At 71.0% G+C, this 55,348-nt stretch carries 50 protein-coding genes, 3 tRNA genes and 1 pseudogene (1 of these 54 cut by a window edge); 23 read left to right on the top strand and 31 right to left on the bottom strand.

The annotated features are described in order from the left end of the window. Both ACT4N7_RS06550 and ACT4N7_RS06545 read right to left on the bottom strand, forming a co-directional pair. Positions 1-1,140, bottom strand: partial view of a family 2B encapsulin nanocompartment shell protein gene (locus tag ACT4N7_RS06550; protein ID WP_444827680.1) — the 5' portion only. It extends 267 nt beyond the left edge of the window; only the first 1,140 of its 1,407 coding nucleotides appear in the window; its start codon is at positions 1,138-1,140; its stop codon lies beyond the left edge, outside the window. A 108-nt stretch (positions 1,141-1,248) separates the two neighbouring features. Next, positions 1,249-2,667, bottom strand: coding sequence for a family 2B encapsulin nanocompartment shell protein (locus ACT4N7_RS06545; RefSeq protein WP_444827704.1), 1,419 nt, complete (start codon positions 2,665-2,667; stop codon positions 1,249-1,251). Positions 2,668-3,044: 377 nt separating this feature from the next. Between ACT4N7_RS06545 and ACT4N7_RS06540 the strand changes: the two genes are divergently transcribed. After that, on the top strand, positions 3,045-3,788 hold the full coding sequence (locus tag ACT4N7_RS06540) for an SDR family NAD(P)-dependent oxidoreductase (protein WP_444827679.1): 744 nt from the start codon (positions 3,045-3,047) through the stop codon (positions 3,786-3,788). 97 nt (positions 3,789-3,885) lie between these two features. After that, positions 3,886-4,461, top strand: coding sequence for a hypothetical protein (locus tag ACT4N7_RS06535; RefSeq protein ID WP_444827678.1), 576 nt, complete (start codon positions 3,886-3,888; stop codon positions 4,459-4,461). A 15-nt stretch (positions 4,462-4,476) separates the two neighbouring features. Here ACT4N7_RS06535 and ACT4N7_RS06530 read toward each other — a convergent pair whose 3' ends face one another. Continuing rightward, the gene (locus ACT4N7_RS06530) at positions 4,477-5,964 is read right to left on the bottom strand and encodes an esterase/lipase family protein (RefSeq protein WP_444827677.1); all 1,488 of its coding nucleotides are present in this window, start codon (positions 5,962-5,964) and stop codon (positions 4,477-4,479) included. Positions 5,965-5,976: 12 nt separating this feature from the next. Continuing rightward, complete coding sequence (locus tag ACT4N7_RS06525) at positions 5,977-7,905, bottom strand: CHAT domain-containing protein (RefSeq protein ID WP_444827676.1); 1,929 nt, start codon at positions 7,903-7,905, stop codon at positions 5,977-5,979. Between the two features lie 127 nt (positions 7,906-8,032). Here ACT4N7_RS06525 and ACT4N7_RS06520 point away from each other — a divergent pair, with 127 nt between their 5' ends. The 3 genes from ACT4N7_RS06520 to ACT4N7_RS06510 all read left to right on the top strand — a co-directional run bounded on the left by ACT4N7_RS06520 (position 8,033) and on the right by ACT4N7_RS06510 (position 12,083). Continuing rightward, positions 8,033-8,425, top strand: a complete 393-nt coding sequence (locus ACT4N7_RS06520) for a hypothetical protein (RefSeq protein WP_444827675.1) — start codon at positions 8,033-8,035, stop codon at positions 8,423-8,425. Then, complete coding sequence (locus tag ACT4N7_RS06515) at positions 8,412-8,837, top strand: hypothetical protein (RefSeq protein WP_444827674.1); 426 nt, start codon at positions 8,412-8,414, stop codon at positions 8,835-8,837. The genes ACT4N7_RS06520 and ACT4N7_RS06515 overlap by 14 nt, the downstream gene beginning before the upstream one ends. Positions 8,838-9,332: 495 nt before the next feature. Next, positions 9,333-12,083 carry a helix-turn-helix transcriptional regulator gene (locus ACT4N7_RS06510; protein ID WP_444827673.1) on the top strand — a complete coding sequence of 917 codons (2,751 nt, stop codon included), beginning with the start codon at positions 9,333-9,335 and terminating at the stop codon, positions 12,081-12,083. On the opposite strand, the gene ACT4N7_RS06505 is transcribed toward ACT4N7_RS06510, so the two are convergent. Both ACT4N7_RS06505 and ACT4N7_RS06500 read right to left on the bottom strand, forming a co-directional pair. Next, positions 12,084-12,842 (bottom strand): thioesterase II family protein, encoded by a 759-nt coding sequence (locus ACT4N7_RS06505; protein ID WP_444827672.1) that lies wholly within the window; start codon positions 12,840-12,842, stop codon positions 12,084-12,086. Positions 12,843-12,873: 31 nt separating this feature from the next. Further along, entirely contained in the window at positions 12,874-14,286 is a 1,413-nt protein-coding gene (locus ACT4N7_RS06500; protein ID WP_444827671.1) for an acyl-CoA carboxylase subunit beta, read from the bottom strand. Positions 14,287-14,428: 142 nt separating this feature from the next. On the opposite strand from ACT4N7_RS06500, the gene ACT4N7_RS06495 reads away from it, so the two are divergent. Continuing rightward, positions 14,429-17,428, top strand: coding sequence for a glycine--tRNA ligase (locus ACT4N7_RS06495; RefSeq protein WP_444827670.1), 3,000 nt, complete (start codon positions 14,429-14,431; stop codon positions 17,426-17,428). Positions 17,429-17,499: 71 nt separating this feature from the next. On the opposite strand, the gene ACT4N7_RS06490 is transcribed toward ACT4N7_RS06495, so the two are convergent. From ACT4N7_RS06490 to ACT4N7_RS06480, 3 genes are all read right to left on the bottom strand, one after another. Further along, positions 17,500-17,584: transfer RNA gene (locus tag ACT4N7_RS06490), tRNA-OTHER, on the bottom strand. A gap of 63 nt (positions 17,585-17,647) precedes the next feature. After that, entirely contained in the window at positions 17,648-18,202 is a 555-nt protein-coding gene (locus tag ACT4N7_RS06485; protein ID WP_444827669.1) for a dihydrofolate reductase family protein, read from the bottom strand. A gap of 99 nt (positions 18,203-18,301) precedes the next feature. Beyond that, positions 18,302-18,386 (bottom strand) — tRNA-OTHER (locus ACT4N7_RS06480). 285 nt (positions 18,387-18,671) lie between these two features. Here ACT4N7_RS06480 and ACT4N7_RS06475 point away from each other — a divergent pair. Continuing rightward, entirely contained in the window at positions 18,672-19,193 is a 522-nt protein-coding gene (locus ACT4N7_RS06475) for a GNAT family N-acetyltransferase (protein WP_444827668.1), read from the top strand. An 11-nt stretch (positions 19,194-19,204) separates the two neighbouring features. Here ACT4N7_RS06475 and ACT4N7_RS06470 read toward each other — a convergent pair whose 3' ends face one another. The 5 genes from ACT4N7_RS06470 to ACT4N7_RS06450 all read right to left on the bottom strand — a co-directional run bounded on the left by ACT4N7_RS06470 (position 19,205) and on the right by ACT4N7_RS06450 (position 20,956). Next, positions 19,205-19,357, bottom strand: coding sequence for a hypothetical protein (locus ACT4N7_RS06470; protein ID WP_444827667.1), 153 nt, complete (start codon positions 19,355-19,357; stop codon positions 19,205-19,207). Positions 19,358-19,363: 6 nt separating this feature from the next. After that, positions 19,364-19,756, bottom strand: coding sequence for an Imm1 family immunity protein (locus ACT4N7_RS06465; RefSeq protein WP_444827666.1), 393 nt, complete (start codon positions 19,754-19,756; stop codon positions 19,364-19,366). A gap of 32 nt (positions 19,757-19,788) precedes the next feature. Next, positions 19,789-20,145, bottom strand: coding sequence for a DddA-like double-stranded DNA deaminase toxin (locus ACT4N7_RS06460; RefSeq protein ID WP_444827703.1), 357 nt, complete (start codon positions 20,143-20,145; stop codon positions 19,789-19,791). Between the two features lie 171 nt (positions 20,146-20,316). Beyond that, complete coding sequence (locus ACT4N7_RS06455; protein ID WP_444827665.1) at positions 20,317-20,577, bottom strand: hypothetical protein; 261 nt, start codon at positions 20,575-20,577, stop codon at positions 20,317-20,319. Between the two features lies 1 nt (position 20,578). Then, complete coding sequence (locus ACT4N7_RS06450) at positions 20,579-20,956, bottom strand: hypothetical protein (protein ID WP_444827664.1); 378 nt, start codon at positions 20,954-20,956, stop codon at positions 20,579-20,581. Between the two features lie 344 nt (positions 20,957-21,300). Between ACT4N7_RS06450 and ACT4N7_RS06445 the strand changes: the two genes are divergently transcribed. Further along, positions 21,301-22,602, top strand: coding sequence for a hypothetical protein (locus tag ACT4N7_RS06445; protein ID WP_444827663.1), 1,302 nt, complete (start codon positions 21,301-21,303; stop codon positions 22,600-22,602). An 8-nt stretch (positions 22,603-22,610) separates the two neighbouring features. Here the strand turns inward: ACT4N7_RS06445 and ACT4N7_RS06440 are convergent, their stop codons facing one another. Together ACT4N7_RS06440 and ACT4N7_RS06435 are read right to left on the bottom strand one after the other, a co-directional pair. After that, positions 22,611-23,657 carry an NAD-dependent epimerase/dehydratase family protein gene (locus ACT4N7_RS06440; protein WP_444827662.1) on the bottom strand — a complete coding sequence of 349 codons (1,047 nt, stop codon included), beginning with the start codon at positions 23,655-23,657 and terminating at the stop codon, positions 22,611-22,613. 87 nt (positions 23,658-23,744) lie between these two features. Continuing rightward, positions 23,745-23,829: transfer RNA gene (locus ACT4N7_RS06435), tRNA-OTHER, on the bottom strand. Between the two features lie 229 nt (positions 23,830-24,058). Between ACT4N7_RS06435 and ACT4N7_RS06430 the strand changes: the two genes are divergently transcribed. Beyond that, positions 24,059-27,271, top strand: coding sequence for a N,N-dimethylformamidase beta subunit family domain-containing protein (locus ACT4N7_RS06430; RefSeq protein ID WP_444827661.1), 3,213 nt, complete (start codon positions 24,059-24,061; stop codon positions 27,269-27,271). Positions 27,272-27,335: 64 nt separating this feature from the next. Here the strand turns inward: ACT4N7_RS06430 and ACT4N7_RS06425 are convergent, their stop codons facing one another. Further along, positions 27,336-27,902: a copper resistance CopC family protein gene (locus ACT4N7_RS06425; protein WP_444827660.1), complete on the bottom strand. Its 567-nt coding sequence runs from the start codon at positions 27,900-27,902 to the stop codon at positions 27,336-27,338. Between the two features lie 157 nt (positions 27,903-28,059). Here ACT4N7_RS06425 and ACT4N7_RS06420 point away from each other — a divergent pair, with 157 nt between their 5' ends. Both ACT4N7_RS06420 and ACT4N7_RS06415 read left to right on the top strand, forming a co-directional pair. Continuing rightward, positions 28,060-29,370 carry an NAD(P)-binding domain-containing protein gene (locus ACT4N7_RS06420; protein WP_444827659.1) on the top strand — a complete coding sequence of 437 codons (1,311 nt, stop codon included), beginning with the start codon at positions 28,060-28,062 and terminating at the stop codon, positions 29,368-29,370. Then, a complete protein-coding gene (locus ACT4N7_RS06415) occupies positions 29,367-30,575 on the top strand; it encodes an MFS transporter (protein WP_444827658.1) in 1,209 nt (402 codons plus the stop codon). Before ACT4N7_RS06420 ends, ACT4N7_RS06415 begins: the two co-directional genes overlap by 4 nt. A 12-nt stretch (positions 30,576-30,587) precedes the next feature. On the opposite strand, the gene ACT4N7_RS06410 is transcribed toward ACT4N7_RS06415, so the two are convergent. After that, entirely contained in the window at positions 30,588-31,340 is a 753-nt protein-coding gene (locus ACT4N7_RS06410) for a methylated-DNA--[protein]-cysteine S-methyltransferase (RefSeq protein WP_444827657.1), read from the bottom strand. Next, entirely contained in the window at positions 31,337-31,948 is a 612-nt protein-coding gene (locus ACT4N7_RS06405; protein WP_444827656.1) for an RNA polymerase sigma factor, read from the bottom strand. Before ACT4N7_RS06405 ends, ACT4N7_RS06410 begins: the two co-directional genes overlap by 4 nt. Positions 31,949-32,030: 82 nt before the next feature. On the opposite strand from ACT4N7_RS06405, the gene ACT4N7_RS06400 reads away from it, so the two are divergent. The 3 genes from ACT4N7_RS06400 to ACT4N7_RS06390 all read left to right on the top strand — a co-directional run bounded on the left by ACT4N7_RS06400 (position 32,031) and on the right by ACT4N7_RS06390 (position 34,711). Beyond that, positions 32,031-33,317: an aminotransferase class V-fold PLP-dependent enzyme gene (locus ACT4N7_RS06400; RefSeq protein ID WP_444827655.1), complete on the top strand. Its 1,287-nt coding sequence runs from the start codon at positions 32,031-32,033 to the stop codon at positions 33,315-33,317. Positions 33,318-33,408: 91 nt separating this feature from the next. After that, a complete protein-coding gene (locus ACT4N7_RS06395) occupies positions 33,409-33,831 on the top strand; it encodes a cold-shock protein (protein WP_444827654.1) in 423 nt (140 codons plus the stop codon). Positions 33,832-33,892: 61 nt separating this feature from the next. Further along, the gene (locus tag ACT4N7_RS06390; protein WP_444827653.1) at positions 33,893-34,711 is read left to right on the top strand and encodes an esterase/lipase family protein; all 819 of its coding nucleotides are present in this window, start codon (positions 33,893-33,895) and stop codon (positions 34,709-34,711) included. Here the strand turns inward: ACT4N7_RS06390 and ACT4N7_RS06385 are convergent. Genes ACT4N7_RS06385 through ACT4N7_RS06375 form a run of 3 tightly spaced genes read right to left on the bottom strand, consistent with a single transcriptional unit; the run spans position 34,708 to position 37,513 of the window. Continuing rightward, a complete protein-coding gene (locus ACT4N7_RS06385; protein WP_444827652.1) occupies positions 34,708-35,535 on the bottom strand; it encodes an ABC transporter permease in 828 nt (275 codons plus the stop codon). The genes ACT4N7_RS06390 and ACT4N7_RS06385 overlap by 4 nt on opposite strands. Next, positions 35,532-36,440 carry an ABC transporter ATP-binding protein gene (locus ACT4N7_RS06380; RefSeq protein ID WP_444827651.1) on the bottom strand — a complete coding sequence of 303 codons (909 nt, stop codon included), beginning with the start codon at positions 36,438-36,440 and terminating at the stop codon, positions 35,532-35,534. The genes ACT4N7_RS06385 and ACT4N7_RS06380 overlap by 4 nt, the downstream gene beginning before the upstream one ends. Next, positions 36,437-37,513 (bottom strand): hypothetical protein, encoded by a 1,077-nt coding sequence (locus tag ACT4N7_RS06375; protein ID WP_444827650.1) that lies wholly within the window; start codon positions 37,511-37,513, stop codon positions 36,437-36,439. Before ACT4N7_RS06375 ends, ACT4N7_RS06380 begins: the two co-directional genes overlap by 4 nt. A gap of 231 nt (positions 37,514-37,744) precedes the next feature. Between ACT4N7_RS06375 and ACT4N7_RS06370 the strand changes: the two genes are divergently transcribed. The 3 genes from ACT4N7_RS06370 to ACT4N7_RS06360 are packed head-to-tail and all read left to right on the top strand — an operon-like array spanning position 37,745 to position 40,643. Then, positions 37,745-38,890: a sensor histidine kinase gene (locus tag ACT4N7_RS06370; protein ID WP_444827649.1), complete on the top strand. Its 1,146-nt coding sequence runs from the start codon at positions 37,745-37,747 to the stop codon at positions 38,888-38,890. Then, positions 38,887-40,017: a hypothetical protein gene (locus ACT4N7_RS06365; protein ID WP_444827648.1), complete on the top strand. Its 1,131-nt coding sequence runs from the start codon at positions 38,887-38,889 to the stop codon at positions 40,015-40,017. Before ACT4N7_RS06370 ends, ACT4N7_RS06365 begins: the two co-directional genes overlap by 4 nt. Then, on the top strand, positions 39,984-40,643 hold the full coding sequence (locus ACT4N7_RS06360; protein WP_444827647.1) for a response regulator: 660 nt from the start codon (positions 39,984-39,986) through the stop codon (positions 40,641-40,643). The genes ACT4N7_RS06365 and ACT4N7_RS06360 overlap by 34 nt, the downstream gene beginning before the upstream one ends. Positions 40,644-40,645: 2 nt before the next feature. Here ACT4N7_RS06360 and thrS read toward each other — a convergent pair whose 3' ends face one another. Continuing rightward, positions 40,646-42,655, bottom strand: coding sequence for a threonine--tRNA ligase (gene thrS, locus ACT4N7_RS06355; RefSeq protein ID WP_444827702.1), 2,010 nt, complete (start codon positions 42,653-42,655; stop codon positions 40,646-40,648). 273 nt (positions 42,656-42,928) lie between these two features. On the opposite strand from thrS, the gene ACT4N7_RS06350 reads away from it, so the two are divergent. After that, positions 42,929-44,179 (top strand): hypothetical protein, encoded by a 1,251-nt coding sequence (locus ACT4N7_RS06350; RefSeq protein WP_444827646.1) that lies wholly within the window; start codon positions 42,929-42,931, stop codon positions 44,177-44,179. 57 nt (positions 44,180-44,236) lie between these two features. Here the strand turns inward: ACT4N7_RS06350 and ACT4N7_RS06345 are convergent. The 6 genes and pseudogenes from ACT4N7_RS06345 to ACT4N7_RS06320 all read right to left on the bottom strand — a co-directional run bounded on the left by ACT4N7_RS06345 (position 44,237) and on the right by ACT4N7_RS06320 (position 47,848). After that, positions 44,237-45,492 (bottom strand): annotated as a pseudogene (locus ACT4N7_RS06345) (DUF222 domain-containing protein). A 121-nt stretch (positions 45,493-45,613) separates the two neighbouring features. Further along, positions 45,614-46,027: an Imm1 family immunity protein gene (locus ACT4N7_RS06340; RefSeq protein ID WP_444827645.1), complete on the bottom strand. Its 414-nt coding sequence runs from the start codon at positions 46,025-46,027 to the stop codon at positions 45,614-45,616. After that, the gene (locus ACT4N7_RS06335) at positions 46,024-46,380 is read right to left on the bottom strand and encodes a DddA-like double-stranded DNA deaminase toxin (RefSeq protein ID WP_444827644.1); all 357 of its coding nucleotides are present in this window, start codon (positions 46,378-46,380) and stop codon (positions 46,024-46,026) included. The genes ACT4N7_RS06340 and ACT4N7_RS06335 overlap by 4 nt, the downstream gene beginning before the upstream one ends. Before the next feature lie 165 nt (positions 46,381-46,545). Beyond that, positions 46,546-46,806 carry a hypothetical protein gene (locus tag ACT4N7_RS06330; protein WP_444827643.1) on the bottom strand — a complete coding sequence of 87 codons (261 nt, stop codon included), beginning with the start codon at positions 46,804-46,806 and terminating at the stop codon, positions 46,546-46,548. 29 nt (positions 46,807-46,835) lie between these two features. Next, complete coding sequence (locus tag ACT4N7_RS06325) at positions 46,836-47,000, bottom strand: DUF397 domain-containing protein (RefSeq protein WP_444827642.1); 165 nt, start codon at positions 46,998-47,000, stop codon at positions 46,836-46,838. After that, positions 46,997-47,848 (bottom strand): helix-turn-helix domain-containing protein, encoded by an 852-nt coding sequence (locus ACT4N7_RS06320; RefSeq protein WP_444827641.1) that lies wholly within the window; start codon positions 47,846-47,848, stop codon positions 46,997-46,999. Before ACT4N7_RS06320 ends, ACT4N7_RS06325 begins: the two co-directional genes overlap by 4 nt. 151 nt (positions 47,849-47,999) lie before the next feature. On the opposite strand from ACT4N7_RS06320, the gene ACT4N7_RS06315 reads away from it, so the two are divergent. Together ACT4N7_RS06315 and ACT4N7_RS06310 are read left to right on the top strand one after the other, a co-directional pair. Continuing rightward, the gene (locus ACT4N7_RS06315; RefSeq protein WP_444827640.1) at positions 48,000-48,215 is read left to right on the top strand and encodes a hypothetical protein; all 216 of its coding nucleotides are present in this window, start codon (positions 48,000-48,002) and stop codon (positions 48,213-48,215) included. A 54-nt stretch (positions 48,216-48,269) separates the two neighbouring features. Continuing rightward, complete coding sequence (locus ACT4N7_RS06310) at positions 48,270-48,512, top strand: hypothetical protein (protein ID WP_444827639.1); 243 nt, start codon at positions 48,270-48,272, stop codon at positions 48,510-48,512. A gap of 52 nt (positions 48,513-48,564) precedes the next feature. Here ACT4N7_RS06310 and ACT4N7_RS06305 read toward each other — a convergent pair whose 3' ends face one another. Both ACT4N7_RS06305 and ACT4N7_RS06300 read right to left on the bottom strand, forming a co-directional pair. Then, positions 48,565-49,179 (bottom strand): DUF742 domain-containing protein, encoded by a 615-nt coding sequence (locus tag ACT4N7_RS06305; RefSeq protein ID WP_444827638.1) that lies wholly within the window; start codon positions 49,177-49,179, stop codon positions 48,565-48,567. Positions 49,180-49,212: 33 nt separating this feature from the next. Further along, positions 49,213-50,661 carry an NCS2 family permease gene (locus ACT4N7_RS06300; RefSeq protein WP_444827637.1) on the bottom strand — a complete coding sequence of 483 codons (1,449 nt, stop codon included), beginning with the start codon at positions 50,659-50,661 and terminating at the stop codon, positions 49,213-49,215. Between the two features lie 264 nt (positions 50,662-50,925). Here ACT4N7_RS06300 and ACT4N7_RS06295 point away from each other — a divergent pair, with 264 nt between their 5' ends. The 3 genes from ACT4N7_RS06295 to ACT4N7_RS06285 all read left to right on the top strand — a co-directional run. Next, the gene (locus tag ACT4N7_RS06295; protein WP_444827636.1) at positions 50,926-51,318 is read left to right on the top strand and encodes a hypothetical protein; all 393 of its coding nucleotides are present in this window, start codon (positions 50,926-50,928) and stop codon (positions 51,316-51,318) included. A 64-nt stretch (positions 51,319-51,382) separates the two neighbouring features. Continuing rightward, a complete protein-coding gene (locus ACT4N7_RS06290) occupies positions 51,383-52,891 on the top strand; it encodes an MFS transporter (RefSeq protein WP_444827635.1) in 1,509 nt (502 codons plus the stop codon). A 135-nt stretch (positions 52,892-53,026) separates the two neighbouring features. Then, positions 53,027-55,348 (top strand): AAA family ATPase (locus ACT4N7_RS06285; protein WP_444827634.1); only part of this gene is annotated, 2,322 nt, incomplete at its 3' end.

The raw sequence follows: 55,348 nt of genomic DNA, 5'->3' as shown, positions 1-55,348 counted from the left end.
CCCGCGCCACGACTGCACCCGCTTGCCGTCGACCTCCACGACCGGCGGATAGACGCCGAGCCGGTTGCACTCGCGGCCGAACGCGGCGATGGTCCGCGGGTGCGCCAGGAAGAAGTCGGAGCGGCGCCTGCGGGACAGCAACTCGTCCAGGTCGTCCGGCGTCGGCGGGCCGGTGCGGGTGTGGATGCGCTGGCGCAAATCGGCGTTGTGCAGCAGGCCGAACTCGCGGTTGTTGATCAGCTCGTGTTCCTGGCGCTCGCGCAGCGCCTCGATGGTCAGCCGGAGCTGCTGGCCGACCTGGTCCATCGGCTCGTTGTAGAGGTCGGCTACGCGGGTGTGCACGCGCAGCACGGTCTGCGCCACGCTCAGCTCGTACTCGCGGGGCGCCATGTCGTAGTCGACGAAGGTGCCGGGCAGTTCGGTCTCGCCGATGTGCCCGGAGGACATCGCGATCTCAGCCTCACCGTACTTGTTCTGCGCCGCCCGGGGGCTGGCGCTGAATTCGTCCACATGCGAACGCAGCGCGTCGGACCGCGTCTGCACGGCGAGGAACTCCTGACGCGGCAAGGTGAGCACGGTGACGCCAGTGGTGGCGGTGACCGTGTGCGGCCAGACGGCGTCCGGGTCGAGCAGGGCGCGGTCGCCGAAGTACTCGCCGTCGCCGAGGATGCCGATCGCCGAGCGGTCGCCGTAGTGGCCCGCGCTGAACTGGGTGACCTTGCCGTGCGCGATCAGGTAGACCGCGTCGGCGGGTTGCCCGGCCTCGGCGAGCACGTCGCCCGCCGCGAACTCGCGCTGGACGAACCGGGCCGCCAGGTCGTCGAGCACGTCGTCGTGGTCGAAACCGCGCAGGATGGCCAGTTCGCGCAGTTCGGGCGGGATCACCCGGACGGTCGCGCCGGTGTTGCTGAAGCTGACCCGGCCGTCGCCGATGGTGTAGCTCAACCGCCGGTTGACCCGGTAGGCCGCGCCCGCGGCCTGCACCCAGGGCAGCATCCGCAGCAGCCACCGGGAGGTGATCTCCTGCATCTGCGGCACGGACTTGGTCGTCGTGGTCAGGTTGCGCGCCGCCGACGTGTCCAGGCTCTGCTGCTCGGTGTCCGCTGCCGGGCCCGCACCCGATTCGAGGAGACCAGTCACTGCTCATACCGCCAATCGTTCGTTCACCAACACCGAATGAGGCCGGGGACCGATGACCCGCCCCGGACTATCCATAGTGGACAGTCCGGCGGCCCGTCATCGACCCGGTCAGAGTCCGATCTGCACGTTGTCCAGCACGGCCAGCGCGTCCGGCACCAGCACGGCGGCGGAGTAGTAGGCGCTGACCAGGTAGGAGATGATCGCCTTGTCGTCGATTCCCATGAAGCGCACCGAGAGACTGGGCTCGTACTCGTCGGGAATGCCGATCTGGTGCAGGCCGATGACCCCCTGGTTGGCCTCGCCCGTGCGCATCAGCAGGACCGAGGTGGTGCGCGTGTCGCTGATCGGGATCTTGTTGCACGGCAACACCGGCACACCGCGCCACGAGGGCACCTGGTGGCCGTTCATGTCCACATTGGTCGGATAGAGGCCGCGCTTGCTGCACTCGCGGCCGAACGCGGCGATTGCCCGCGGGTGGGCCAGGATGAAGCCGGGTTCCTTCCACACCTTGGAAAGCAGCTCGTCCATGTCGTCCGGGGTGGGCGCGCCGGTGCGGGCGTGGATGCGTTGGCGGGCGTCGGCGTTGTGCAGCAGGCCGAAGTCGCGGTTGTTGATCAGCTCGTGTTCCTGGCGCTCGCGCAGCGCCTCGATGGTGAGCCGGAGCTGCTGCTCGACCTGGTTCATCGGCTGGTTGTAGAGGTCGGCGACGCGGGTGTGCACGCGCAGCACGGTCTGGGCGACGCTGAGCCCGTACTCGCGCGGCGATGCCTCGTAGTCGACGTAGGTGCCCGGCAGGTCGACCTCGCCGGTGTGGCCCGCGGCCAGGTTGATCGGCGCCTCGCCGTCGCGCTGGCCCGCGCCGCTGGCGAGGAACGCGTCGAGGTGGGCGCGCAGCGTCGGCGAGCGGTCGGCTAGAGTTTGGAAATCGCTGCGGCGCAAGGAAAGTATCGTGCAGGAGGTGGCGGCGCGGGCGCTGAAGTCCCAGATCCGCTCCTCCAGCAGGCCCCACTCGTCGAAGTAGTCGCCGTCCGCGAGCACGCCGACGACGGCCTCGTCGTCGTAGTGGCCCGCGGTGTGCTGCTCGACGCGGCCGTGCGCGATGACCACGAAGCGGTCCTCCGCGTGGCCCCACTCGACGATCGTGTCGCCCGCCGAGTACTCCTCCTGGGTGAACAGCGCGGCGAGGGCGGTGAAGGCCGCCTCGTCCTCGAAGTCGCGCAGGAAGGCCAGTTCGCGCAGGTCGCCCGGCACCACGCGGGCCTGCTCGGCGCGGTTGACCTCGATCCGGCCGTCGCCGACGACGTAGTCGACCGCGATCCGCCCGTCGCCGACGATGTAGCTGCGGCGCTGGTTGACCCGGTAGGTACCGCCCGCGACCTGGACCCAGGGCAGCTTGCGCAGCAGCCAGCGGGAGGTGATCTCCTGCATCTGGGGCGCGGACTTGGTGGTGGTGGCCAGGTTGCGCGCGGCCGCCGTGCCCAGGCTCTGCTGGTTTGCGTCCGTGCCACCGCTGTCCAGGGAACGCACCGTCTCGGTCACGTCTGTGGTACCGCCAATCCTGTTTCAGGGCATGGGGAATGAGCGAAAGACAGAGGGGGTGTCGGAAACCGGGATCTGGAAACCGGTGCTGCTGGCCCGTTCCGAGTGAGTACCTCGACTCTCACTCAGGCGGTTCGAGCGCGTCCTTTCAGTCGCCGACGCCATCGAAGTTAACACCGGGATTTTGCCGCCGTACAGTCCCCGAATGGGAGGGTGCTGACCTGAGGGAAATCACTCGATCCGGGGGTAAAGCAGACTGGGAGTATGCAAGAAGTCGATTGTTCACTCGAACATGTCGGTTCGGGCTGGCATCCGGGTGGAGCCCGGTTTCCGTGCGGAGTCCGCCGAGCGGCAGACTCCGGGGCATGAGCGGACCCGTGGTGCTTCTCGGTGGCCGCAGCGAGATCGGGCTCGCTGTCGCCCGGCGGTTGGTCGACGGCGGCGCGCGCACGGTGGTGCTCGCCGCGCGGCGAGCCGCGGACCTCGACGCCGAGGAGGCCGCGCTGCGCTCGGCGGGCGCGACGACCGTGGCCCGCGTCGAGTTCGACGCCGACGACCTTGACGCGCACACCGCGGCGCTCGACGGCGTCGTCCGCGCGCACGGCCCGCTCGACACCGTCGTCGTCGCCTTCGGTGTACTCGGCGACCAGCGCCTCGCCGAGCGCGACGCCGCGCACGCCGCCGCGATCGTGCACACGGACTACGTCGCGCAGGTCGGCGTGCTCACGCACCTCGCGAATGTGGTGCGGCGACAAGGAAGCGGCACGCTGGTGGTGTTCTCGTCGGTGGCGGGCGTCCGGGTCCGGCGGGCGAACTACGTCTACGGCTCGGCCAAGGCGGGCCTCGACGGGTTCGCCTGCGGCCTGGCCGACGCGCTCGCGGGCAGCGGCGCCCGGTTGCTCCTCGTGCGTCCCGGTTTCGTGATCGGCCGGATGACCGAGGGCATGTCGCCCGCGCCGTTCTCCAGCACGCCGGACCAGGTGGCGGCGGCGACCGTGCGGGCGCTGGCGCGCGGCCGCGGCGAGGTCTGGGTGCCCGGCGTCCTGCGCCCGGTCTTCGCGCTGCTCCGGTTGCTGCCGCGGGCACTCTGGCGCCGAATGCCGCGTTAGTGCGGTCTCCCGCGATCTTGATCAAATGCGGGCCGGGTGTCGGTAGTGTTCTTGTCGCGGCAGGCTTTCCTGCTCCCACGGCTTCGAGGAGACAGTGTTGATCAGGCATTCGTTCCGAACGTTGGCGGCGGTCGTCGTCGGCCTGTTAGTCCTGGTCGTCCCCGCACAGGCGGGCACCCAGGCCACCCCGACCGGGTGCACGACGTGGGTCGAGTGGGTCCAAGAAGGCAGCAACTACTACTACGGCCGGGGCAACGTCCAGTGCGACACCGGCCGGTACAAAGTCAAGATCGTGTGCCGCAACCTCCAGACGGGCCAGGGATACGTCGTCTACGGCACCCAGGCGGTGAACGCCCCCAACACGGCCACCACCACCTGCTACAGCGGCAACGTCGCGGAGAGCGTCCACGCCGTGCAGGACCCACCCGCCACCGGTGTCACCGGGTGCGTCTCGTGGATGGAGTGGGTCCACCAGGGCAGCAACCACTACTACGGCGAGGGCAACGCCCAGTGCGACACCGGCCGGTACAAAGTCAAGATCCTGTGCCGCAACCTCCAGACGGGCCAGCAGTACGTCGTCTACGGCACCCAGGCGGTGAACGCCCCCGGCGTGGCCACCGCCTACTGCTACAGCGGCAACGTCGCGCAGACCGTGGAGGCCGTACCCCAGTGAGGTAGGGGCGAGTCGTCAGCCGGGCAGCCAGCGGTCGAGGGCGGCGGCCATCCGGGGGCGGGACCAGTAGCCGCTGTGGTCGACGGCTTGGGTGGCGTCGAACAGTTCTGGGTCCGCGATGGGGAAACCGGTGGCGCCGTTCTCGGCGAAGACGCCTGCGGTGGGCACCACCAGGTCGTTCTCCGTCGTCCCGAACACGGCGTCGGTGAGGCCGTCGCGGGCGGTGCGCAGCAGGGGCGAACCGGCTGGGGGCTCGTAGTTCGAGGCCACCGCGTGGTAGGTCGCGCGGTGATCGGACGGCCGGTTCAGCCGCTGGGTCAGGAATTCGCCGGTCGGGCTCATCGAGAGCAGGCCGTCCAGGCCCTTGAACGCGCCGAGTGCGACCTGCTTCGCGACCGTCAGGATCACGTCGAGGACGTCGGTGATTCCGTTGTCGGGTACCAGTTGCAGCAGGTTGGTCAGCCGGTCGAGCCACGCGCCGAGGTGGTCGGGGTCGGTCAGCGCGGTGCCCGCGTTCGGGGTGGCGACCATGACCAGCGTGCGGACCCGCAGCCGCGCGGGGGTCAGGCCGATGTCGCCGGGTCGTTCGCACAGCACGCGGCCGACCAGGCCGCCGCGTGAGTGCGACACCACGTCGACGGTCAGGCCCGCGTCGGGCGGGACCTGGTCTACCAGCCAGCGGGCGTTGTCCGCCGGGTCGACCGAGAGCGTGTGGTGGTCGTAGGCGAACACCCTTCCACCGTAACGGTTCTCCAGCGCCGCCATGGTCTCGGGCGGGATGCCTGCGAAGCCGATGTGGCTGCGGCTCGCGGTGCCGTGCAGGAACAGCAGAGCTGGGCCCGCGCCCAGGGCGGCCCAGTCCGGCGGGTCGGGGCGGAGCGGCTCCGGCAGCCTGCAATCGTCCACTGTGAACTGTCGCAATCGGACGGATCGGTGCTTCGCCTCCCACCGTGCGGCGAAGAAGTCGCCCACCTTGCCGAGGAGCGGGTCGACCAGCGGGAACACCAGGACTTTCAGGAGTTTGCCGCCGACCGCGCCGATCAGGCCGCGCGCGTCGGTCGGGTCGGCGGACGGTGCCACGCGCCGGGCGATGGTGTAGGTGCGCCGGTCGCCGCCGCGGTCGGCCACCTCGTCGGGGGCCACGTCGTCGGGCAGGTGCCAGCTCAGCACGCCCGCCTCGTCGGTGGCCAGCACGAGCTGCCCCAACCCCGTGCCCGGGCCCGGCACCCGCACCGTGATCGCGGGCTCGCCCACCGCGGTCGACCGGCTCGTGCCCGACGCCAGCTCGGGCACCTCGACCGGGTCGATGATCTGCACGGTCACCTGTTCGGCGAAACCGCCGCGCGCCAACGCGTCCAGCAGCGCGGCGCGGGCATCCTCGGCGCCGCGCATGCCGTCGCTCGCGGGCGGGTGCACCGCCACCTGCCCGGTCAGCCCCGGCGAGACCACGACCACGTCGCCGACTCGCACCTCGCCGCCGTCCGGCCGAAGCCGCTCAGCCATCCCCGCCCCCGTTCATCGGTCCCGGCGCAGCCTCAGTCGAGGGTGGCCGAAGAACTGGTACGCCAGCGTGGTCGCGGGCGTGCCCGCGACGGTGTGCCGGGTGACCCCGGCGCGCAGCCTGCGCAGGATCTCCGCCGGGGCAGTCGAATCCGGGCCGTAGGCGGCGCGGTAGAACTCGTCGGCGATGGTGCTCGCGGCCGCGTCGTCGACATTCCACAGTGGAGCGACGACGCCCGCCGCGCCCGCGGCCAGGAACGCCTTCGCCAGGCCGGAGTAGTCGCCGAGCACCTCGCCCGCCGCGCCGACCTGGCAGGCGTTGAGGAACACGAACGGCGCGCCGGTGAACGCCATCGCGGACACCTGGTCGGGGCCGAGGAAGCGTGGTTGCAGCCGGTCGGGGTTCGCCGCCGACGGCGCGAGCAGCACCAGGCCGTCCTGGGCGTTGCCCGGGTCGTACTTGCCGTGCAGCGCGAAGTGCAGCACGTCCCCGCTCGGCCCGGCCTCCAGGCAGTCGAGCACCGCCGAGTGCAGCGGCTGGACCTCCTCGCACGGCTGGTACGCCGCGCTCAGCCTGCTCGCCTCCGCCTCGGCGTGCGGCAGCCGGGCCCAGCCCGCGACCCCCTCGTACCGGGCGGTGACCACGACGTGCCGGTCCGCGCGCACCTCGGTCGGCGGACTCGGCTGGGGCCTGCGCCGGGCCAGCACCCAGCGGCCGATGGCCACCGCCGAGCCAAGGAACGGGCTCGCCGAGCCGCCCGGCGGCGGGTCGAGCACGGCGAGCTCCCACGGCACGTGCGGCTCGGCGCTGAGCAGCAGCACCGTCGCGGGCGCCGGGTGGCACCGCCGCGCCACCGCGGTCAGCGCGGCGCACACCTCGTCGGGGATGCGGTCGGCGATGTCGCGGCCGAGCCCGATGAGCTTGAGCGTGCTCGCCCGCGCGTCGCCGCCGTACGCGCCGATGTCGAGCCGGACGCGGCGGGCGAACTCGGCCGGGTCCGCGCCGATCTCGCCGCGGAACGGCCCCGGCGCGGCGGGCACCCCCGCGACCGTGCCGCGCGTGCTCCACAGCAGGGTCTGCCCACGCAGATCCTCGCCGCGCTCGACGACGATCACCAGGTCGGGCGCGTCCTCGGCGAGCAGCGGCCCGATGTCGAGCACCCGGCCGTCGAACAGCGACACCTGCCCGGACGGCGCCCCGGCCACCTCGACCTCGCGCGCGGCGTACCCGCGCAGCGCGCCGCCGACGAAGAAGGACGCGCCGATCTGCCTGCGGGAGCGCAGGTCCGCGCCCGCGAGCGCGACCATCGGCAGCGCCGCGACCGGGTACGGGTCGTCGCGGGTGACCGCGAGCGTGGTCGGGTTGGTCCAGCCGACCGGGGCGAACGCCGCCGGGTCGTACATGAGCACGATCTCCAGCTCGACCGGGCCGTCGGGCAGGGTGAGCGCGCCGGTGCCGGTCAGCGCCAGGTCCTGGGCCGGGGCGAGGCCGACCTCGACGTCGAACGGCTCGGCCGCGGCGACCGCGTCCGGGAACGACAGCCGCGGCCACGCCTCCCGGACCGCCGGCACGTCATCGACGTCGAAGGGCACGTCACCGCCGAAGGGCACACCGGGGTCGAAGGGCACACCGGGGTCCAGGTAGGCGGGCGGTTCGGGTCTGCCTACGTCCAGTGTGTCCGCGAGCAGGTCGGCCGCGAGTAGGCGGAATCCGGCGTCGGCGACCAGCGGCAGGAACGCCAGGAACAGGGTCGTCGGGTCCCACTCGCTCAGGTCGGGCCGGTGCGTGGCGCCGGTCAGCCAGTCGGTGACCAGCGCGCGCACTCGGCGGGCCTCGGGCGTGTCCGGCAGGCCGTCGACCTGTTCGGCCACGGCGGCCAGTGCGTCGGCCTGTCGCTCGGGCGCGCGCAGCAGGTCGATCAGCCGCCGGTCCGCCCCGACCATCGCGCACCTCCTCGACGGCTACGTCGCCCGTTTCGGCCGGTCCGTGACGGGCCGCGCGCCTCTGCCTGAGCCTGCCGTGCGAGGCTCTGCACCGCCCGCTGGTCACCCCTCGCGGAGGTCGCGTCCGATGATCGACTCGCTGTCCACCGTACTCACCTGGCTCGCCGTCGGCGCCGCGGTCTGGGCGCTCGTGCTGGTGGTGGCGAACCGGCCGTTGCGCCTGGACCGGCGCTACACCAGGGCATTGCTCGGGTTCCTGCTGCTGGTCGAACTCGGCCTGCTGGCGCAGGCGGTGGTGGGTCTGGTGAAGCTGGCCGGGCTCGACCGCGACATCGAGGGCCTCACCTTCGCCGGCTACCTGGTCGGCGCGCTGCTCGTGCTGCCCGCCGCGGCGTTCTGGTCGCTGGCCGAGCGCACCCGCTGGAGCACGAGCGTGCTGGTGGTGGGCGCGCTGGTGGTGCCGGTGCTGATCGTGCGGCTGGACCAGATCTGGACCGCGGTGCCCGGTGTCGGCGCCTGACCTGCGCGCGGCGACCCGCGGCGGGCCCGGGCGGCTGCTGATCGCGGTGTACGCCGTCTTCGCGCTCGCCGCGTGCGCGCGCTCGGCGGTGCAGATCGCCACCCGCTTCGATGACGCGCCGCTGGCCTACCTGCTGTCCGCGCTCGCCGCCGTCGTCTACGTGGTGGCCACCGTGAGCCTGGCGCGGGGGAGTCGGGCCTCGCGCAGGCTGGCTGTCGCGTCCTGCCTGCTGGAACTCGCGGGTGTGCTCATCGTCGGGACGGTGAGCGTGCTGGTGCCTGCGGTGTTCCCGGACGCCACCGTGTGGTCGGTCTTCGGCCGGGGCTACGGCTTCGTGCCGGTGGTGCTGCCGGTGCTCGGTCTGCTCTGGCTGCGCCGAAGTGCGCTGCTTGTGCGAACAGGTGAGCGTTAACGGGGACTCGCGCGCACGATTCGTCGTCGCGCTGGAGATCGACCGGCTGTGGTTACCGCCAGTTAACACTGTGCGCTGCCGATGGCCATTCGAGCACTGCATAGCAGCCAACGGTCTATTGCGGCATACCTCGGCATGAACCTGCCACGGGGCGCCAGTTGGCAAGAGTCACTCGACCTCGTGGCTCGCGCTGCGTAACCGCACGAGTGCGGAGCCGATCAGGGTGCCGGCACCCATTGTTGTCGGTTCACTAATTTGGCGAACCACGCTACAGCCAAAGGGCGTGCCAAATACCCCGAATGGTCTAACGGAAAGATGAATCAAGATCATGATCGCTCATTGTTCATCAGCTCACTTAGCAAATCTTCCACAGCGCGGACCGTACCGTTAGATTCATCCCCGATCGTGGGTTTGTGGGGAAACTTCGTCACACTGTGTAATCGAGGTCAGTGCGGGCCGCTCGATGACACAGGGGCGGCACACGGGAGGCGACACATGGCCTTGGTCGAACGGCACGCGGAGCTGCGAACCCTCGCCGCGCTCTACGCCGACTGCGCGCGCGGCAGGGGCCAGGTCGCCCTCATCAGCGGCAGCGTGGCCAGTGGCAAGACCGAGCTGCTGCACGCGTTCGCCGAGCGGTCCGCGGTCGACGGGGCCATCCTGCTGACCGCCACCGGCTCGCGGGCCGAGCGCACCCTGCGGTTCGGCGTGCTGGGCCAGCTCTTCCACAGCCCCGCGATGCCCGAGACGGTGACCGACAAGATCATCAGTTTGGTGGCCGACGCGGAGATCGCGGACTTCACCGCGGCGAACCCGGACGCGATCGGCCGGTCGAGCGCCCGGATCCTCGACGGGGTGTGCACCGCCATCCTGGAGCTGGCCAAGGACCGCCCGGTGGTCATCGGCGTGGACGACGTCCAGTTCGCCGACGGGGCCTCCCTGCAGGCACTGCTCTACCTGCAACGCCGGATGCGCTTCGCCCGGGTCATGGTCATCTTCACCGAGTGGGCGCTGCCACGGCCCACCCAGGCGGAATTCCGCGCCGAGGTCACCCGCCAGCCCAACACCTCCCACCTGCGGCTCGCGCCGCTGTCGCGGGCGGGCGTCGCCGAGCTGCTGGCCACCCGACTGCACGACTCCACCGCGCACACCCTCGCGCCCGTCTACCACGCGCTGAGCGGCGGCAACCCGCTGCTGGTCCACGCGCTGGCCGAGGACTACCGCACCGCGCTCCGCGCGGGCGGGTCGCGCGTCGGCGAGATCGCCGTGGGGCAGGAGTTCGGGCACGGTGTCGTCGCCTGCCTGCACCGCTGGGAGCCCGCCATGCTGGCGGTCGCCCGCGGCCTCGCGCTGCTCGGCGGCGCGGGCGGGCTGGTGCCGCTGGGCAAGCTGCTCGACCTGTCCGCCGACGCCGTCGCGCAGGCACTGGAGGTGCTGGAGACCGCGGGCCTGCTCGACGGCGGCCGGTTCCGGCACCCGCTGGCCAAGGCCGCGGTGCTCGACAGCCTCGCGCCCGGTGACCGCGCCGCGCTGCACGGGCGGGCCGCCACTCTGCTGCACCACGGCGGCGCGCCCGCGGCCGAGGTCGCTGCCCACCTGATCGCCGCCGACCAGGTCGACGGCCAGTGGGCGGTGGCGGTCCTGCGGCACGCCGCCGAGGAGGCGTTGGTCCTGCACCGCGTCGAGCAGGCGATGCAGGCGTTCGAGCTGGCGGCCAGCGGCTGCGCGGACGACGTAGAGCGCGCCGACATCACCGTCGCGCTCCTGCGCGTCGAGTGGCGGTACAACCCGGCCGCCGCGGGCAGGCACCTGGCCCCGCTGCGGCAAGCGCGCGCCCGCGGGCTGCTCTCCGAGGCGAACACCTTGCACCTGGCCAAGTTCCTGGTCTGGTACGGGCACACCGAGGAGCTCGCGGACATCCTCGGCGGCCTGGTCGCGGCGGGCAGGCTCGGGCCCGCGTTCCACTGGCTGGCCTTCCTGTACCCGGCCGCCGTGGCCGACGTCCCGGTGCAGCGGGCGGAGACCTCGACCGCGACCTCGTGGCCGCACGTGTCCTCGATGATCGACTGCGTGCGGCTGGGCGGCGGCTCGGCCGCCGAGATCGGCACCGCCGCCGAGCGCGTCCTGCAGACCAGCCGACTCGGCGAGCAGACCTTCGCCTCCCAGCTCGCCGCGATCGCCGCGCTGGTGCACGCCGACCGCAACGACCGCGCCGTGCACTGGTGCACGTCGCTGCTGGCCGAGGCCACCACCCGCGGCGCGGCCACCTGGCAGGCGGTGATCGGCTCGTTGCGCGCGGAAACCCTGCTGCGCCAAGGAGACCTCCCCGCCGCCAGTGCCCAGGCGCGCGCCGCGCACCACGCGCTGTCCACCCAGGGCTGGGGCGTGGCCATCGGCGAGCCGCTCTCGGTGCGCATCGCGGCGGCCACCGCGATGGGCGAGCACGACGACGCCGCCGCGCTGCTGCGCCAGCCGGTGCCCGACGCGATGTTCCACACCCAGTTCGGCCTGCGGTACCTGCACGCGCGCGGGCTGCACCACCTCGCCACCGACCGCCCGCACGCCGCCCTCGACGACTTCCGGCAGTGCGGCGAGCTGATGATCGGCTGGAACCTCGACCTGCCGACCCTGGTGCCGTGGCGGGTCAGCGCCGCGCAGGCCCACCTCGCCCTCGGCGACACCGTGGCCGCCCGCGCGCTCGCCGCCGAGCAGCTCGCGCACCCCGGCGGGAGCGGTGCCCGCACCCGGGGGACCGCGCTGCGCGTGCTCGCCGCCGCGTCGACCGTCGACCGACGCGTTCCCTTGCTGCTCAAGGCAGTCGACCTGCTGCACGTCGGCGGCGACCGATTCGAGCTGGCGCGGGCGCTGCGCAAGCTCGGCCAGGCCCACGACGCCGCGGGCGACTACGAGAAGGGCCGCTCCGCCGCGCGCCGCTCGCTGCAGATCGCCAAGGCGTGCCACGCCGAGCCGATCAGCCTGGAACTGGTGCCCAGCCAGGACACCGGCCCCGTCGACCAGGCCGAGCCGCGCGCCGGGATGGACACCCTGAGCGAGGCCGAACGGCGCGTCGCGGTGCTCGCGGCGCGGGGCCACACCAACCGCGAGATCGGCGGCAAGCTCTACATCACGGTGAGCACGGTGGAGCAGCACCTGACGCGGGTCTACCGCAAGCTCAACGTGACCCGGCGGACCGACCTGTCCGCCGGGCTGCCGCAGCAGCTGCTCGCCGCCGCCGAAGAGCGCTGACTAGTCGCGGACGGCGACCGGCTTGCGCAGGTGGGCGAAGATCCGGTCGATCACCGCGGGCACGTGCGCGTTGAGGAAGAAGTGCCCGCCGGGGAACACTTCCAGCTCGAAGGGGCCGGTGGTGTGCTCGCCCCACTGGCGGACTTCCTCGACGGTCGCCTTCGGGTCGTCGTCGCCGACGAGGGCGTAGATCGGCGTGGCGAGCTTGGGGCCGGGCTCGTAGCGGTAGGTTTCGGCGGCCTTGTAGTCGGCGCGGATGGCAGGCAGGACCATCCGCAGCACCTCGTCGTCATCGAGGAGTTGGGACTCGGTTCCGTTGAGCCGCTTGATCTCCGCGAGCAGACCGTTGTCGTCGCGCTCGTGCACGCGTTCGTCGCGGTGGGTGCTCGGGGCGCGCCTGCCGGAGGCGAACAGCCCGTGCGCCACGATGCCGCGCTCTTCCAGCCGCAGCGCCAGTTCGAACGCGACCGACGCGCCCATGCTGTGCCCGAACAGGGTCAGCGGCCGGTCCGCCCACGGCTCGACGATGTCGGCCAGCAGGTCGGCCAGCTCGCCGACCGACTCGACACAGCGCTCGGTGCGGCGGTCCTGCCTGCCCGGGTACTGCACGGCGAGCACCTCGACGTGCGGCGACATCGTCCGCGACACCGGGAAGTAGTAACTCGCCGACCCGCCGGCGTGCGGCAGGCAGAGCAGCCGGTTGGGCGCGTCCGGGGCAGGGTGGAACCGGCGCACCCACAGGTCGGTCGCGTCAGCCATGACTGTTCGGTGTCCCTTCGTCGGGGTCGGTCTACAGGGGGATGTTGCCATGGTGGCCGCGTCCGGCGGGCGCGCTCGCCACCGCTTCGGCGATCCGCCTGCGGGTCTGCGCCGGCTCGATCACCTCGTCCACCACGCCCAGCGCGATGGCCCGCTCGACCCCGCCCGCGATCCGCTCGTGCTCGGCGATCAGGTCCGACCGCAGTGCCGCGCGGTCGGATTCGGCCGCCGCGGCCAGTTTCTTGCGGTGCAGGATGCCGACGGCGGCCTCCGCGCCCATCACCGCGACCTCCGCGGCCGGCCAGGCGAACACCCTCGTCGCGCCGAGCGAGCGCGAGTTCATCGCGATGTACGCGCCGCCGTAGGACTTGCGCGTGATGAGGGTCACCCGCGGCACGGCGGCCTCCGCGAAGGCGTGCAGCAGCTTCGCGCCGCGGCGCACCACCCCGCCCCACTCCTGCCCGACGCCCGGCAGGTAGCCCGGCACGTCCACGATGACCAGCAGCGGCACCCCGAAGCTGTCGCACATCCTGACGAACCGCGACGCCTTCTCGGCCGACAGCGAGTCCAGGCAGCCGCCCTTGCGCAGCGGGTTGTTCGCGAGCACGCCCATTGTGCGGCCGGCGAGCCTGCCCAGGCCGATCACCATGTTGGGCGCCCACTTCGGTTGCAGCTCCTCGAATCCGGTGTCGTCGAGGATCGCGCGCACCAGCGGCCGCACGTCGTAGGCGCGCTTCGGGGACTCCGGCAGCAGCTCGCGCAGTTCGCGATCCTCGCTGACCGAACTCAGGTCGAGCAGACCCGGCCTGCTGAGCAGCTTGGTCACCGCGCGGGCGCGCTCGTAGGCCTGCGCCTCGGTGTCGACCGTCATGTGCGCGACACCGGAGCGGCGGCCGTGGGTGTCGGTGCCGCCGAGGCCCTCCATGTCGATCTGTTCGCCGGTGACGCTGCGCACCACGTCCGGGCCGGTGACGAAGATCCGGCCCGCCTTCGACATGATCACCACGTCGGTGAGCGCGGGCCCGTAGGCCGCGGCGCCCGCGGCCGGGCCGAGCACGACCGAGATCTGCGGCACCCGGCCCGACGCCCGGGTCATCGCGGCGAACATCCGCCCGACGCCGTCCATCGACTCCACGCCGTCGGCGAGCTTGGCGCCGCCGGAGTGCCACAGCCCGATGACCGGCACCCGCAGCCGCACCGCCAGCTCGATCGCGTCGATGATCCGGTCGGCCTCGGCCGCGCCGAGCGAGCCGCCGAGCGTGGTCGCGTCGGTGCAGTAGGCCACCACGGGGGAGCCGCCGATTCGGCCGCGGACAACGGAAACGGCGCACGCACCGCCGTCGTGCGGCGAAACCGGCGAGTCCGGGTCGAGCAACTGCGACAGCCGGTGCGCCGGGTCGCGGAAGTCGGTCTCGGTCGCCGAATGGTCGGCCAGCAGTGTCATGGTCTCCCCAACGTGGTCATGGCCACAGGTCGCGACCATTACAGCGGGGTTCGGCCCGGGCAAACCCTAAGGTTGCGGGTGACTCGATCGGGGCGGCGGTCGCGGCACTAGACTCGCTCGGACATCCCCGCAGACTTCGCTGATGAGGTTCGTTGTGCTGACCATGCAGGACGCGTTGCTCGCGTTGACCAGGTACTGGACCGAGCGCGGCGCCATGGTGGTGCAGCCGTTCAACACCGAGGTCGGCGCGGGCACGCTGAACCCGGCCACCGTGCTGCGGGTGCTCGGCCCCGAGCCGTGGCGGGTCGCCTACGTCGAGCCCAGCGTCCGCCCCGACGACGCCCGCTACGGCGAGAACCCGAACCGGCTGCAGACCCACACCCAGTTCCAGGTGATCCTCAAGCCCGACCCGGGCAACCCGCAGGAGCTTTACCTCGGCAGCCTCGAAGCGCTCGGCATCGACATCCACAGCCACGACATCCGCTTCGTCGAGGACAACTGGGCCTCGCCCGCGCTCGGCGCGTGGGGGCTGGGCTGGGAAGTGTGGCTGGACGGGCTGGAGATCACCCAGTTCACCTACTTCCAGCAGGCGGGCGGCCAGAGCCTGGACCCGGTGTCGGTGGAGATCACCTACGGCGTCGAGCGGATCATGATGGCGCGCCAAGGCGTCGACCACTTCAAGGACATCGCTTACGCGCCAGGCATTTCCTACGGCGAGGCGTTCGGCCAGGCCGAGTACGAGATGAGCCGGTTCTACCTCGACGACGCCGACGTGGACACCCAGCGCAGGCTGTTCGAGGACTACGCCGCCGAGGCCCGCAGGTTGCTCGACGCGCGGCTGCCGGTGCCCGCGCACGTGCACGTGCTCAAGTGCTCGCACACGTTCAACGTGCTCGACGCGCGCGGGGCGGTCAGCACCACCGAGCGGGCGAAAGCGTTTGCCAGGATGCGGGGCCTGGCCCGCGAGGTGGCCGGGCTGTGGTCGGAGCGCCGCGCCGAGCTGGGCCACCCGCTGGGTATCGCCGAGCTGGCCGCGCCCGTCGCCGCGCCCACCGAGTTCGCCGCCGTGGCCGGTGCCCGGACGCTGCTGTTCGAGATCGGCACCGAGGAGCTGCCGCCGCACGAGGTCGGCCGCACCGCCGACGCCGTGCGCCGCGCGCTGACCGACAAGCTGGGTGCCACCCGCTTGGGTCACGGAGAGATCACGACCTACGCCACGCCGCGTCGCGTCGTCGCGCTTGTCGAGGCCGTCGAGCCGACCGAACCCGATGCCGAGCGCACCGTGCGCGGCCCGCGCGCGTCCGCCGCGTTCGACGCCGACGGCGCGCCGACGAAGGCAGCCGCCGGGTTCGCCCGCGGTCAGGGTGTCGACGCCAGTGCGTTGCGCCGCATCGACGTGGACGGCGTGGAGTACGTCGGCGTCACGCGGACCGATGTCGGTCGCGGGGCCGTCGAGGTGCTCAGCGGCATCCTCGGCGAGATCGTCGGCGAGCTGCGGGCCGACAAGAACATGCGCTGGGGCGACCCGAAGCTGTCGTTCACCCGGCCGGTGCGCTGGCTGCTCGCACTGCTCGGGGAGACCACGGTTCCGGTCGCGGTGTCCGCGCTCGCCGCCGGCCGGACCACCCGGGTGCACCGCACGGCCGAGCAGCCGGTGGTCGAGGTCACCTCGGCCGACGGCTACCTGGATTTCCTTGTGGGCCATGGGATCGTCGCCGATCAGGAGCGGCGGCGGGCCGCGATCGTCGCGGCGGCCGAGGAACTGGCCGCGTCGGTCGGCGGGGAGATCGACTTCGCGGGCGAGGCCGCGCTGGTGGACGAGATCACCAACCTGGTGGAGCAACCCAACGCGGTGCTCGGCGGCTTCGCCGAGCGGTATCTGGAGCTGCCCGCGGAGATCCTCACCACCGTGATGCGCAAGCACCAGCGCTACCTGCCGGTGCGGTCGGCGTCCGGCGACCTGCTGCCGCACTTCGTCGCCGTCGCCAACGGCGCGTGTGACCACGACACGGTGCGCGCGGGCAACGCCGCCGTGCTGCGCGCGCGGTACGAGGACGCGAGCTTCTTCTGGCGCGCGGACCTGCAGACCCCGCTCGCGGACATGAAGCGGGGCATCGCCAAACTCGCCTTCGAGGAGCGGCTCGGTTCCGTCGCGCAGCGCGCCGACCGGATCGGCGCGGGCGCCCTGGCGCTCGCGGACGCCGTCGCACTGTCCGAAACGGACACTCTGCGGCGGGCGGCCGAGTTGGCCAAGTTCGACCTCGGCTCGCAGATGGTGATCGAGCTGACCAGCCTGGCGGGCACCATGGCCCGCGAGTACGCCCGGCGCGCGGGTGAGCCGGCGGCGGTCGCGCAGGCGTTGTTCGACATGGAGTTGCCGCGCTCCGGCGGTGGCCCCGTGCCCATCACGGTGTCCGGTGCCCTGCTGGCCCTGGCCGACCGGTTCGACCTGCTGGTCGGCCTGTTCGCGGTGGGCGCCAAGCCGACCGGCAGTTCCGACCCCTTCGGCCTGCGCCGAGCCGCGGCGGGCGTCGTGGCGATTCTTCGCGCACACCCCGATCTGCGCGCCCTCACTGTCCCGTGTGGACTGTCTGTGGCCGCGGACCGCTTGCGCGCCCAGGGTATCGACGTGCCCGATACGGTGCTCGCCGACGTTGCCGAGTTCGTCCTCCGCCGCTTCGAACAACACCTCCTCGACGCGGGCCACCCCCACGACCAGGTCGCCGCCGTCCTGCCGCAGGCCCACGCGCCCGCCGCCGCCGACGAGACCCTGGCCGAGTTGGCGGGTCGGGTGGGCGAGCCCGAGTTCACCGCCCTGGCCGCCGCATTGCAGCGGGTCCGCCGGATCGTGCCCGCGGGCACCGACCCGGGATACGACCCGGCGGTGCTGGTCGAACCCGCGGAAACCGCGCTGCACCAGGCTTTCATCAAGGCCCGCGACACCGCGGGCACCGGCCTCGCCGAGTTCACCGCAGCCGCCGGGGTGCTGACGGCCCCGATCGACACCTTCTTCGACGACATCCTGGTGATGGCCGAGGACCCGAGCGCCCGCGCCGCCCGCCTCGGCCTGCTCGCCGAGATCCGGGACTGGGCCGCGCCCGTGCTCGACTGGCAGGCGCTCGGCGTGAGCCTGTCGGCGTGAGACGCCCGTTCCGCCGGGAGCGACCGGGGGAAAGCAACACCCGGCGGAACGGGACAAATGCGGGGATCGTGTGGCGGAGAGGGCAGGATTCGAACCTGCGTGGGCCGAGGCCCTTCCTGAAACAGGAACCCGATGAACCGCTCCGGGCACCTCTCCCTTGCCTTGCTGGACCAAGTCTGGCAGCCCCGCCTGACGCTTCGATGATGTCGGGCTGACGCCTCAGTTCCGCTGGTAGCGCAGGAGAACAACCCCGTTGCCGAACGTCCGGCACTCGGCGAGGCGAAGCGGGATCTCGGCGTCGCGGAACAGGGGTTTGCCCTGTCCAATGAGGACCGGATGGACGTAGATGCGGAACTCGTCGATCAGGTCGTGACGCAGGAAGGTCGCGGCGAGGTCGGCACCACCGAGCGCCAGATCCCCACCCGGCTCCCCCTTGAGCGCCTCGATCTCCTCGACGTCGACCTCCCGTTTGATGGTGGTGTTCCAGTCGGCCCGGTCCAGGGTCCTGGAGTACACGATCTTGGGCATGTCCCGCCAGATGCCCGCGAACTCGGCCATCGGCCCAGCGTTCGCGGGGTCGGCGTCGGCGGTCGGCCAGAACCCGGCCATCAACTCATGGGTGACGCGCCCGCCCAGGAAGGCGCCCATCGCCCGGAGCTCCTCGTTGAAGTGGCTGTGCAGCTCGTCGTCGACCAGGTGCCAGCCGATCTCCCGGTTCGGCCCCTCGATGAAGCCGTCAATCGACACCGACATCATCAAAATGATCTTCCGCATGACGTTCCTCGCCGAGTCGCCGCGACCTGTCCTGCTGGCGAGTCAAGCACGGAAACGCCCGGCAGGGGTGGTCTGCCGGGCGGGTGGCGGAGAGTGCAGTGGCGGAGAGGGCAGGATTCGAACCTGCGTGGGCCGAGGCCCTTCCTGAAACAGGAACCCGATGAACCGCTCCGGGCACCTCTCCCTTGCCTTGCTGGACCAAGTCTGGCAGCCACCCCTGACACCTCGATGATCTTCTGCTGACGCCTGTCCTGGCTGTAGGCAATCGGTGATTGGGTGTGGAGTTATTCGAATTCGTCCACGAGTGGTTGGCGGCGGGCTTTGGTGGCGTGGTGTCGTTCGGTTCGGTGGCGGATCGAGCGATCCGCTCGACATGTACCAGACCCACGGGAATCGAAACTATCGCGTCGCGCCGACCCGACTTGCCCTCCCTGGCTGATATCGACTCAGACCGGCTACCGTCCTCGTCATGGTCGAACTGTGTGGTGAGCGCACCCGCCTGCGTGAATTCCGGGTCGATGACCTCGATGCGTCCTTGTCGGTGGTTGGCGACGATCGGGTCACCCGATTTCTTTCCTTCGACTCCCTGAGTCGCGAAATCCAGGCCGAACGGCTCGCCGGGGCTATCCAGCGGGCCAGCTTGAATCCGCGAACCGAATTCTATCTCGCGGTCACCGGCCGGGCCGACGATCAACTGATCGGATTCGTGCGCCTGGGGCTCGGTGGAGTGCGGGCCGCGAAGCTCGGCTACGCCATTGCGGCGGACCACTGGGGACACGGCTACGCTACCGACGCCGCACGAACGCTGATCGAGTTCGGATTCGGCGAACTGGGTCTGCACCGCATCAGCGCCGCGATCGGGCCCGACAATGCCGCGTCGATCGCGCTCGTGCGGCGCATCGGATTCACCCGAGAGGGCAGGCTGCGTGATCACGTGCACACCAACGGTGCGTGGCGGGACTCCGAACTTTACTCGATCTTGGCCTCCTGACGCCTCGATGATCATGTCGATCGGTTGATGGTGAGGACGCGTAGCAGGGCGTACACGGCGTCGGCTTCGTCGCGGCTCAACCGGGCGTAGAGTTGTTCGAATTCGTCCATGAGTGGTTTGGCGGTGGGCGTTGGTGGTGTGGTGTCGTTCGGTTCGATGATCACCGCAGGTCACTCCATCGGGCTGGAACTGAACGGCGCAGCGTCTTGCCACTCGATTTTCGTTGGCCGTGTCTGGGTGTCCAAGAATTCGGCGAGAACCTCGAACACCACCTCGACGGGCACTTCGGCGTACGGTGGAATCGCGGTGTCGTGCATACCCGCCAGGTGATAGATCTGCCATTCCGGGTTGGTGCCGCTCGCGGGGACCAGTCTGGTCGTACCGTCGATCCATTCCAGTGCGCCGACTTTGTTGTTGATGCCAAAGGTTAATGTCGGCTGAACTGACGAAAGCAAATCCAGCGGAGTGGCGGAAAGGACCCAAACCCAAGGAATTTCGACGCCCTCGGCATTCAACTCTTGGACTTGCGTCACCAGGTCGAAATCTTCTGGAATCGCGGCCATGTTCAGGAATGGTGTTTCCAGTACGCTCGGTATCAATGAGCTGCCCTGCCTTCGTACGTTCGCTGGAAAGGGTTTCCATGCGCATCCGTGCCCAGTATGGTAAGCGAGCTGCCGGTCGGGATGAAGTTGGCGAGAATGCTGTCGCAGCCTACGCTCGCTCTTGGCTCAGAGCCGCATGGGGCGTGGTTCATGATTATTCGCGCGCGCCGGGCACCTATCTGAACCATGGCCGCAACGGCCTTCATCTCGACATGATTGTATAGCCTGCTGGCGGCTCCGTGTAGTCCGAGAGAGTTGGCCCGCTGGACGACGTCTGCACTCCATGGATCTGTCTTCGTTGCGGATATCGTTCCGAATGCTCGGCCGTCGCATTCGACATGGCCGATCATCGGAGAGTTGCGCTGTCCACGCCGCACCCTTGGTGGTAGGTCGTCGGAGTAGGGCAATGCGTCTTCCGGGTAGCGGTCGCCGTGTTGGTTCTCGACTCCCACCTCTGTGGGAGTCGGCTTGGTCGGGGTGAGTGGTTCGGCTGGTCGGGTACTTTCGCTACCCGACGATTTTCAAACACTGCCGCGCAGTACGTGTTGTGCGGAGGTGTCGAGTCGGTGGCGCAGTGCGTCGAGGCGTCCGCCGAGGGTGTGCACGTCCGCTTGAATTGCCAGGGTTTCGGCGGTGAGTTCTTGGCCGATAGGTCCGCCGACCTGCTGGATGTACTGGGCGACAGTCGACAGGGCGTCGCCTGCGGCTCGGATGTGCTCAACCGGGGTTTGCTGGCTCGCCGCGTTCAGGATTCCGGCCGCTTCTTCGAGGTGTCCTGACATATCACCCGTCCTGTTTGTCGAATTCTGCGGTGCAGGCGTCGAGTTTCCAGCGCAAGACAAGCGCATCCTCCGCCGAGCCCAACGCGCCGATCGCCTGATCGATGCCGTTGACCGCCAGCAGGAGTTGACCACGCGCGGATCTCGCCCGTTCGGACGCGTCGCTGCGGATCCTGAGTGCGTTGGCCATGCTCGTGGCGTGCTGCCACACGTCGGCGAGGTCATTGATCAGTTGGCCACATTCGCGGGCCGCCCGCTTGCACAGCAACGAACTGTCCTCGATTCCGCGATCGACCAGGTATTCGTGGTCGGGGATCCACTCGCCGCATTCCAGATCGGTGTCACACATTCCGGCCACCGACACCCGCGCGGCAGTTCCCATCGCGGACCGCGTGATCACGACCGTCGAGACCCATCAACCAGATCACCGGCACCCGCCCGGCCATCCGCGTACTCACGACCGACCCCGCACGTCACGCGCGATGTCCCGCACGGTCACGCCGAGCGCGAGCACTGCGGTGGCACCGAGAATGATCAATACCCAGGTGGTTCCCATGGCGACCTCTCCTGCTGTGTCGAATGGACGTGATGACCATCGCCAGTTCACCGTGTGCGGCCCGAGGGCATATGCGGGCCGTTTTCGCCCATTTCGGTTCATTTGGCCACCGGGGCCGCTGATGTGCCGCGCGAGCGTTTACCGTGGGTGCGGCACCACGGGAGGGCTGGATGGGGCAGGCGGAACCGCGCACGCGCCTTGAGCAACGCGCTCAGGCTGAGCACTTGTCGATTCGGGACTTCATCCGGCGGTTCCAGGACGTGGCCCTGGAGTGTGGCGAGCAGGCGGCCACGGTGTCGGACAGCCAGGTCAAACGATGGTTTTCCGGAAGGTCAGCCGTACCTCGCTCACAAGCACGGCGGATTCTGGAAAGTTGGTGGGGCGAGTCTGTCGACCGGCTGTTCGGGCCGCCGGACACGACGCAGGCGCCACTGGTCAAGTCGGAGCAGGAGTTGATCATGAGCGCTGGCCGCGAATCCGTGGAACACGCCATCGAGGCGTCGTCCGCGCTGGACCCGTCGGCGCTCGAACACCTGCACGCGGCGGCTCGACACGCGGCGCGCGCCTACTACACCTCGGCCCCGATGGATATGTTGATCGACCTGGTTCGGCTGCGGGACACCGTGTACGAGCAGTTGGACCGCACCCACAAACCCCGCCAACAGGCAGAGTTGTATCTCTTGGCAGGTCAGGTATGCGGCCTGTTGTCGTCGGTGTCGTGGGACCTGGGGTACCCCGACGTCGCCGAAGAGCAGGCGCGGGCGGCCCACACCTACGGCAGCGTGATCGACCATTCCTCACTCTGCGCGTGGGCGCGCGCGTTGCAAGTCACCGGGGCGTTCTGGTCTGGACATCCCCGTCAGGCATCGAACATCGCGGCCACTGCGCTCGACTGTGCCCCGATCGGGACTGCGCGGGCACGGCTGCACGCGGTCCACGCTCGGGCACTCGCCCTGATTGGAGCGCGGGACGAAGTGGTCGCCGCGCTCGATGCGGCATCTGATGAACTCGATCAGGCAGGCGATGATCCGTTCGTCGACGAGATCGGCGGCGAACTCGAATTTGACCGCTCGCGGCGCGCGCTGTGCGCTGGCGCCGCGTTCGTCACCCTTGGCGATGGTGTGCGAGCCGAGATCGAGGCGACAAATGCACTCGAACTATTCGCTCTGGTGCCCAGCGACATCCGGTGGAGTGCGGGCGAGTTGGGGGCGCGGGTCGACTTGGCCGCTGCCCGCACTTTGCGTGGTGACCTCGCCGGAACCGAGGACGCCTTGGCCGAGGTCTTCACCCTCGATCCCGCGCGTCGCACGGAAGCACTCGGCCGCAGACTGTCGTCCCTGGGTCGCATTCTCGGCGCGGCCCGTTTTCGAGGCAGCCCTGAGTCCGTCCGCATCGGCGACGCGATAGCGAACTTCACCGCCCCCACCCACAGCCTTGCTCGCGCAGGTACTCGCACCGTGATCGGTCTCTGACAGCCGATTCACGGCCTGCTGCGCCGACCCGCTTCGCGAGCGTCCCAAGCCGCCAGAATCGCGGCTTCCTTGGCAGGATCAATCCCCTGCTCGGAATTGCGTTCGTGTCGCACTCCGTCATCCTGTGAATGCAGCCAGTTCCACGTGTCGGCGACTGTCGACCGCAACGTCCGTAGCGCCAGACCGTTCGCCCGCGCCCGACCGGAGTCGACCGCCCACACCCCAGGATAGGTGCGCCACAACGGAAGCTCCGTCCACTGCGAAACCCCTTGCGCGACAAGCCATTCCTCGTCGGACACCCACGCGAACTCGGCATCCGACCCCGTGGCGTCCCGGCACGCGGACAGAAACGCTCCCATGGTGTCGACACCGCTCCCGGCCACGTTGAACACACCGGACACCTGTGCCGCGCAGTCCAATGCGAACGCGGCCACGTCCCGCACGTCAACCGGTTGGATCACCCGATCCGGTTGGCCCGGAGCCAGCACACGCCCACCGCGCGCGACCCGACCAAGCCACCACGGCAACCGGCCGACATACTCACGCGGCCCCAGGATCACTCCAGGACGCAAGATTGCCGACCGGTCAGTGCCGAACGTGTCCACAACCGCGCGTTCACAGCCGGACTTCGTGAACCCGTACACCGATGGCCCTGGATCACCGTCATAGCCGAACTCGGCCCCGGCATCCGCCGGACAGTACAGGACCGCCGAATCCTCCGTCAGCGGCTCGACCGGCCACCCTTCGTATACCGACACGGTGGACACGAACACGGCGCGAGCCGCGACTTGTTCGAGCGCCCGCGCGACATTCAGTGTTTCGCGCGGGACGTACCCTGAGGTGTCCAGAACCGCGTCCCACGGACCGGATCGGGCAAGCCGGGAAAGATCATCCTTGCTGGTCCGATCCCCCCGAACCGTGCGGCTGCCCGCGACGTCCTCGCCGCTGTGGCCGCGCCGGAATGTCGTGACCTCCCACCCACGGGCTATGGCACCCTCGACGACGGCGCGACCCAAGAACCACGAACCACCCAGTACCAAGATCTTGACTGTCACCCCGCCATCCTGCCGAACCCGCCGCCATTAGACGACACGAACGGCCCGACAGCGTGGGGGCTGCCGGGCGTTGGTGGCGGAGAGCAGTGGCGGAGAGGGCAGGATTCGAACCTGCGTGGGCCGAGGCCCTTCCTGAAACAGGAACCCGATGAACCGCTCCGGGCACCTCTCCCTTGCCTTGCTGGACCAAGTCTGGCAGCCACCGCTGACGGCGGGCTGATCCGGTGCTGACCCGCACGGAGTTGACCATTGGGGCTGGTCGCCGCCGTCCGGGGTGGACAGTGTGAAGTCCGCTCGTTCGGATGATCCGGTTGGGTGACACATCGGCGCGGTTTCCCGCGATGATTGCTGAGAAGGGCGGTTCGCGAACCGCCGCGTCGATCGTTGAGTGGGGACACAAAATGGGCGACAACCTCGGTGTGCAGCCGCAGTTCGACCCGGCCGACTATCCGCCTGCCGCGTTCAACCTGGGTGGGCAGCCTGCCGGGTTCGAGGCGCCCGCGCGTCCGGTCCCGGCAGGAATCGAGTCCACCAACGCGATCGTGTTGGAGAACCAGCTCCCCGGCGCGCCCGCGAGCCAGTGGGACCTGGCCGGGGAGGGGTCCACCAACATCGAGGGCTTCGCCACGCAGATCAGTGTCAACCGGGGCACCACCGTCCAATTCAAGATCAACACTAACTCCGCCAACTACCGGATCGACATCTACCGGCTGGGCTACTACGCGGGACTCGGCGCCCGGCTCGTGCACACGATGCAGCAGAACGTGGCGACGGTGCAGCCCGCGGCGGGCGGCGACCCGGCGGTCCGACTGCACGACGCGGGGAACTGGCAGGTTTCGGCGTCGTGGGCGGTGCCCGCGAGCGCGGTGTCCGGTGTGTACCTCGCGAAGCTGGTGCGCCAGGACGCGACGGCGGGGGAGAACCACATCCCGTTCATCGTCCGCGACGACGGCGTCCAGCGCGACATCGTCTTCCAGACCGCCGACACCACCTGGCATGCCTACAACGGCTGGGGCGGCCACAATCTCTACGGCGACAGCGCGACCGACACCACCGCGCTGCGCGCCTACAAGGTCAGCTACAACCGCCCGATCGGCACCCGCGACCGAGTCGGCACCTACTCCGGCCCGCAGGACTTCGTGCTCAGCGCGGAGTACGCCGCGATCCGCTGGCTGGAGCGAAACGGCTACGACGTCGCCTACATCGCCGGGGTCGACTCCGGGCCGGGCAACGCGCAGTTGACCAACTACCGGGTGTTCATGTCGACCGGGCACGACGAGTACTGGTCGGGCGACCAGCGGGCGCGCGTCGAGGCGGCGCGCGATGCCGGGGTGCACCTGATCTTCATCAGTGGCAACGAGGTGTACTGGAAGACCCGCTGGGAGCCGGATCTCAACGGTACGCCGAACCGCACCCTGGTCTGCTACAAGGAGACTCGCGCGGGCGAGAAGATCGACCCGAGTCCACAGTGGACCGGAACCTGGCGCGACCCGAGCTTCAGCCCGCCCTCGGACGGCGGGAAGCCGGAGAACGCGCTGACCGGCACCATCTTCCAGGTCGACTCACACCGCCGTGACACCATCAAGGTGCCGTTCTCGTTGTCCCGGCTTCGGTTCTGGCGCAACACTTCTGTCGCGACCATCCTTTCCGGGCAGACGGCATCGCTGGCGGACGGCGCGCTCGGCTACGAGTGGGATGAGTCGCCGGACAACGGGTTCCGGCCCGGCGGGCTGATCCACCTGTCCTCGACCACCGCTACGGTGGAGAACTACCTGCGCGACTACGGCCGCAGCGTCGGCCCGCGCAGCGCCACCCACAAGCTCGCGCTCTACCGGGCGCCGAGCGGGGCGATCGTGTTCGGCGCGGGCACCGTGTTCTGGTCCTTCGGCCTCGACACCGTGCACGACTACTCCGGCAGCGGCCCGGTCATCCCGACCCCGGAGGACCCGATCACCCAGCAGGTGATGGTGAACCTGTTCGCGGACATGGGAGTCCAGCCGCAGACCCTGCAGGTGAACCTGGTGGTCGCGGCCGCGTCGACCGACGTCACGCCGCCCGTGTCCACGATCACCGCGCCCACGACGGGCTCCAGCAGGGTCCAGCAGACGAAGGTGACCATCTCGGGGACGGCGAGCGACACCGCGCCCGGCCGGGTGGCGGCCGTGGAGGTCTCCACCGACGGCGGCACCACCTGGCGCCTGGCCACCGGGACGACGAGCTGGACCTTCGACTGGTGGCCGCAACTCCCCGGGACTTACACGATCAAGTCCCGCGCCGTCGACGACAGCCTCAACCTGCAGACGCCCGTTGCCACTGTGACGATCACGGTCACCCCGTCCGCAGCCGTCACGCTGTTCACCCCCGGCGACGTGCCCGCCACCGTGCTGGGCAACGACCCCAACCCCGTCGAACTCGGGTTCAAGTTCCGCGTCAACACCCCCGGAAGCGTTGCGGGCGTGAAGTTCTACAAGAACCCGCACAATGTCGGCACCCACGTGGCGCACCTGTGGAGCGCGGGCGGGACGCTGCTCGCGACGGCCAACTTCACCGGCGAGACGGCCAGCGGGTGGCAGCAGGCCAACTTCGGCGCCCCGGTGGCGATCACCCCCGGGTCGACCTACATCGCCTCGTACCACACGAATGGCTTCTACTCGATCACGCCCAACTACTACATCAACTCGCGGACCGGCGGGGCGGTGACCGCGCCGACGTCCGCGACCAGCGGCGGCAACGGCGTCTACGCCTACGGCGGGTCCGGCATCTTCCCCGGCGGCAGCTACCTGGCCAGCAACTACTGGGTGGACGTGGTGTTCAACCGCGCGGGCGGCGCGGGCAACCTCGCGCCCACCGCTGGCAACGACGGCGGCTTCGCCACCGGCCAGAACGTTCCGCTCGCCATCCCGGCCGCGTCGCTGCTGGCCAACGACACCGACCCCAACGGCTACCCGCTGTCGATCACCGGGGTCAGCGGCCCGGTCAACGGGACGGTGAGCTACGACGCGGGCACCAAGGTCGTCACGTTCACGCCCACCGCGAACTTCACCGGGCAGGCGGGCTTCGGCTACGCGATCGCCAACGGCTTCGGGGGCGTGGCGGCGGCGACGGTGTCGCTCACCGTCAACCCGCCCGGCCAGATGATCCAGAGCCTGTTCAGCTTCGGCGACACGCCCGCGACGCTCACCGCGAACGACGTGCACCCGGTGCAACTCGGGGTCAAGTTCCAGTCCTCCGTCGCGGGCCAGGTGAAGGGCATCCGGTTCTACAAAGGACCGCAGAACACCAGCGCGCACACCGCGCACCTCTGGAGCGCGACCGGGACCCTGCTGGCGTCGGCGACGTTCGCCGGGGAGACGGCGACCGGCTGGCAGACGGTGAACTTCGCGGCACCGGTCACGATGGCGGCGAACACCACCTACATCGCCTCCTACCACGCGGTCGGCTTCTACTCGGCGACGTCCAACTACTTCGCCACCCCGCGCACCAGCGGAACCCTGACCGCGCCCGCCGGCGCCAACGGCGTCTACACCTACGGCGGCCCGGGCAGCTTCCCGACGTCCACCTTCAACTCGACGAACTACTGGGTGGACGTGATCGTGCAGACCCCGAGTCCGTGAACCCGGATGCGGCAACGCCATTTAGTCCACTGTGGATAGTGGGGGAAAGGGCAGGATTCGACCCCTACTTCGACCGCCGCGCCCGTAGTCCGACGAATACGCCGACGCCGACGATGACCACCGCGCCGCCGATCCACACCCACGCCGGGATGCCCGTGTCTTCGGTGGAAGTCGCGGCGGGCGCCGGGGCGGCGGTTGTAGTGGTCGGAGCCTGCGTGGTCGTGGTCGGCGGCGGGGTAGTGGTCGTCGTGGTGGGGGTGGCTGCGTTGCTGAGGGTGAACGTCACGGTGCCGCTGACCAGGTCTCCGTCGTCGGCGACCACCCGGTAGGTGAGCTTGTACGCACCCGCGGGCCCGGTCGGCCGCACCGGGGCGGTGACCACGGCCGCGGCGACGGTGGCCTTGCCGACCGTCCACAGTGAACCGTCCGGGCCGGTGACGGCGATCGGGTCGGCCGGGAGGGTGACGGCGTCGTTGAAGGTCAGCACGATCTGTGTGGGCGCGGTCGCCAGAGCGGCGCCTTCGGCGGGGTCGCTGCTCTTGAGTTCGGTGTGCGCCAGGGCGGGCGCGGGCGTGGTCGTCAGGGCCGCGGCGGCCAGCAGCAGCGTGGCGGCGAGACGGCGGAGGTTCATCGGGGCGACCCCTTCGTGGTGCGGCTGTCGAAGGCAATGATGCCCGTTCGGCCCACTGTGTTCCTGTTAAGGCGACCATCGACGTGCATCGATGGTTGTTTTCATAGACAAGCGTCGATAGAGTGCGGTCGAACGTCATCGCCGAAGGGAGCGGATCATGCCCGAACTGCCGGTTGTCGTGGTCGGAGCGGGGCCGGTGGGGCTGGCCGCGGCCGCCCATCTCGCGGCCAGGGACCTGCCTGTCGTGGTGCTCGAAGCCGGGGCGGACGCTGGGGCAGCCGTGGCGCGGTGGAACCACGTCCGGCTGTTCTCCACCTGGTCCGAACTGGTCGACCCGGCGGCCGCGCGGCTGCTCGCGCCGACCGGGTGGCGCCAGCCTGCCGCGGATTCCTACCCGACCGGGGCCGAGTGGGTGGACCGCTACCTGCGCCCGCTGGCCGCCGCCCTGGCGCCGCGGGTCCGGTTCGGCGCCCGCGTGGTCGGCCTGGCGCGCCGCGGGCGTGACCGCGTGGTCGACGGGGGCCGCGACACCGAGCCGCTCACCGTGCATGTCCGCACCGCGAGCGGGGACGAGCGGATCACCGCGCGGGCCGTCGTGGACGCCTCGGGCACCTGGGGCACGCCGAACCCGCTCGGCGGCGACGGACTGCCCGCCATCGGCGAACCCGAGGCGGCGGACCGGATCGCCTACCGGGTGCCGGACCTCGCCGATCCCGCCGAGCGGGAAAGGTATGCGAGACAACGGATCGCCGTCGCGGGCAGCGGGCACTCGGCGCTCACCGCCCTCGTCGTGCTCGCCGAACTGGCCGAGGAACACCCGGACACCCGGATCGACTGGCTGCTGCGGCGCGGCGCCGTGGGCACCACCTTCGGCGGCGGCGACGCCGACCAACTCCCCGCGCGCGGCGCCCTGGGACAGCGGGCCATGGCCGCGGCCGCCGCTGGGCACGTGCGGACCGTCACCGGATTCCGCACGGCCAGGGTCGACCGCGAGGACTCCCGACTGGTCCTGGAATCGGTCGACGGGCACCGGCTCGACCCGGTCGACGAGGTGGTGGTGCTCACCGGCTTCCGGCCGGACTTGGCCTGGCTGTCGGAAATCCGCCTCGACCTCGACCCGGTGCTGCAGGCCCCGCGCGGACTCGCGCCGCTGATCGACCCCAACGTCCACTCGTGCGGCACGGTCTACCCGCACGGGGTCGCCGAGCTGGCCCAGCCGGAGCCGGGGGTATACCTGGTGGGGATGAAGAGCTACGGCCGCGCGCCCACCTTCCTCGCGCTCACCGGATACGAGCAGGTCCGCTCGGTGGCGGCGGCCATCGCGGGCGACCACGAGGCCGCCGCCCGGGTGGAGTTGGTGCTGCCCGAGACCGGCGTGTGCGGCGGCGCGGGCCTGTTCGACGAACCCGCCGACGACGCGGGCGGCTGCTGCGCGGCGCCCGTCGACAGCGCGCTGACCCGCGCGTGACCGAAGTCCTCGACCGGCCCGGCGCGCTCACCGGCGCCGGGCTGCGTCGAGTGCTGATCGTCTTGTGCGCCACCGAGATCACGAGCTGGGGCGTGCTGTTCTACGCCTTCACCGTGCTGGCGCCCGCGATCACCGCCGACACCGGCTGGTCGGCGGGCACCGTCACCGCCGCGTTCTCGCTGAGCCAGGTCGTGGCCGCGCTGGTCGGCATCCCGGTCGGCCGCGTGCTCGACCGGCGCGGCCCGCGCGCGGTGATGACCGCGGGCTCCGTGCTCGCGGTGCCCGCGCTGCTCGGGATCGCTTGGGCGCCAACGGTTCTGTGGTTCTTCGCAGCCTGGACACTGGCGGGTGTCGCGATGGCCGGGGTGCTCTACCAACCCGCGTTCGCGGCCCTCACCGGCTGGTTCGGCGCCGGGCGCGTGCGGGCACTGACCACGCTGACCCTCGTCGCCGGGCTCGCCAGCACGGTGTTCGCCCCGCTCACCGCGGTGATCGCGTCCCAAGTGGACTGGCGGACCACGTACACGGTGCTCGCCTGCGTGCTCGCCGTGGTCACCATTCCCGCGCACGCGGTCGGTTTGCGCGGTTCGTGGCCTGGCACGGTGACCGAGCACGGCCGACCGGCGCCGCGCACGGTGACCAGGAGCGCCCGGTTCGTGCTGCTCGCGGTCGTGTTCAGCATGAGCGCGATCACGATCCACGCCGCGCTCGTCGCGCTCGTGCCGCTGCTGGTCGACCGCGGGCTGTCCCTCGGCACCGCGGCCGTCGCCCTTGGCCTCGGCGGCGTCGGGCAGGTCTGCGGGCGGCTCGGCCATCGCAGGCTCGCCTTGGCCACGACGGTGCGTTCCCGCACCGCGTTCGTGCTGCTGGCGGTGGCGGTCGCGACCGGTCTGCTCGCCGCCGTCCCGGGCCCGGCGGCGGCGCTGATCGCCGTGTCGTTCGGACTCGGCATGGCCCGGGGGATCTTCACGCTCGTCCAGGCCACGGCGGTGACCGACCGCTGGGGCGCCGCCCACTACGGCACGCTGAGCGGCGTCCTGTTCGCCCCGGTGCTGCTCGTTTCCGCCGTGGCGCCCTGGGTCGGCAGCGCCCTCAGCGACGTGCTCGGCGGCTACCCGGCGGTGTTCGCCGTCCTCGCCGCGATCGGTGCCGTGGCCGCCGCGCTGTCGACACTGACGGTCCCGAATGTCCGCAATAGACAGTGACTGCGTGTTCCATCACGCCGGCGTGCAGTGCAGGCACGGGCGGTATCCCGCACTGGCGGCGGCGGCCATGGTGCGGAACCCCCGCCGGTGGTCCGCGCCGATTCGCCTGGCGTGCGCGCAGGTCGGGAAGCAGACGATCCGGGTGGTGGTGCTGCCGAGGTAGAACACCTTGCCCCGGGCCAACTCCAGCACCTCGTCCACATTGGACTCCTCGACCCGCAGCAGGCGTTCCTTGACCTCGCCGCCGAAGACGTACTGGCCCAACTGGCCGTCCGAGCGCACCACCCGGTGGCACGGGATCAGCACCGGCACCGGGTTGTTGCCCAGCGCCGTGCCCACCGCGCGGACCGCCTTCGGCCTGCCGATCTCGCGGGCCACCCAACCGTACGGCCGGGTCTGACCGGCCGGGATGCGCCGGGTGGCGGCCAACACGTCGCGCTCGAACGGGGTCAGGTGCCGCAGGTCGAACCGCAGGCCGCTCGCCCGGCCGCGCAGCGCGGGCAGCAGCCCGGCCGGCGCCCGGTCGGCGCGGCGCAGCGGCCTGCCGAACTCGCGGCGGAACGATTCGCCGAACTCGCCGTCGTCGCCGTGCACCGCGTCGGCGGTGCGCAGGTAGCTGACGCCCTCGTCGGTGAACGCCACGTACACGTCGCCGACCGGGCCCGGCACCCGGGTCCAGTTGCTGAACACCCGGCTCAGCAGATCCCGCGCGGGCGCGGCGGCGAGCCCGCCGAGCGCGTCCACCACTGGGTCGTTGACCATCATCGTTGTTCCCTCCTCGACACGGCCACCGGCTCGGCGAGCCGCGGGCCGTACAGTTCGCGTAGCCCGCGAAGGCCCCGCGAGACGTGTGATTTGACAGTTCCCTCCGGGATTCGCAGGATCGCGGCGATCTCGGCCACCGGCAGCCCGACCACGTGCCGCAGCACGACGGCCTCCCGCTGGCGCTCCGGCAGCCGCGCCACCAGGGCGCCCAACTCCCGGCCGGTTTCCCCGCGCACCACCAGTTCCTCGACGCCCGGGGCCGTGGTCGCCGGTTCGGGCAGGTCGGCCATCGACGTCTGCGCGGGCCGCCTGCTCGCCGTCCGCACGCTGTTGCGCCAGGTGTTGAGCAGGATCGTGAGCAGCCACGACCTCGGCCGCAGCGCCCGGATCCGCTCCGGCCCGTACCCGCGCAGCGCGCGGTAGGCCAGCAGGAACGACTCGGCGGCCAGGTCCTCGGCCTCGACCGGAACGCCGCTGACCCGCAGTGCCACCGAATACACGATCCGCTGGTAGGCGCGGACCAGGTCGGCGAACCCCGCGTCGAGGTCGTCGGCGAGCGCGGCGAGCAGGGCGTCGGTCGCCTCGGTCTCGCTCGTGGTGTCAGCCATGCCCTACTGAACACCGCGGGGCGGTTTCGGTTGCGGCGGACTCGCGGGCGGCGGTGCCAGACTGGGGGCGAGAGGAGTTCACATGGCTGATCTCACTCGGCGCCGGTTCCTGGTGGGCGGGACCGCGGCCGCGGGCGGGCTCGCGCTCGCCGGGTGCACCACCGCCGCCGCCCCGGCCGAGTTGCCGCCGTTCGACCCGGGCGACTGGGCGTCGGTGCGGGCGCAGTTCCCGCTGTCGCGGGAGGTTCGGCAGTTCTCCGCCTACGTGCTCGCCACGCACCCGCGGCCGGTGGCCGACGCCATCGCGCGGCACCGGGCCGAGTTGGACAAGGACACGCACGCCTACCTCGGGGTGCAGGCGGGTGCGGAGGACGCCGTGCGGGCCGCGGCGGCGCAGTATCTCGGCGGTCGCGCGAGCGACATCGCGCTGACCGACAGCACCACCATGGGCCTGGGCCTGCTCTACGCGGGCCTGCGGCTCACGCCCGGCCAGCAGGTGCTCACCACCGAGCACGACTTCTTCTCCACCCACCAGGCGCTGCGGATGCGCGGTGCGGACGTGCGGCGCGTGCGGCTCTACGACGACCCGGCGGCGGCGTCGGCCGAGGAGATCGTGGCGCGACTGCGCGCCGGGCTCACCCCGGCCACCCGGGTCGTCGCGATCACCTGGGTGCACTCGGTGACCGGCGTGAAGCTGCCGGTCCGGGCCATCGCCGACGCGATCGCCGCGCACAACGCGCCGCTCGCGCCCGCCGACCGCGCGCTGCTGTGTGTCGACGCGGTGCACGCGCTCGGCGTCGAGGTCGCCACCGCCGCGGACCTCGGCTGCGACTTCCTCGTGTCCGGCACGCACAAATGGCTGTTCGGCCCGCGCGGCACCGGCATCGTCTGGGCGCGGGAAGGCGCCTGGGCGGCGGCCGATCCGGTGCTGCCCTCGTTCAGCGGCCCGGCCTTCGGCGAGTGGCTCAACGACGCCCCGCCCCCACCCACCACCGGCGAGCTGTTCACCCCCGGCGGCTACCACTCGTTCGAGCACCGCTGGGCCGTGGCCGACGCGTTCGCGTTCCACCGCGCGATCGGCCGCGACCGGGTGGCCGCCCGCACGCGCGAGCAGGTCGACCGGCTGCGGGCTGGACTGGCTGACCTGCGACAGATTCGCGTGCGCACGCCTGCTGCCCCGGAACTGTCCGCCGGGCTGGTGTGCTTCGACGTCGATGGCGCCACCCCGGACGCCGTGGTCGCCCGGCTGCACGCGAAGGGCATCGCGGCCACCGTCACCCCGTACCGGGAGCGGCACGTGCGGGTCGGCCCGAGCATCGCCACCGCCGACGACGACGTCGACGCGCTGCTCGACGTGCTGCGGGAATGATCGTTGCCGAGCTTGTCCGCCGCGCCGCCGGTCCACTATGGTCTGCTGCGTTGGAGCTGTTTGGAATTGGGCAGATGCGGTGGTGGGAATAGTGACAACGGGTACCGTGGTGAAGTTCGACCACATTCGCGGATACGGCTTCGTGGCGAACGAATCGGGCGGCGAGGACGTTTTCCTGCACGTCAACGACATCGACTTCGACAAGCACCTGATCGCGCCCGGCGCGATCGTCGAATTCCAGGTCGAGGACAGCCTGCGGGGACCCAAGGCGTTCGGGGTGAGCCTGGTGCGCGCCGCCGAGCCGTCCGCCGCCCCGGTGGCGCACCGCTCCGCGCAGAGTTCCGCCTCCGGCGACGACGACGGCCTCTGCGACTGTCTGTCCACACAGGAATTCCTGGCCGAGGTCACCGAGGTGCTGCTGACCGCGGCGCCCAGCGCGTCCGCCGCGCAGATCGTGGCCATCCGCCAGAGCCTGGTGAAATTCGCGGAATCGCACGGCTGGCTCGGCGACTGACGGGTCGGCCCGCGGTCTCTCGCAGCCCTGGGCGCAGCCGCGGCTGGGGCAGTATGGCGGTATGCGGACTCCGGGGTGGTGGGCAGGGCTGAGCGCGCGGCGACGCGGGCTCGCGCGGGTGCTGGCCATCGCGGCCGTGACCGGGATGGTCGCCGTCGTGGTCCAGGTCGTGCGGAGTCCCGACGCGCCCGGCGGCATCGCCGAGCAGCGCAGGCCAGGGCCGGTCCTGCTGGTCCCCGGCTACGGCGGCGCCCGCGGCGCGCTGCTGGCCCTGGCCGAGCGGATCCGCCGCACCGGGCGCGCTGCGGACGTGCTGACGCTGCCCGGCGACGGCACCGGCGACCTCCAGGCCCAGGTGGCGGTGCTGAACCGGGCCGCGGCCGACGCGGTGGCCGCGGGCGCGCCGTCGGTCGACGTGATCGGCTACTCGGCGGGCGGCGTCGTCGTGCGGCTGTGGGTGGCTGGCGCGGACGGCGCGGCGGCCCGCCGGGTGATCACGCTCGGGGCGCCGCTGCACGGCACCCGGCTCGCCGCGGTGGGCGGCGCGCTGCTCCCCGGCGCCTGCCCGGTCGCGTGCAGGCAGCTCAGCCCCGGCAGCGCGCTGCTGACCGACCTCGACCGGACGCGGCTGCCCGCGACACTGCCGTGGCTGTCGGTGTGGACCGAGGACGACCGCATCGTGATCCCGCCGGACTCGGCACGGTTGCCGGGCGCGGTGAACGTGCCCGTGCAGCGCGTGTGCCCAGGGGTGGTGGTGGGCCATGCGCAGCTCCCGACCGACCCGGTGGTCACCGGCCTCGTCCTGCGCGCGTTGGGCACCGGCCCGTTGGTCGAGCCCGCGGCCGACGAGTGCCCCCGACTTCGCCTGGAAGGCAGCTAGCTGGTGATGTCCTTGGTGGCGAAGTTCGCCCAGGACGCGGCGAAGAACAGGGCTATGTAACAGGTCTGGAGCACCAGGCCGCGGTTGAGGTTGTGCCACAGGATCGGGTCGCGGAAGAAGTCGATCCAGGACAGCCAGTAGTTGGTGGGCAGGTACGCCTTGATCGGGTCGGCGGCCTCCAGGGTCTGCATGACCGAGCTGGCGATCAGCACCGCGAGCGCGGCGAGCGCCGCGCCGAGGCCCGAGTCGGACAGCGTGGACAGGAACAGCGCGATGCTGCCGAAACCCAGCATGCACACCACGATGTAGCCGATCGCGCCCGCCAGCCGGGCCGCCAGCTCGACCGGGCCGAGCGTGACCCCCGACAGCGACGTGACCGCGCCCTGCTGCCCGACCGCCTCGGCGCCCGTGCCGAACAGCAGCAACCCGACCGCCAGCGCGCTGACCACGACCATCAGCACCGCCAGCAGGATGAACGCGCCCAGCGTGACCAGCTTCGCGGCCAGCACCCGGACCCGGCTCACCGGCCGCACCAACAGATAGCGCAAGGTGCCCGCGGCGGCCTCGCCCGCGATCGCGTCCCCCGCGAACACCGCGACGGCCAGCGGCAGGAACACGGGCAGCACCATGGCCAGCGCCGCGGCCGGGTAGAGCGCGCCGTTGCGCAGGACCGCGGACAGGAACGCCCCACCCTGCCCCGGTGGCGGCGCGAGCTCGGACACCGACAGCAGGATCGCGACCAGCGCGGGCAGCGTGCAGAGCAGCAGGATGCTCAGCCACACCCGCGGCCGCAGAATCAGCTTGCGCAGCTCGACGGCGATCATTCCGGGCCGCCGATCCGGTCGCTGCCGTGGCCGGTCACGTCGAGGACCACCTGTTCCAGCGTCCGGTGTTCGGCCTCGATGGCCGACACCCGCACGCCGTGACCTACCAGGTGCGCGTTGAGTTCCGCCGCGTCGGCGTGCCGGATGATCACCCGCTCGCCGTCGCGCGCGACGACCTGGCCGTCCAGCAGCGCCGAGATCAGCGGCGCGTCCGGGCTGCGCACCAGCACCCGGCCGGTGGCCGCGCGCAGGGCCGCCAGGTCGTCCTGCAATACCAGCCTGCCCCGGTCCACGATGCCGACCCTGGTCCCCAGTTGCTCCACTTCGGACAGTAGGTGGCTGGACAGGAACACCGTGGTACCGGCCAGGTTCAGGGCGATCAGCAGGTCGCGGATCTCCCGGATGCCGCGCGGGTCGAGGCCGTTGGTCGGCTCGTCCAGGATGAGCAGCCGCGGCCTGCGCAGCAGCGCGGCGGCCAGCCCGAGCCGCTGCCGCATCCCCAGCGAGTACGCGGAAACCGGGCGGCGGTCGATCCCCGCCAGCCCGACCTGGTCGAGCGCGTCCTCGACCCGCCGAGTGCGGTCGCGCCTGCCGCCCGCGCCCGCCGCGTCGAACAGTTCGAGGTTGCGCCGGCCGGAGAGGTGCCGGTAGGCGGCAGGCCCCTCGACCAGCGACCCGATCGACGGCAGCACCGCGGCGGCGCGCGCGGGGATGGGTTTGCCGAGAACCTCGATCTCGCCGCTGGTCGCGTAGACGAGGCCGAGGAGCATGCGGACCAGGGTCGTCTTGCCCGAGCCGTTGGGACCGAGGAACGCGTAACGGTCGCCTTCGCGGACGTCGAGGTCGACGGCGTCCACCGCGAGGGTCCGGCCGTAGCGTTTGGTCAGCGCCCGGGTGACGATCATCGGCCGCTCCTGGGCACCAGCGACAGCTCGGCGGCCGCGTCGAGCAGGACCTGGGGGGCGACCAGACCGGCGAGCAGGTACCAGCGCCGGGCGACGTCCGACCGCGCGATCACCACGGACAGCGGCGCGATGGACAGCGACATCGCCCGGCCACCCGGCAGTTCGACGCTGGTGGCGCCCGCCTTGCCCGCCGCGTCCGACGCCGACGCGCCGACCTCGCGGGGCACCGGCAGCGCGATGAACGCGGACAGGTCCGTGCCGTACACCCCGACGCCGCGCACGCCGCCCGCGTCGGCCTCGCGCAGCGCCCGGCCCGCGAGCCGGGCGGGCGGTGGATCGCCGCCGAGCACGCCGAGGGCGTCGGCGATGTCCGGGGCCGCCACGACAGTGAACCCGGCGCCCGGAGCGAAGACCGGTGTGAGGACACCCGCGTCCGGCGCGGTGGTGCTCAGCTCGACGAACCGGCTGACGAGCACCGGGGTGTCCGCGCCGCGCGCGGTCACCTCGACGTGGACCGGCAGGCCGGTGTCCGCGTCGGCCCAGAGGTCCACGCGGCCGATCGTGGACGCCGGGTCGGCCGGGATCAGCCGCAGCCCGACCGCTTCCCGCCCGGCCACCCGACGCCCCGCGAGCGGGCTCACCGCGTCGTCGCCAGCCGTCGACAGCACGCGCCTGGCGAGATCCGGCGGCAGGAAGTCGCCCGCGCGGGGCAGTCGCACGGGGGCCTCGCCGAGCACCTGGGTCAGCAGGTTCGCGCCGTAGTCCCAGACGTACTCCCCGTCCGGTGTGCGGTACACGTCCCGCTCCCCGGCCGTGGAGACGACGTCGAACCGCCACCGGTCGGGCGACCCGTACCACGTGCGCACCCGGGTGGTGCCGGTCAGCAGCGCCGTCACGTCCTCGATCCGCGGCAGCTCGGGCAGCGCCAGCGTGCCGCGGACCTCGGCGAAGCCCTGGTGGGGCTGCCCGGCGGAAGCCAGCATCCGATCGCGCAGGTCGGCCGCGTCGACCGGCGCGCCCGCCGTGGGCAGGGCGGCCAGCACGGTCGGCGTCGCCAGCGCGACAGCGGCCATGGCCGCGACGAGCGACCATCGCCGGACAGTCCCGGACCGAACCACCGACAAGGGCCACCACCGCTCGCGTGCGTCGAATCGTCCCCCTCTTTCTACGCCGAGTCGCCGGGTGCCGTATCCCGGAGTGCCGAGCATCCGGGCACAGCCGCGGTTGACCGCGGCACGCAGGGTTCCCAGGCGTGCTTGCTGGGTTACCTTGTGCCCATGAGTTGGGCAGGGGCGCCGGCCACGGTGAACGACACCGTGGGCCCGCCTCCCCGCGAGGGCTACATCGGCCTCAGTGAACGCCATCTCCACGTCGCCGCCAGCCGGGCCGCGCTCTGGCTGCGCTGCATCGTGGTCGTGCTGTCGGGCGCCTTCGGCGTGTTCGCGGCGGACGCGGTCGACCTCGGGGCGGTGATCGCGCTCGTGGGCTGCGTGACCGGCTGGTGCGTGTTCCGACTCCGGCTGCGCCACAGCCTGCCGACGACCTGGTTCAGCGCGGTCGACGTGCTGATCGTGGTCACCGTGGGGCTGAGCCAGCTCGACATCGGCCCGCAGCCGGTCAGTAGCTGGGTGTTCGCGGTCGCCTCGATCACGTCCGTGACGTGCTTCTACGAGTGGCCGCACCGGCCGGTGGCCGCGTGGTGTGTCGCCGGGGCGAGCGTCGCGGGCTTCATGGTGGGCAACCTGCTCGCCGGGCCCGACGACGGGCTCCTCGGCGTCGGCGTGCGCCTGGCCGTGCAGACCCTGCTCGCCTGGGTGGGCTTCGTGCTGGTCCGCGGCGCCGCCCGGATCGCGGACCGGATCGCCGAACGGGCCGCCGTCCAGCGCAGGGACGCCTCGGTGGCCGTGGCGCGGCGGGCCGCCGAGCGCGAGTATCTGGCCATGCTGCACGACACCGCGAGCACCACCCTGCTGATGGTCTCGACCGGGTCGATCGACGACGTCGGCTGGCTGCCGGAGCGGGCGCGGCGGGACCTGGAGGCGCTGGGCACGGTTCCGGGCAGCGTGGCGCGGGAGATCGACCTCGCGAGCCTGCTGGGCAGGCTGGTCCATTATCCGGGGCTGCGGATCGACTGGGACGTCCGCGGTCCGCTGACCCTGCCCGCCGCCGCGGCGTTCGCGATCTTCTTCGGCGTGCGGGAGGCGCTGAACAACGTCCGGCAGCACGCGGGTGACACGCACACCACCCTGTGCGCCCACCAGCGCGACGGCGGCGGTGTGGCCGTGCGGGTGGTGGACCGGGGCCGCGGGTTCCGGCCCGCCGCGGTGTCGCCGCACCGACGGGGCATCTCGGCGTCCATTGTGGACCGGATGAGCGCCGTGGGCGGTCGGGCCGAGGTCACCTCGGCCGTCGGCGCCGGGACGACCGTGTGCTGGATGTGGCCCGCATGACCGAGCGAAGATCCGGCGGCGCCGCGATGATCCAGCACCGGTTGGTGACCGCGGTCCGCGCGGCCCTGCTGCTGGTGGCGCTGACTGTCCAGTTCGGACTCAGCGCCGCGCCGCCGGTGCGGACCTACAGCCGGGTCGGCGGGTCGTGGTCGGAGATCGCCGGATTCGCAGTGCTGGCGCTGGTCGGCGTGGGCGGCGCGTACTTCGTGCTGCGGCAGAAGAACATCCCGACGCCGATCCGCTGGAGCGGTGTCGCGCTGCTGTTGGCGGCGTCGGCGATCGTGTCCGCGGGCCTGCCGCCCGAGCCGACCGTCCGAGTGGAACACTGGTGCTTCGGCCTGATCGGGTGGTACGGGCTGGTCCTGCTCTTCGACCTGTCGCTGGCGGCCGTCGCGGCGTTCCTCGGTACGCACCTGGTGCTCGCCGTCGGCGAGGTCGTCCTGGTCGGCGCGCCGGGGCCCGCGCTGGCGTCGATGGCGATCTCCGCGGTGTCGGTCGCGGGCGCCCAACTCGGAGTGGGGATGGCCGCGGGCATCCTGCGCGGGATCGCGGTCTCCGCGAGCGCGTCGGCGCGGGCCGAAGAGCGGGTGCGCACCGACGAGGCCGCCGCGGAACACATGCACCGCGACCGCGAACAGCGTTACGCCGAACTGCTGGTGACCACCGCGCCGCTGCTCGCCGGGCTGGCGACCGGCACGCTCGACCCGGCCGCCGAGGACACCCGGCGGCGCTGCGCGGTCGACGCCGCGCGGATGCGCAGGCTCTTCGCGCAGGGCGACGACGTGTCCGACCATCTGGTGCACGAACTGCGCGCGGGCCTCGACGTCGCCGAACGCCACGGGGTCTCGGTGCAGCTGGCCGTGCGCGGTGAGCCGTGCCCGCTGGACACCGCGGTGCGCCGCGAATTGCTGGACTCGGTTTCGCAGGTACTCGTCCTGGCCACCTCCGGTGCGCGGGTGACGGTGCTGCGGTGCCCCGAACGGGTGCGGATGAGCGTCGTCACCGAGGTCGCCGAACCGCCGCCCGCCCCGGAATCCCGCCATGTCCGGGTGGACCGGGTCATGTCCGGGAATGTGCTCTGGATGGAGGCAGTGTGGGAGTCCGTGAACCCGTCACCGCTGCGGTGATCGACGACCACCCGGCGATCCTCGCGGGGGTGGAAGCCTGGTTCGCCGCGGCCGATCCGCCGATCGCGGTGGTCGCGACCGGCACGACGGCGAAGGCCGCGTGGACCCCGCCCGGGGACACCGCGCAGGTGGTGGTGCTGGATCTGCGGTTGTCGCCCGACCGGTCGGCGGCCTACGGCGACCTCCGCAGGCTGGTCGACGCGGGCAGGCAGGTCGTGGTCTACACCATGCGCGAGGACGAGCACGTCGCGCTGAACTGCCTCGAACTGGGGGCCGCCACCTACCTCACCAAGGCCGAGGGCAAGGACCACCTGGTCGCGGCGACGATCGCGGCGGCCGAGCACCGGCCCTACATCGCGCCCGCCCTCGCGGGGGCGATCGCGGCCAACGTCCGGCCCGCGCAGCCGCGGCTGTCCGCGCGCGAGCAGGAGGTGCTGGTCGAGTGGTTCCAGAGCGAGTCGAAACAGTTGGTGGCACAGCGGATCGGGGTCACCGTCCGCACCGTCAACACCTATCTCGACCGCGTGCGGCTCAAGTACGCCAACGTCGGCAGACCCGCCCGGACCAAGGCCGCGCTGGTCGCGCGGGCCATCCAGGACGGGCTGGTCGAAGCGGACGACCTGTGAGGTCAGGTGGCCAGTAGTTCGGCGGTCGGCGAGGCGTTCTCCCGGCGGGAAACCCAGTCGGCGATCGTCGCCACGGCCTGGTCCACCGGCACGCCGTTGATCTGGGTGCCGTCGCGGAAGCGGAAGGACACCGCGCCCGCCTCGACGTCGGCGCCGCCCGCGAGCAGCATGAACGGCACCTTCTGCGTGGTGTGGGTGCGGATCTTCTTCTGCATCCGGTCGTCGGAAGCGTCGACGTCGGCCCGGACTCCCTTGGCCCGCAACGCTTTGCGCACCTCGTGCAGGTGCTCCTCGTGCTCCTGCGCGATCGGGATGCCGACCACCTGGACCGGCGACAGCCAGGCCGGGAACGCGCCGGAGTAGTGCTCGGTGAGCACCGCGAAGAACCGCTCGATGGAGCCGAACAGCGCGCGGTGGATCATCACCGGCCGCTGCCGGGTGCCGTCGGCCGCGGAGTACTCCAACTCGAACGCCTCGGGCAGGTTGAAGTCCAACTGGATCGTGGACATCTGCCAGGTGCGGCCGAGCGCGTCGCGCGCCTGCACGGAGACCTTCGGCCCGTAGAACGCGGCGCCGCCCGGGTCCGGCACCAGTTCGAGCCCCGAGTCGGTCGCGGCCACCCGCAGCGCCTCGGTGGCCTTCGCCCAGATGTCGTCGGAGCCGACGTACTTCTCCTCGTTTCGGGTGGACAGCTCCAGGTAGAAGTCGTCCAAACCGAAGTCGCGCAACAGGTTCAGCACGAAGCCGAGCAGCGCCTTGAGCTCGTCCTGCACCTGGTCGGGGGTGCAGAAGATGTGCGCGTCGTCCTGCGTCATGCCGCGCACCCGGGTGAGCCCGTGGATCGTGCCGGACTTCTCGTAGCGGTACACCGAGCCGAACTCGAACATCCGCAGCGGCAGCTCGCGGTAGGACCGGCCGCGCGAGCGGAAGATCAGGTCGTGGAACGGGCAGTTCATCGGCTTGAGGAAGTAGTCCTGGCCGGGCTTGCGCACGGCGCCCTCGGCGTCGAGTTCCTCGTCGAGGTGCATGGCCGGGTACATGCCGTCGCGGTACCAGTCCAGGTGCCCGGAGGTCTGGAACAGGTTGCCCTTGGCGATGTGCGGCGAGTAGACGAAGTCGTAGCCCGCCTCGACGTGCCGCGCCCGCGAGTGGTTCTCCATCTCCTGGCGGATGATGCCGCCGCGCGGGTGGAACACCGCGAGCCCGGAGCCGATCTCGTCCGGGAACGAGAACAGGTCCAGCTCGGCGCCGAGCTTGCGGTGGTCGCGCTTCTCGGCCTCCGCGAGCAACTCCAGGTAGGCGTCGAGGGCTTCCGCGGACTCCCACGCGGTGCCGTAGACCCGTTGGAGCTGCTGGTTGTTCTGGTCGCCGCGCCAGTAGGCGGCGGCCGAGCGCATCAGCCGGAACGCCGGGATGTGCTTGGTGGTCGGCACATGCGGGCCGCGGCAGAGGTCGCCCCACACGGTCGCGCCGGTGCGCGGGTCGAGGTTGTCGTAGACGGTCAGCTCGCCGCCGCCGACCTCCATGACCTCCGAGGTGTCCACGTCGCTCTTGATGTCGACCAGTTCGAGCTTGAACGGCTCGGCGGCCAGCTCGGCCTTGGCCGCGTCCGTGGACTCCAGCACGCGGCGGGAGAACCGCTGCGCGCCCTTGATGATCTGCTTCATGCGCTTCTCCAGCGCGCGCAGGTCGTCGGGGGTGAACGGGCGCTCGACCTGGAAGTCGTAGTAGAAGCCGTCCTTGATCGGCGGGCCGATGCCGAGGTTCGCCTCGGGGAACTCCTGCTGCACCGCCTGGGCGAGCACGTGCGCGCAGGAGTGCCGGATGACGCTGCGCCCGTCCGCGCTGTCCGCAGTGACGAGCTCGACCTCCGCGTCGGCCGCGGGCGCCCACGACAGATCGCGCAGTTGCCCTTCGGCATCACGGACGACGACGATCGCCCGCGGCCCCTTCGCCTGGATGCCCGCGTCGCGGATCGCGGTACCGGCGGTCGTCCCGGCGGGCACCGTGATGCTCGACGGGATTACGGACGGCTCGGCACCTGATGGCGACACGGAAGCTCCTCAGACGGGACTTGGCTGACCACGCCGATGCTATCCCGGCCGCTGTCACCGCCCCGGACCTGGCTCGGTCCGGCGGAAACGACGATCGCCACGTCCGCGCGGAAATGTATCGGAAATGGACCGCCGACTTTAGTCGGGCTATTCACATCCACTTTTGTGGTGTGATTGTCGGCCGACTTTGGTCGCATTGGTCGCGGCCCGTTCGTCTGTTAATTTCCGGGCATGCCGAAAGCATTCGTGCCCCTGCTCGTGGGTGCCCTCGTTGTCTCGCTCGCCACGCCTGTTCTCGGTGACACCGAGTGGCACTCCGTCGGCCGGGGAATGGTCTCCGGGGTGAGCGGGGCGGCCTTGATTCGGCACAGCGCGACCGAGGTGGTCACGCTGGTGGTGCGGGACAACAAGAAGCCCGGCCAGAACCGGGCGGCGGTGGTGACGTTCCGCGAGGGCGCCGAGCCGGTGGTGGAGCCCCTGACGTGGCAGGGTGCGGAACCCGCCGACCTGGAGGCCGTCGACGCCGTTCCCGGCTCGCCCGCCGCGTCCCCGGCGCGGGATGTCTACGCCTGGCCGTTCGCCTGGGACTCGGTGTGGAATCTGCCGCTGGCCACCACGGCCGAGTATCAGGCGTTCGACCCCCGGTTCCAGTGGCTCTATCTGGACAAGGAAGACATCAGCGTCGACCCCGGATTCCCGGTCAAGACGGTCCGCCAGAACGACACGGGCGAGCGGAACCGGGTGCACACCGATCCGAAGCTCGAAGCGGACGGTTCGTGGAACCATTGCGCCACCCTGCTCATGGACACACCCGACAAGAAGACGGTCTTGCAGGGCCAGCCGATGACACTGACCAAAGGCGGCGACCCGTCCTGGAACTACTCGTGGAAGCCGCTTTCCCTTACCGGGCAGGGAATCGAGGGCTGTCACGGCGGATCGGGCCTGTCGGGCATCGGCGGCACCATCCGCGGCGGCGAACTCGTCGGTCCCCAGCCGATCCGGCACGCGCTGAAGCTGGGCATGAACTGCGGGCTGAGCTGCAGCAAGGCGAACAACGGTTTCCGCTGGCCCGCGTACAAGGCCGACAAGGGCTGGCAGGACCGCTATCACGGGACGAATCCGCACGTGAACATGGGTTCACTGATGGCTCTCCCGCCGGACTACGACCTGAGCTGGATCACCCGACCGGACGTCCGCAAGATCGCCGAAACACTCAAGACGTACGGCGCTTACATCGTCGATGCCACCGGCGGTAAGTCGACCAATTCCCTGGCGATGGACCAGAAGTACGCGCACGAATTCCCCAACATCGACTCGGCCGAAATGCGGACCGTGCTGCACAGCCTCGCGGTGATCACCAACAGCGGCCAGGCGACACCGGGTGGCGGTTCGTTGACTACGCCACGGCGAGCCGAGTGCGCGCCCGCGTTCGCCGATGGCACCGGGGGAGCACCGCCGAACTGCGGCGCGTCCGTACGGTGAATCGAGCCGCTGGGCTCGCGCCCTGGTCGGGGTGCAACGGGTGTGGCCGGACGGCGGTCAGGCCGCGGCGGCGTGGGTGGTGTTGCGCAGGGGTCTTCGCTGTCGGTCGAGGTAGGCGGGCGGGGTGAACTCCGGGAGCCCGTCGTCGGCGATTCGGACGTCCCATTCGCTGTGGTGGCACAGCCGGTGGTGCCGGGGACACAGCAAGATCAAGTTTTGCAGGCTGGTGGTACCTCCGTTGGCCCAAAACCGCACGTGATGGGCGGCGCAGGCGCGTGGTCTGCGGTCGCAGCCGGGGAAACAGCAGCCTCGATCGCGCAGGATCAGCGCGCGGCGCAGGTGGTTCGGGACTGTGTAGCGGGCGCGACCGACGTCGAGGGGCTGGCCCGCGCCGCCGAGCACGTACGGGATGACCTTGGCGTCGCAGGCGATCACGCGCGCCTGCGCGGCGCTGAGCGTGCCGGTTCCGTCGAGCAGGGCGCGACCGACGGTGGATTCCAGCGCCGTCAACGCGATCGTGACGTTGAGGTGTGGGCGTTCTCCCGCTTCGGTCGGCAGTTCGGGGGTGGCGATGGCCCGATCGAGGATCTCGGCGAGGGCGTCGCCGTCGCGCTCGGACTGTGCTCGCCGATCCGGCGTGTCCCCGGTGGAGCGCGGTTTGCCCAACGGACCCACCAACGCCTCGAACGTCGCGCCGTCCGCCGGGCACAACTCGAACCGGCCCCAGACCCGGCCATCGCGCCGCCTGCGCCAGGACAGGCGATTGCCCGGCTCGGGGATCGGCGTGTCCACGGGTTCGGGGCCGTCCTGGTCGAGCACCGCCAGCATCCGGTCGGCGCACGCGCGCAGTTCGATCGGATCAGCGGTGCGGGCCGACTTGGCCAACGCGGACTCGATCTCGGCGCGAGCCGGGGCGTCGACCCAGGTGGGACCTCGGCCATCGCCCGGGCGATCACCTCGATGTGCGCACCGTCGATCGCGGCATCGGCCAGCGCCGCCGCCGTCGCGGGCAGCGGCGGCGGGCTGACGTGGCCGATCGGCGTCGTCTCCGCGCGCACCTGCTCGGCCTGCACCAGCAGCCGCTTCGCCTGCCGGGGGCCGACTCTGGTCAGCGCCGACACGAGTTGGGCAGGCGAGCCGTACCCGGCGAGCCGGTGGATATCCTCGCGGTCGATCTCGCCCACCAGCGCCAGCAGTTCCGCGTAGTCGGCCCGCAGTCGCGTCAGCACCCCGGCGAGGGCATCAGCCAACGCCGGACCACGCGACGCCCAGAACCGGCCGGGGTCGTTGTGCTTGATCGCCAACTCGGACATGTGACCATCGTCCCGAGCACCACCGACAATTCCGGCCCCGCACCCGGTCCACACCGGCGACCCCACACCATCGAGTGAAAATCCCACGAAACCCTTGCGCGCCAACCGCGTTACCGGGCGGTTATGCCGGATCTACGGCGCGCTGCCATTCGATGCAGGTCGGCAGCGAACGGGTGTCCAGAAACTCGGCGAGCGCCTCGTACACGGTTTCCGGTGGAACCTCGGCATTCGGCGGAATGGATGTGTCGTACATTCCCGCCAGATAGTAGGTGGACCACTCCGGGTTGGCTCCGGCCTGTGGCACTTGACGCCCCCGTCCCGGCGACCACACGAGCACACCGACTGTGTTGTTGACCCCGATGGTCAAGGTCCGCCGATCGGATGACAAGGGGTCTGTCGGTCCGGCGGAGATACACCATGCCCAGGGGATCTCGACCCCGCCGGCATTCAATTCGCGGACTGCTGACACCAGGTCGTCGTTACCAGTGAGGTCGTCCACATTGATAAACGAGACTTCGAGAATGCTCGGGATCACTGTGGCGCCTTCCCCTCGTATGTCCGCTGGAACGGGCTTCCTTGAGCGTCGGTACCGAAGACGGTGAGTGTGCTTCCGTGTGGAATAAATGCGGGAAGATACTGGTCGCAACCCATTCTGGCCCTCGGTTCAGAACCGCACGGCGAATGGTTTATGACAACTTGGGCGCAGGTAGCTCCCGATGCGATCATCGCGGCTACAGCCTTCATCTCGACATGATTGTTGACGGCATAAACGTCATCATGAAGTCCGAGCGCTCGTATTCGTGAGTTGACTTCGCTGGTCCACGGGTCGTTTCGGGCCGCGTCGAGTGTGCCGAAGTCCTTGCCTCCGACCTGCAGGCGTCCGGTCATTGGCGAGTTGCGTTGCCCGCGCCGGACTCGGGGAGGAAGATCGTCGGAGTACGGCAACGCGCCCTCGGGATACCTGTCGCGATGTCTGTTTGCGAACCCTGTTGGTGCTGCCGGCGGCGGCAAGACAGGTGGGTTTTTTCGGGCACTTTCGCTGCCCACATTGCTTCAGGTACCGCCCTGCAGGGCGATCACCGCAGCGGAGTTGAGCCGTTCGCGAAGCTCGGCGAGCTTGTCGGCCAGGGTGTCCAATTCGCTCTGAACCGCTAGGGCGCACTGGATCAATTCTTGCCCGCGTGCTCCCCCCGCCTGCTGGATCGCCTGCACTACATTCTGAATCTGCGCGCTTGCGGTCCGTACGTGTTCTATCGGGAGAGCCTGGCTTGCCGCGTTCAGTGCGCCAGCGGCATGTTCGAGGTGTCCAGACATCGTAGGTCCACTCTCGTGCGGCGGTGGCGTCAGGAGGCGGGTTTGAGGGCTTTGAGCAAGGCGGGGATGTTGGCGGTGAGGGTGGGGCCGTGGGGGTTCTTGCTGTCGCGCACGGTGTCGAGGGTGTGGGCCAGCTCCACGCAATCGCCTTCTTGGCCGCTGTGGCTCGACTTGCGCCAACGGGGTGCCGTCATGATTGCTCCATGGTCGTGAGGACATCGGTGATTAACGTGAGAGATTCCGCCGGAGACATCGCTACACCGCGAATGATGTCCACGGCTGCGCGGTAGTCCTTGATGTCGTCGTCGTCGACGACGAACGCGCCGGTTCGGTGGTGCTCCAGGTAAACGATGGGCCGGAGTTCCTCGAACTCGTAGAGCAGGAATGGCCCCATGTGGCCTGGGTGCCAGGCGCCCGCCAGGCCGGCGATCTGGATGGTGACGGAGTCGACCTCGGCCATCTTCAGCAAGTGCCGCAGTTGATCGACCATCACCGCGTGGCCGCCGATCCCGCCACGAATCGCTGGTTCGCCGATGACGGCGATCAACCGCGTGGGATCGCGGCGAACGAGGGCGTCGCGGCGGGCCATGCGCATCAGGAGCCGTGTTTCGGTTTCGTCACGAGGCAGTGTGCCTGGGCCGAGCGTGGCACGGGCGTAGTCGCTGGTCTGGAGCAGGCCGGGAATGAGGAGCGGCGCCCACTGGGTGATGTGTCGGGCGGTGCGCTCGAACTCCAGCACGCTGGCCAACTGTTGGGCGACGCCGGGCAGGCCGGAGGTCAGCCAGTCGTCGGTCACGGTGTCGCGGGCCAGGGACAGGATGCGTTCGCGTTCCTCGCCGCCGATCTCCAGGCAGGCCAGTAGGGCGGACACGTCTTCGGCGTTGGGGACGGTCTGCCCGTTCTCCCAGCGGCCGACGGTGGTGTGTGCCACCTGGAGGCGGCGCGCCAGTTCGCGAGCACTGATACCGAAGCCGGTGCGCGCTTCCTGCAGCATCGCGGCCAGCGTGCGAGCGCGCGGGGCGCCTTCACTGAAACCTGCCATGGACGCACCCTAGCAGTCACGGGCAGTCAGCCGAACTCACCCGATCAGGGCATTGTGTAACTGGTGCGCACAATCCACTGTGGTGCACACCAGTTGTTCCACCTGCACCAGACCGCGTCACAACGCTACACCGGCTGTTCCAGGAGTCGAGATGCACCGCTACGAGGAGGACCGCTGGTCGGTCCCGTGTCGCGACGGTTCCGGCCGCCTGCGGGAGCTGGTCGTCTTCGTCACCGACGCGGCGGACGTGGCCATGCTGGCTCCGCCCGGCGAGGCGGCGGTGATCGGACTGGCAGACGTGGGCGCGGCCAAGGACGCCCTGACCGAAGCGCAGATCAGGGCGGTCGCCAGGCGGCAGTCCAGGTGAGCGACTGGGAAGTGACCGAGAAGCACCGGATGTGGCGGGAGTCGAGACAACGACATGAACGGAAACATCACGATCAGCTCGTGGGTGGCCATCCGCGAGGGCTGCCCGATGAAGGTCTCCGTCTTGGCGGGCGACGAGGCGGAGTTCACCTGCGGGACCAGGAGGGACGTATTCGAATTCATCATCGACTACGAGCCGCTCAGGGAACTGGTGCGGCTCGGCACCGCGGCGCTGGCCGAGATGGACGCACTACGCGCGGCGCCCGAGTCCGACTCGGCCGAGGAAGGTGCGGTGTGAGCCCGCTCGAATCCGGCGACCGGAGCCGCTGCCGCCCGCCGGACTCACGGCGTCAGAGGTCGCGGAGGCCGTGCAGGACGCGGGAAAGCAGGTCGATGGACGGGCCGTTCATGGTGGACTCGGTGCGGCCCGCGATCAGCAGGCCCAGGTCGATCATGTCGGCGATCACCACCCGGGCCGCGCCGATCGGCAGGCGGGTGTAGACGGCGATCTCGGCTACCGACAACGGGTCCACGCACAGTCGGCAGACGAAGCGGTGTTCCGCGGCCAGGGGTTCAGGGTGCGCCGTCGCGCTGGTCACCAGCAGGGTCTCCAGCGCGAGACCCACCCCCGACCTGGTGCGGCCGCCGGTCCGGGCGTAGGGCCGGACTATGTGCCTGCTCTCGTCCACCCCGCCGATTTCCTGCAGGTAGCGCTCGACCTGTTCGTCGCGGGCCGCGGTGGGGCCTGCCTCCGGCGGGTAGACCGTGACGGCGGCCTCCATCGAGTGCCTGCCCGACTCGGGCTCGGGCGCCAGCCCGACGATCTCGACGGTGTCGGTCACGCGTTCGTCGGCGAGGGGCGGGTCGGGGTCGAGCAGGTGGGCATCGGCGGCCTCTTCGGGAGCGCCGCCCGTGCCGGTGTTCTCACCGTCCGCGCGTGCGCCGTATATCCCGAAGAGGTCCATGGCCAGCCGCCTATCTCAGTCCGCCGTACATCGTCACACGATCCCGAGCAGGACTCGAAGGGGATGTGCCACGAAGTACAGGGCGAACAGCGCCGCGACCGTCCACAGCAGGGGATGGATCTCCCTGGCGCGGCCCTGGAAAGCACGCAGGACGACGAAGGTGATCATGCCCGCGCCGAGGCCCGCGGCGATCGAGTAGGTGAACGGCATCAGCACCGCGGTCAGCAGGCACGGGACCACGATGCCGACGTCGCTGAAGTCGATCCGGCGGATCTGCGAGGTCATCGCCAGCCCGACGATCACCAGCGCGGGCGTGGCCGCCTCGAACGGCACCACCGACACCAGCGGCACGACGAACATCGCGGCCAGGAACATCGTCCCGGTGATCAGGTTCGCGAAGCCGGTGCGCGCGCCCTCGCCGATGCCCGCGGCGGACTCGATGTAGGTCGTGTTGGACGAACTCGACACCACCCCGCCCGCGGTGGCCGCGAGCGAGTCGACCAGGAGCACCTGGCCGACCCTGGGTACCCGGCCGTCCCGATCCAGCAACCGCGCCTCACTGCTCAGGCCCACCACGGTGCCCATGGTGTCGAAGAAGTCCGACAGCAACAAGGTGAACACGATCATCAGCGCCGCGAGCACGCCCACGCGGCTGAAACCGCCAAGGGGATCGACGTCGCCGATGAGGGACAGATCGGGAAAGGCGAAGAAATCGGTCGGCACGGTGGGCACGTTCAGTTGCCAACCGGTCGCTACGCGTTGACCATTGACGAACGCCGGGCCCGGTCGAAAGATCGCCTCGATCAGGATGGCGACCACGGTGGCCGACGCCATGCCGATGATGATCGCGCCGCGTATCCGGCGCATGACGAGCACCGCGGTGAGCAGGAGCCCGAAAACGAATACCGCGGTCGGCCAGCCGTACAATTCCCCGCCGATTCCGAGACCGACCGGGACCGTGGTACCCGCGACGTCCGGGACGCGCCGGACGAAACCGGCGTCGACCAGTCCGATGAAGGCGATGAACAAGCCGATGCCGACGCTCATCGCGGTTTTGAGGTCATTGGGTATCGCGTGCAGGATCGCGGTGCGGACTTTGGTGAGGACCAGCAGGGTGATCACGACGCCCTCGACGAGGACCAGCCCCATGGCCTCCGGCCAGGACATCTTGGACGCGACCGCCACAGCCAGGAAGGAGTTCAGCCCCAGGCCGACCGCGATGGCGAACGGGTAGCGGCCGACGATCCCCATGAGGATGGTCAGCAGGCCCGCCGCGAGGCAGGTGACACTGCCCACCGCGGCGATGCTGGTGGGGATGTCCTTGGCGTTTCCGAGCAGATTTCCGTCCGCGTCCAGAACCGTGCCGATGATCAGTGGATTGAGTACCACGATATAGGACATCGCGAAGAAGGTCGCGAATCCGCCGCGTACTTCGCGGCCGATATTGGAGCCGCGCGCGCTGATCTCGAAATAGCGGTCCACGGCGCCGACCGCTCCGCTTTTCGGCGCTGGCTTTCGCGGCGCCGCGGGCGGAGTTCGATTCGTAACCATACTTTGGTAATCTCCTGTTAACCGACTCAGCCGTCGTGATCATCGACAGGTTTCGAAAACCAATACGATAGACTGCGCGCGACGTTCGTCAAGGGCCATTCAGGGGCCGTTGGTCCGCCCGGCACCCTGCGAGGTGCAACTTGCCAGGCAGTCGAAATCTGCCGCGTGGGCCTGCTCGGACTAGTTGATCTTGGGATGTCGGGAGCGGGCACCGATCTCACCCAGCCGCCCAAGACGTGGCGGCTCACCCCGGACGAGCGGCTGGTGCTGGTCGCGATGGGTCAGCGGTACCTGCTGCACGAGGCCCGGCCGCAGCCGCTGTCCCGGCAGCAGACCGCCGAGCTGCTCGCCGAACTCCAGCCGCACTCGACGTGGACGCACCGCCGGGTGGAGCACATGGTCATCGACGTGCGGGCCCGGCTGTCCACGGGCGGGGTATACGGGCTCGTCCGGGAGGAAGTCGGCGAACCGGTCGGCAACGCGCTCAACGACAACCTGTTCCGCGAACTCGTGCTCTCCACCACGCTGGTGCCGCCGGACCTCGCCCTACTCGATCCGCCGCCAGGGCGGAACCCCGCATCGGACTGACCCTGCGCGTCGTGTCCCCGGCCCGCGCCCGCTCGTACGGTGATCGCGACGGAGCGGGGGGACGATGGGTGTCGACCAGGCCCGGCTGGCGGCCGGGCGGCGCGAGTGGCTCGGGCTGGGCGTCATCGTGCTCGCCTGCCTGCTGGTGTCGATGGACACCAGCGTGCTGTTCCACGCCGTTCCCGCGCTGACCCTCGACCTCGGCCCGAGCCCCGGCCAGCTCCTGTGGATCATGGACAGCTACGGCTTCCTGCTGGCGGGCCTGCTGATCGCGATGGGCGCGCTCGGCGACCGGATCGGCAGGCGCAGGCTGCTGCTGCTGGGCGCCGTGGGCTTCGGGGCCGCGTCGGTGCTGACCGCGTTCGCCGACAGCGCGGAACTGGTGATCGTCGGGCGGGTGCTGCTCGGCGTCGCGGGGGCGACGATCGCGCCGTCCACGCTGGCGCTGATCCGCACCATGTTCCCCGACCCGGCGCGGCGCCGGTCCGCGATCGCGTTGTGGACGGCGGGTTTCGGGGCGGGCGCGATGATCGGGCCGATCGTCGCGGGTGTCCTTTTGGAACGGTTCTGGTGGGGGTCGGTGTTCCTCGTCAACGTCCCGGTGATGGTCCTGCTGCTGGCCGCGGGACCCGTGCTGCTGCCGGAGTTCCGCGGTCGCGCGGTGGGCCGGTTCGACGTGCCGGGCGCGCTGCTGTCCCTCGCGGCGGTGCTGTCGGTGATCTACGGCGGCAAGCGGCTCGCCGAAGGCGACGCCGGTGTGGTCTCGGTGGCCGCGGTCGCGGCCGGGTGTCTGCTCGGTGTCGTTTTCCTTCGCAGGCAACGGGATTCGGCGAATCCGCTGCTCGATCCGACACTGTTTCGGGACCGCCGCTTCAGTGCCGCGCTCGCGACGACGGTCGTGTTGCAGTTCGCCCTCCTGGGCATGATCCTGTTCAGCTCGCTGTACTTCCTCGTGGTGCTGCGGATCAGTCCGTTCGGTGCCGCGCTCTGGCGGCTGCCCGCCATCGGCACCCTGGTGCTCGGTCTCGTCCTCGGCGGGATCATGGCGAAACGCTTGCGGGCCAGGACAATCGTCGTCGCGGGCCTGCTGACCGCGGCCGCCGGGTTCGGGCTGCCTGCGACGGTCACCGACGACACCGGCCTGGTCGCCGTGGTCGTCGGCGGCAGCGTGCTGACCACCGGGCTGGGCATGGTGATCGTGCTGGCCACCGATCTCGTGCTGGCCGCCGCGCCGCCCGAGCGGGCGGGCACGGCGTCGGCGCTGTCCGAGACGGCCACCGAACTCGGTGGTGCGCTGGGAATCGCGGTACTCGGCAGCATTTCCGCGGCGGTCTACCGGGTCGGTGTCGGCGACGCGATTCCCGCCGCCGTTCCCGCCGACACCGCGCGCGGCTCCCTCGCCGAGGCGATCCGGGTCGCCGACGGCCTGCCCGAGCCCGCCCGCTCCGCGCTCGCCGACGCGGCCGTCGGCGCGTTCGCCGACGGCATGCGGGTCGCCGTCGTGGTCGGCTGCGCGGCGCTGGTGGCCATGGCCGCGGCGGTCGCGCTGCTGACCCCGGACGACCGCGGGTGACCGCCGCGCCGGGGGCACCAGTCGGCACCGCTGCCCAGGTGGGCCCGCGGGCTTGACGGCTGTGTTTCACTCGGCCCCAAGAAGCGGCCGGTCGGGCGAGAGGATGCCGCTGGTGTCAGGTGGGGACGGCTGACGATGCCGCCTGGGGACGGGTCGCTGGTCGAGCGGGACGGCGAGGCCGCCGAACTGGCCGACGCCCTGCGCGCGCTGGACCGGCGCCGGGGATCTCTCATCGTCGTCGGCGGGCCGCTCGGCGTCGGCAAGACCGCCCTGCTGCACGGGTTCGGCGCGGCGGCCGCGGCCACGGGCGCGCTGGTGCTGCGGGCCACCGCCGCCGCGGTCGAGCGCAGGCTCCCGGTCGGCGTGCTGCGGCAGTTGTGCGAGCCCGCGGTGACCGAGCTGACCGAGGCCGAACGGGTCCGCGTGGTGGCGGGGGTGTCGGAGCACGTGCGGCCGCTGTTCACCGCGCACGGCAGCGCGGCGGGCAGCGAGTGGCTCGTGCCCGACCAGCAGGCGCTGCTGCCCGCGCTGCGCCACCTGCTCACCGTGCTCGGCGAGCGGGCCCCGGTGGTGCTGCTCATCGACGACGTGCAGTGGGCCGACGAGGCGTCCCAGCGCGGCCTCGGGTACCTGGTGAACCGGCTCGACGTGGTGCCCGTGCTCGTGGTCGTCACCGTCCGCGAGGGCGGCGCGGACACCCGGGCGCCGCGGGTCCGGCACCTGATCGAGCACGCGGACCGGCTGCTGCGGCCCGCGCCACTGACCCTCGACGGCGTGCGGTCGCTGGTCCACCTGGTGTGCGGGGAGCCGGGCACCGACGTGTTCGTGCGGGCCTGCCACGCCATGTCCGGCGGAAACCCGCTGATCGCCCGGTGCGTGCTCGCCGAACTGGCCGCGGCGGGCCGCCTGCCCACCGACGACAGCGTCGAGCTGGTCCACACCCTCGCGCCGGTCGCGCTGGGCGAGCGGGTGCTGGCCCGGGTGCGCCCGCAACCAGAGGCCGTGCACGCGTTCCTGCGCGCGGTGGGCTGCCTGGGCGACGCCGCCGACCCGGACCTCGTCGCGCTGCTCACCGGGCTCGACGCGGTCGGGTACGCCGAGGTCGTGCGTTCGCTGGCCCAGCAGGGGCTGCTGGTGCCGGGCCCACCCGCGCGGTTCGTGCACGCGGCCGTGCGCGCCGCGGTCGACGTGCTGACCCCCGCGGCGGAGACCGAGCGGCTGCACGTGGCCGCCGCGACCCTGTTGTACCGCACGGGTTCGCCCGCCGAGGAGGTCGCCGCGCACCTGGTCGCCGTACCGTCCCAACAGGACGCCTGGGCGGTCGACTCGCTGCGGGAGGCCGCCGAGTCCGCCGCGGCCCGCGGTGCCGCCGCGGCCGCCGCCCGGTACCTCCGGCGGGCCCTGCTCGACACCGCCGCGGAGAGCGTCGACCGAGCCGAGTTGCTGCTGGAACTGGCCGCGGTGGAGCGCGTGGACGACACGTCCACGTCGGTTCGGCACATCCTGGAGGCGGTGTCGCTGGTGCGCTCGGTGTCGGCGCGGGCCTCGGCGGTGGCCCGGCTCTCGCCGCTCGCGCTGGCCACTGCACCGGCCGCGGTCACCGAGGTGGTGCGGCAGGTGGCGGCGGAGTGCGGCGACGCCGACGCGCTCACCGGCACCGAGCGGGAACTGGCGCTGCGCATGGAGGCCCGCGTGCGCGCCGTCGACCACGGCGACCCGCACCGGCTGGCGGACGCGGTGCGCCGACTGCGTGGTCTGGACCACAACCGGGCCATGGCCACGCCTGCGGGGCGGGAACTGCTGGCCGTGCTCCTGGAGTCGGCGGTGCTCACCGGGTCGGTGTCCAGTGTGGAGGTCGCCCGGCTCGGCCACGGCATCCTCGCGCTCGAATCCCCCACCGGCCACGCGCACACCGCCGTGCCGATGGTGCTCACCGCGCTCGCCATCGCCGACCAGGCCGCCCACGCCGAGTCGTGGTCGGACATCGCGCTGGAGGTGTCCCGGCGCGAACACGACCCGGCCGCGACGGCCGTCGCGCGGATCGGCCAGGCGCTGGTGCACGTCGGCGCGGGCCGGGTGGGCGAGGGCACCGCGCAGGCCACCGCCGCGATGGCGTCGATGGGCGAGCGGTGGCTGGAGACGGCCACCGTGGCGGGCCTGCTGCGGCTCGCGACCGCGGTGGAACTCGACGGCCGGGAGTTCACCGCCCAGATCGTCGAGACCTGCGGCCACCGCACCGACCACCCCGTGGTCGTCGCGCTGACCCGGCTCGCCGCGGCCGCCCACGCCTACGCGGCCGACGACCTGCGGCTGGCCCTGGAGCACCTGCAGGACTGCGGGCGGCAGGTGGACCGGGCCGGGTGGCGCAACCCCCCGGTGCTGCCGGGGCGGACCAGCGCCCCGGGGGTGCGCCACCCGCTCGGCGACCCCCAGGCGGCGCTGCGGCGCGCCGAGACC

Source organism: Actinokineospora sp., assembly GCF_052390155.1.
In the GTDB taxonomy this organism is placed as follows: domain Bacteria; phylum Actinomycetota; class Actinomycetes; order Mycobacteriales; family Pseudonocardiaceae; genus Actinokineospora.
This window is presented reverse-complemented; position numbering and strand designations above follow the sequence as displayed.

What these genes read in the sequence shown, in the direction of transcription:
- ACT4N7_RS06540 (WP_444827679.1), top strand. Translation starts at nt 3,045, where the DNA reads ATGAGCGGACCCGTGGTGCTTCTCGGTGGCCGCAGCGAGATCGGGCTC.
- ACT4N7_RS06530 (WP_444827677.1), bottom strand. Translation starts at nt 5,964, where the DNA reads ATGGCTGAGCGGCTTCGGCCGGACGGCGGCGAGGTGCGAGTCGGCGAC.
- ACT4N7_RS06525 (WP_444827676.1), bottom strand. Translation starts at nt 7,905, where the DNA reads ATGGTCGGGGCGGACCGGCGGCTGATCGACCTGCTGCGCGCGCCCGAG.
- ACT4N7_RS06520 (WP_444827675.1), top strand. Translation starts at nt 8,033, where the DNA reads ATGATCGACTCGCTGTCCACCGTACTCACCTGGCTCGCCGTCGGCGCC.
- ACT4N7_RS06510 (WP_444827673.1), top strand. Translation starts at nt 9,333, where the DNA reads ATGGCCTTGGTCGAACGGCACGCGGAGCTGCGAACCCTCGCCGCGCTC.
- ACT4N7_RS06505 (WP_444827672.1), bottom strand. Translation starts at nt 12,842, where the DNA reads ATGGCTGACGCGACCGACCTGTGGGTGCGCCGGTTCCACCCTGCCCCG.
- ACT4N7_RS06500 (WP_444827671.1), bottom strand. Translation starts at nt 14,286, where the DNA reads ATGACACTGCTGGCCGACCATTCGGCGACCGAGACCGACTTCCGCGAC.
- ACT4N7_RS06495 (WP_444827670.1), top strand. Translation starts at nt 14,429, where the DNA reads ATGAGGTTCGTTGTGCTGACCATGCAGGACGCGTTGCTCGCGTTGACC.
- ACT4N7_RS06485 (WP_444827669.1), bottom strand. Translation starts at nt 18,202, where the DNA reads ATGCGGAAGATCATTTTGATGATGTCGGTGTCGATTGACGGCTTCATC.
- ACT4N7_RS06475 (WP_444827668.1), top strand. Translation starts at nt 18,672, where the DNA reads ATGGTCGAACTGTGTGGTGAGCGCACCCGCCTGCGTGAATTCCGGGTC.
- ACT4N7_RS06465 (WP_444827666.1), bottom strand. Translation starts at nt 19,756, where the DNA reads ATGGCCGCGATTCCAGAAGATTTCGACCTGGTGACGCAAGTCCAAGAG.
- ACT4N7_RS06460 (WP_444827703.1), bottom strand. Translation starts at nt 20,145, where the DNA reads ATGATCGGCCATGTCGAATGCGACGGCCGAGCATTCGGAACGATATCC.
- ACT4N7_RS06455 (WP_444827665.1), bottom strand. Translation starts at nt 20,577, where the DNA reads ATGTCAGGACACCTCGAAGAAGCGGCCGGAATCCTGAACGCGGCGAGC.
- ACT4N7_RS06450 (WP_444827664.1), bottom strand. Translation starts at nt 20,956, where the DNA reads ATGGGAACTGCCGCGCGGGTGTCGGTGGCCGGAATGTGTGACACCGAT.
- ACT4N7_RS06445 (WP_444827663.1), top strand. Translation starts at nt 21,301, where the DNA reads ATGGGGCAGGCGGAACCGCGCACGCGCCTTGAGCAACGCGCTCAGGCT.
- ACT4N7_RS06430 (WP_444827661.1), top strand. Translation starts at nt 24,059, where the DNA reads ATGGGCGACAACCTCGGTGTGCAGCCGCAGTTCGACCCGGCCGACTAT.
- ACT4N7_RS06425 (WP_444827660.1), bottom strand. Translation starts at nt 27,902, where the DNA reads ATGAACCTCCGCCGTCTCGCCGCCACGCTGCTGCTGGCCGCCGCGGCC.
- ACT4N7_RS06420 (WP_444827659.1), top strand. Translation starts at nt 28,060, where the DNA reads ATGCCCGAACTGCCGGTTGTCGTGGTCGGAGCGGGGCCGGTGGGGCTG.
- ACT4N7_RS06410 (WP_444827657.1), bottom strand. Translation starts at nt 31,340, where the DNA reads ATGATGGTCAACGACCCAGTGGTGGACGCGCTCGGCGGGCTCGCCGCC.
- ACT4N7_RS06405 (WP_444827656.1), bottom strand. Translation starts at nt 31,948, where the DNA reads ATGGCTGACACCACGAGCGAGACCGAGGCGACCGACGCCCTGCTCGCC.
- ACT4N7_RS06400 (WP_444827655.1), top strand. Translation starts at nt 32,031, where the DNA reads ATGGCTGATCTCACTCGGCGCCGGTTCCTGGTGGGCGGGACCGCGGCC.
- ACT4N7_RS06390 (WP_444827653.1), top strand. Translation starts at nt 33,893, where the DNA reads ATGCGGACTCCGGGGTGGTGGGCAGGGCTGAGCGCGCGGCGACGCGGG.
- ACT4N7_RS06385 (WP_444827652.1), bottom strand. Translation starts at nt 35,535, where the DNA reads ATGATCGCCGTCGAGCTGCGCAAGCTGATTCTGCGGCCGCGGGTGTGG.
- ACT4N7_RS06380 (WP_444827651.1), bottom strand. Translation starts at nt 36,440, where the DNA reads ATGATCGTCACCCGGGCGCTGACCAAACGCTACGGCCGGACCCTCGCG.
- ACT4N7_RS06375 (WP_444827650.1), bottom strand. Translation starts at nt 37,513, where the DNA reads ATGGCCGCTGTCGCGCTGGCGACGCCGACCGTGCTGGCCGCCCTGCCC.
- ACT4N7_RS06365 (WP_444827648.1), top strand. Translation starts at nt 38,887, where the DNA reads ATGACCGAGCGAAGATCCGGCGGCGCCGCGATGATCCAGCACCGGTTG.
- ACT4N7_RS06350 (WP_444827646.1), top strand. Translation starts at nt 42,929, where the DNA reads ATGCCGAAAGCATTCGTGCCCCTGCTCGTGGGTGCCCTCGTTGTCTCG.
- ACT4N7_RS06335 (WP_444827644.1), bottom strand. Translation starts at nt 46,380, where the DNA reads ATGACCGGACGCCTGCAGGTCGGAGGCAAGGACTTCGGCACACTCGAC.
- ACT4N7_RS06330 (WP_444827643.1), bottom strand. Translation starts at nt 46,806, where the DNA reads ATGTCTGGACACCTCGAACATGCCGCTGGCGCACTGAACGCGGCAAGC.
- ACT4N7_RS06325 (WP_444827642.1), bottom strand. Translation starts at nt 47,000, where the DNA reads ATGACGGCACCCCGTTGGCGCAAGTCGAGCCACAGCGGCCAAGAAGGC.
- ACT4N7_RS06320 (WP_444827641.1), bottom strand. Translation starts at nt 47,848, where the DNA reads ATGGCAGGTTTCAGTGAAGGCGCCCCGCGCGCTCGCACGCTGGCCGCG.
- ACT4N7_RS06315 (WP_444827640.1), top strand. Translation starts at nt 48,000, where the DNA reads ATGCACCGCTACGAGGAGGACCGCTGGTCGGTCCCGTGTCGCGACGGT.
- ACT4N7_RS06310 (WP_444827639.1), top strand. Translation starts at nt 48,270, where the DNA reads ATGAACGGAAACATCACGATCAGCTCGTGGGTGGCCATCCGCGAGGGC.
- ACT4N7_RS06305 (WP_444827638.1), bottom strand. Translation starts at nt 49,179, where the DNA reads ATGGACCTCTTCGGGATATACGGCGCACGCGCGGACGGTGAGAACACC.
- ACT4N7_RS06295 (WP_444827636.1), top strand. Translation starts at nt 50,926, where the DNA reads ATGTCGGGAGCGGGCACCGATCTCACCCAGCCGCCCAAGACGTGGCGG.
- ACT4N7_RS06290 (WP_444827635.1), top strand. Translation starts at nt 51,383, where the DNA reads ATGGGTGTCGACCAGGCCCGGCTGGCGGCCGGGCGGCGCGAGTGGCTC.